Here is a 55,226-nt window from a genome sequence, read left to right on the forward strand (position 1 = left end):
TCCCCCAGGGAGCACGGTCTCCGCCGTGATGGTGGGCGCCGACACGCGATATGCCGGCAATCGAACCTTCGTCATACGTCTTGCGACACGCCGCAGCCGGTCGGGCTGCAATGCGCCCGAGCGCTCGCTCGCGGCTGCCAAACCGATTGCGTCGCCTCGTCTTGCATAATTGCAACGCCTCGCCAGCGAACCCACACCTTCGCGCCTCGCGCAACCTTCAGACAAGGTTGGCAGCTGAGTGTCGTCACCATTCGCATTGGTACGAGGTCATATGCTCAGTCGTGCGCAGGTACAGCAACTGCTCAACAATCTGCTGGAGCTTGGGCCGCGACGCCTGATGGCCTTGGGACTGATCGGTTTTGCGGTTCTCGTCACCGTCGTCGGCGGCGCCTATTATCTCAGCCGCCCCGAGTTCGAAACGCTCTACACCGGCCTCACCCGCGAAGACGTGACGCGCATCGGCGCGGCGCTGCGCGAGCAGAACATCACCTTCGACGTCAATTCCGCCGGCGATGCGATCTCGGTGCGTCCGAGCCAGACCATGCAGGCGCGGATGCTGCTGGCCGAGAAGGGGCTGCCGACCAGCGCCAATTCGGGCTACGAGCTGTTCGACAAGATCGGTTCGCTCGGGCTGACCTCGTTCATGCAGGAGGTCACCAAGCTGCGCGCGCTCGAAGGCGAGATCGCCCGCACCGTCCAGCTGATGAAGGGCGTGAAGGCGGCGCGCGTGCATATCGTGCTGCCGGTGCGCGGCTCGTTCCGCGCCACGCAGCAGCCGCCTTCGGCATCGGTCGTGCTGCGCACCGACGGCGCGATCGAGGCGCGCACGGCGCAGTCAATCCGGCATCTCGTCGCCGCCGCCATTCCCGGCATGAGCCGCGACAAGGTGACGGTGCTCGATGCCGACGGCTCGATGCTGCTCGCCGAAGAGGACGAGGCCAGCGCCGCGCCGACCAAGATGGCGAGCCTGCAGAAGACGGTCAGCGGCATGGTGCAGGAGAGCATTCGCAAGGCGCTGACGCCGTATCTGGGCCTCGACAACTTCGAGGTGAGCGTCGCTCCGCAGCTGTCCACCGACAAGCGGCAGATCAACGAGACGGTCTACGATCCCGAGAACCGCGCCGAGCGCTCGGTGCGGGCCGTACGCGAGAAGGAATCCTCGCAGAACGCCGACCGCTCGTCGCCGACCACGGTGCAGCAGAATCTCCCCGACCAGCAGGTGAATGCGGGCGGCGGCAAGAACTCCAGCGAGGACAAGACCCGCCGCGAGGACGTCACCAATTTCGAGGTCTCCTCCAAGACCACAACGACGGTCAGCGACGGCTATTCCGTCAAGAAGCTGTTCATCGCCGTCCTGGTGAATCGCGCTCGGCTGGTCGCCGATCTCGGCGACAAGAGCAACCAGGCCATCATCGACAGCAAGCTCGCCGAGATCAGCCAGCTCGCGGCGACCGCGGGCGGATTGGACAAGGCGCGCGGCGATCAGATCCAGGTGACGGCCGTCGATTTCATCGAGGGCTCGCGTGAGCTGGCGCCGGTGCCGCCGATCAGCTTCGTCGAGATGATCAACAAGCAGCTCGGCAGCGTCATCAACGCGATCACGATCCTGGCCGTGGCTTCGATGCTGGTCTGGTTCGGGCTGCGGCCGGCGGTCAACGGCATCCTGACCCATCGCGCGGAGCAGGAGCAGGCCGAGGCGGCCGAGGCCGCCCAGCTCGAGGCCTCGGCGGCCCTTGCGCTGCCCGACGGCGAGGAGGCCGAGCTCAACCTCGTCGAAGACCTCGAAGGCAAGATGCAGCGAACGCCGCAGAAGCGGCTCGAGCAGATCGTCCGGCTCGATCAGACGCAGGCGGCGGCGATCCTTAAAGACTGGATGCGACGCGAGGAGGCGGCATGAACGCGGCAATCGGAAAACTCCTGACGCAGTTCGATGCGAACGGCCGGGTCAAGTCGTCGCCGCCGCCCCCGCCTCCAAAAATCCAGGACGTGCTGACCAGGCCAAAGGAGGCGAGGCGCGATCCGCAGCCTCAATCGCAGCCGCAGGCCCACACGCAGCTTCAGGCTCAGTCCCCTGCGCCCGCGACGGAAGCGCCGCCGGTCAATCTCCTGGACGATGCCTATCGGCGCGGCCATGCCGCGGGCGTCGCGGAAGGCGACGCCAAATTGGCCGAGGAGCGCGTCCGCAGTGCGATCCGGCTCGGCGAAGAGCGGGCCAAATGGTCCGACCAGCAGGCGGTCGCGATCGTCAGCGGCTTCGAGGCGGCCTGCCGCGAGATCGAGACCAACATCGCAAGCTCCGTGGCGCGGATCCTGCTGCCGTTCCTCGCCGATGCGGTGCGCGACAAGGCGATCGGATCGCTGGTCGAGCAGATCGCGGCGCTGACCGGCAGCTCGTCGGCGCCCGCCTTCAAGGTCACCGGCCCGAGCGAGCTGCTGGACCTCGTGAAGACGCAGCTCGAGGCGTCCAGGCGAACGGGCATCGCATACGTGGCCGCCGAGACGCTCGAGGTGCGCGTCGTGGCCGACCAGACCGTGATCGAGACGCAGATCTCCGCCTGGAGTGAACGCCTCAAGGAAGCGCGCCGGTAGTCCGCCATGGAGGAGGTCAAGCATGAGATCGTGATCGTCCGCCGCCGCAGCGCCTTCGCCGAGGAGGCGCATCACGGCGGCGTCTGGAAGATCGCCTATGCGGACTTCATGACCGCGATGATGGCGTTCTTCCTGGTCATGTGGCTGCTCAACGCGCTCAACCAGGACCAGAAGCAGGTCGTCGCGAGCTATTTCAATCCGATCAAGCTCGCTGAGAACTCACCTGCCCCAAAGGGCCTCAAGGATCTCTCCAACAAGGAGCCGTCGTCGTTCGAAGGCCAGGACGGCAAGCGTCAGCCGGCCGGTACGAACGAGGAAAGGCGCGGCGATTCTCCGACGGCTGAGAAGCCGGCCTCTTTCGAGGAGAAGGTCCTGTTCCGTGACCCCTATGCGACGCTCGCCGAGATCGCCAACAGCGCGAACCAGTCGACGGGCCAGCGGCGCGCCGGCGCTCTGACCTCCGCTGAAGAGGACGGCCTCAAGGGGGGCGATGCCTATCGCGATCCATTCGATCCGGGCTATTGGAAGCTGGCGCCACAGGCGTCCAAGGACGCCGATCGCTTCATCGAGAGCGAGCCGAAGCCGAATGCCTCCGCGCGAGACGGCGCAGCCGGAGCAAATCCGGGCGAGGTGCAGGCGCGCCGGAGCAGGACGGATGATGCCGGCGGCAACGTGGCTCCGGGCCCGGAGAGCTCGTCCGCAAGCCTATCGCCGCTGATGCCGCCGGGCGCCGCACCGACGCAGTCGCCGCGCGAGGGCAGCGCCCAAGCTGGCGTCCAGGTGAGCACCGCCCCGCAGGCTCGTCCCAACGATGCGGCGAAGGAGCCGGAGGCGCGCGACGCGGCGCAAACACAGCAGCCCACCCTCAAGCAGCTTCAGTCCGCGGTCGCGGAGGCGCTGTCGGACATCAAAGCAGGGGCGGGGCCGGCGGCCGAGGTGCGTCAGGTCGAGGAAGGGCTCCTGGTCAGCCTCACCGACGATGCGAGCTTCGGCATGTTCGCGGTCGGCTCGGCGGAGCCGCGGCCCGAGCTGATCCGCGTGATCGACAAGATCGGGCCGCTGCTGATGAAGCGCCAGGGCATGATCATCGTCCGCGGGCATACCGACAATCGGCCGTACCGGTCGGAAACTTACGACAATTGGCGGCTGTCGACTGCTCGTGCGCAGATGGCCTATTACATGCTGGTCCGCTCCGGCGTCGATGCGCGGCGGATCGAGCACATCGAAGGCTACGCCGATCGGCGGCCGAAGTTCCCCAACGACCCGGCGGCCGCCCAGAACCGCCGGATCGAAATCCTGATCCGGGAGAAGCGCCCTTGATCAGGCTGCTGCGCCGCGCCGTCTTGCTGCTGCTGCCGTTCATCGCGGCAAATGCGCTTGCCCAGCCTGCGCCTCAGGGCAGCGAACCCTATGAGCTCGTCCGCGCGCTGCAAGCGGTGCAGGACGGCATCGCCAATGGCGACACCGCCGCACATGGCAGTCATATCGCGCTGATCCGGCAAATCGGCGAGAAGTTTCTCGCGGCCGATCCCGCAGTGTGGAGCAATCCGCGGAACGGCCAGGCGGTCGTTATCTACCTGCTCAGCGGCGGTGCGCCGCAAATCGTCCGCAAACTGCCGCGCGACAAGTTGACCGTCGACGAGCGGCTGTTCAACGGTGCGCTCGCCTATGTCGAGGGTCGCCAAGAGGAAGCACGGGAGCTGCTCAAGGAGATCAAGCCGCGGACGATTCCTTCGGGACTGGGCGGACAGGTCGCGCTGGTTCAGGGCGCGCTGTTCGCGCGCGCCGAGGCCTCGCTCGCGATCGAGCGCCTGGACGATGCGCGCCTGCTGTTGCCCGGCACGCTGGTCGAGGAGGCGGCCCTGCGGCGCGAGATCCTGCTGGTGGGGCAGGCGGAGGATTTCGAGAAGTTCGAGTTCCTGACGCTGGCCTATATCCGCCATTACCGCAACTCGATCTATGCTGGCGATTTCTGGCAGCGCTTCTCCGCGGGGCTGACGCAATCGAGCCTGGCACTCGACGAGCGCCGCTTTGCGCGGATCTCAGCCTTGCTCGAGCAGATCGATCGCGCCAGCCGCCTCAAGCTCTATCTCATGATGGCGCGCGCCGCGATGGTGCGCGGACGGCTGACCGTGACCCGGCTGGCCGGCGAGCGGGCATTGACCCTCAGCGCGGATACATCGGCGGAACGCGAGCGCGCCCATTTCCTCCGCGGCGCCTCGCGCGTGCTCACCGACGAATATGACGGCGGTCTCGCCGAACTGAAGGCGCTCGACCGGTCGAAGCTGCCCGAACGCGACGTCCCCCTTCTCAATGCCACGGTGCAGCTCGCGCTCGACGTCCGCAAGCCGTTCGCGGGCGGATCCGCCGCGGCGGCGGATAAGCCCCCGGCAACGCCGGCGCGACTCGATCTGGCGTCATCGACCGCGACGCTCGCACGCGCGCAGAAGCAGCTCGGGGAGCTCGAACTCCTGACCAAGGATCGCCGGCCATGACCAAGCTCAGCGGAACCTCCGGACAGCTCTTCAACGGTCTCGCCGAGAGTCTCAACATGCGCGGGTCGCGCGCGGCAAAGGGTGCCGCGACCAAACCACAGGCGAACTCGTCCTTCAACGATCTGCTCCACACCGTCTCGAATCTCGCCAAGCAGGCGCTGAGCGAAGACGGCAGCGAGGCGGCCGCGAAGACCGGAACGCTGCGCACGCGTTCGATCCATCCGGCCGAGCAGGAGCAGCCGAAGGAGGCGGCGCCGCGCGAACGCGTCGCGACCATTGCTGATCCAAAGTCCATGGACGAGACCTCCGACACCAAGTCCGACAAGCTGGCGGAGCAACCACGTCCGGTCGATCATCTCACCGGGACAGATCGCCAGGATCAATCCGGCATCGCTGTGATGGTCGGGCAGGAGATCGCTGCTGTGTCTGCCGTGAAACCGCAGATGCAAGTGCCCTCCGCAGACAAGGACGCGCCCGCGCGTGACGAGCGGTCGCCCTCGGCGAAGCACGAGGCACCGGGCGCGGTGAAGGCGGCGACCGGCGATGCCGGTCCATCCAGTCCTGCCCCGGCCGGCGCGCGCTCGCAGGCGGCGGCTTCGCAAGCGATGGCGGCGTCGCAATCTGCGCTGACGCAAGGTGCGGAAGCCTCGAGCGCAAGGCCGGCATCACCCGGCTTCGAGGCGGTTACGGCCGATGTCGAGCGCGCTGCCAAGGCTTCGGCGCGCGCCGCGCTACCCGAGACAACCAAGGTCACCGTGGTCCAGCAGGAAACCCATCTGCCACCGGCGCAGTTCAACGCCCCGCAGCAGGTTGCCAATGCAGTCGTCGCCGAGCTGAAGGAGTCCTCGGCACCGGCTGCGTCCGCGGCACCCGATCTCGCCGCATCCCAGACCAACGCACCGGATCAGCCGCTCAGGATCCTGACGGTCAATCTCGAACCGCCCGCCCTCGGCAACGTCACGGTGCGCCTGCGTCTCGTCGGCACCGAAGTGTCCGTCCAGCTCGCGGCCGAGCGCAAGGACACGAGCCAGATGCTCGACCAGCAGCGCGACCAGATCCGCGAGCTCATGCAGTCGGCCGGCTACGTCGCCGACGTCGCGCCGGTCCAGCACGGCTCGCTGGACGGATTCCAGAGCGGCTCCGGCCAGTCCCAGCCCCAGCTCTCGGGCCAGCAACAATCCTCGCCGCAGTCGCAAGGCGCGTTCGGCGGTGCCGGCACGTCGTCGGGGCAATCCGACGGCGGCGCGAAACAGGCTCGCCAGGAGCGCCAGTTCAACCAGGAGACGCGTCATGAGCAGGACGTGGCGCCGCATCACCGTCGCGGCCCTGTTTATCTGTAACGCGAGCGCTTCGGAAGCCGCCGCCGAGACTGCGCGCCCCTGCGAGCGCGAGATGACGCGCGCGGCCCGGCAGCATGGGATTCCGCTCGGCATTCTCTATGCGGTGGGCCTCACCGAGACCGGCCGGCGCGGCGCGCTCCATCCTTACGCGCTCGGGGCCGACGGCCAGACCGTGTTCGCCAAGGACATCAACGATGCAATCGCGAATTTCGAGGCGATGCGCAGCAAAGGCATCAAGCTGATCGATCTCGGCTGCATGCAGATCAACCATTATTATCACGGCGACAAGTTCGCTTCGGTCCGGGCGATGTTCGATCCCGCGGGGAACGTCGAATACGCCGCGCGGTTCCTGAAGGAGTTGAAGCAGCGCGAGGGCAGCTGGACCATGGCTGTCGCGCGCTACAACGCGGGTCCCAACAATCAGCCGGCGCAGAAGCGCTATGTCTGTCACATCGTTGCGCATCTCGTCTCGAGCGGTTTCGGCGCGTGGACGGACAAGGCGCGCTCGTTCTGCCAGCCCAAGACGAGCTGAAGCAGAGCTGACCGGACCACGACAAGTTGTGCATCGCGCCCAATCATCAGCCCCGCGCAAGCAAGAACCCCCATTGTAGCTGCAACCTACCAAAGGAGCCCAATTCATGAGCCTGTATGGTGTTATGCGCACCGGCGTTTCCGGGATGAACGCGCAGTCCAACAAGCTGTCGACGGTCTCGGACAACATCGCCAACGTCAACACGACGGGCTACAAGCGGGCTTCCACGGAATTCTCCTCGCTGATCCTGAAGAGCGGCTCCGGCAATTACGATTCCGGCGCGGTCGAAACCAAGGTCCGCTATGCCATCAGCGACGGCGGCAATACGCAGTATACCACGTCGACCACGGACCTCCGCGTCCAGGGCAATGGCTTCTTCGTGGTGTCGAACGCCAACAACACGCAGCAATATCTGACGCGGGCCGGCTCGTTCGTGCCCGACAGCCAGGGCAATCTGGTCAACGCGGCCGGCTTTTATCTTCTCGGCCAGCCCGGCAACGTGACCAACTTCTCGCAGAACAGCCTGTCCGGGATGCAGATCGTCAACATCGCCCAGGTCTCGCAGATGCCGGTGCCGTCAACGGCGGGAACGCTCACGACCGGCAACCTGGATCCGAAAGCGGCTGTCATTGCTGGCCCGCCCGGCCCGGCGTCATATTCATCGAAGAGCTCGATCGTGGCCTACAACAATATCGGCCAGGCCGTTACGCTCGACGTCTATATGTCCCACACGGCGACGGCTGTCGGCTCGGATACCTGGCAGATCGGGGTCTACGACTCCGCGACGGGCACCTCGCTCGGCGCCGCCACCACTTTCACCTTCGACACCACGGCGGCCGGCAGGGGCGCGCTCGCCGCGGCGAGCCCGACCGGTCTCGCCTTCACCGTTCCCGGAGGTGCGGCGATGACCTTTGACCTGTCGAACTTGACCCAGGTCGGCACCGACTTCAGCTTCAAGGCCACTGTCAATGGCAGCGTTCCCTCGGCGATCGACAAGGTCGATATCGACGATGCCGGCCATGTGACGGCGATCCTCAAGAACGGGCAGCAGCTGACGCTCTACACCATCATGCTCGCCGACGTCGCGAGCCCCGACAATCTGACGCCCGAGCCCGGCAACGTCTATTCGACCAACATGAATTCCGGCAACGCGCAGGTCGGAAATGCCGGCACGGGTGGGCTCGGCACGATCCAGTCCAGTGCCCTGGAGGACTCCAACGTCGACCTTGCGGACGAACTCACCGGCATGATCGAGGCCCAGCGCGGCTTCACGGCGAACTCGAAATCGTTCCAGACCGGCTCGGATCTGCTGGATGTCGTCGTCAACTTGAAGCGCTGAATTCCTCGGCGCTCGTTTCGGGCAAGAGCACGCCATGTCGCTTACCGCCGCTCTCAACTCGGCTCGCTCCTCGCTCATGGCGTCGAGCGTTCAGTCGTCGGTCATCTCGCGCAACATCGCCGGTGCCAGCGCCACCGGCTATTCGCGCAAGCTCACCGTGCTGGACAATCTGCCCGGCGCCGGCGTCTATGTCGCGGCGATCCAGCGCGCCGCCAGCTCGGGCCTCTACAACAACGTCCTGATCGCGACCTCGTCGTCCGCCAAGCAGACCGCGATCTATGACGGCCTGCAGAAGATCGCCACCGCGACGGTGGACGATCCGGAGCTCGACCAGTCGCCGACGGCGCAGCTCAACGCGCTGAAGCAGGCGTTGCAGAAATATGCCAACGCCCCTGACAACGCCACCCTGGCGCAGGCGGCCGTCGCGTCCGCCAAGGACATGGCGACCGCGCTCAACCAGGCGACCCGGACCGTGCAGTCGGTCCGCGAAAGCGCCGATGCCGACATGAAGACGTCGGTTCAGAATATCAACCAGTTGCTCTCCCGGTTCGAGACCGTGAACACCGCGATCGTGAAAGGCACGATCTCCGGCGACGACATCACCGACTATCTCGATCAGCGCGACAGCATCGTCTCGCAGCTGTCGCAGGAGGTCGGCGTCAACATGTCGATCCGCCCCAACGGCGACGCGGCGCTCTACGCCGATAGCGGCGTGGTGCTGTTCGACAAGACGGCGCGGACGGTGAGCTTTGCGCCGACGAATGCCTACACCGCCGGCACCACGGGCAACGCCGTCTACATCGACGGGGTCCCGGTGACCGGCGCCAATTCGGTGATGCCGCTGAAGTCGGGCAAGCTCGCAGGCCTCGCCCAGCTGCGCGACCAGGACACCGTCACCTATCAGGGCCAGCTCGACGAAATCGCGCGCGGCCTGATCAATACGTTCAGGGAAAGCGATCAGACCGCCGCGGCGCTGCCCGACGTTCCCGGTCTCTTCACCTATCCGGGCGCGCCGGCGATGCCGGCGAGCGCGACCGTCTCGGTGGGCCTCGCCGGCACGATCTCGGTCGCGGCCTCGGTCGATCCGAGCCTGGGCGGCAACCCGAATTTGCTACGCGACGGCGCGATCAGCGGCAACCCCGCCTACCAATACAACACCGCCGGCAACGGCGGCTATTCGGCCCGACTGCAGCAGCTCATCGGCGGCATGGATGCCGCGCAGCCGTTCGATGCAACGACGCAAGGCAAGCCGAGCGGCAGCCTGATCGACTTCGCATCATCATCGGCGAGCTGGATCGAAAACCAGCGCAAGACCGCCGACGCCAACTCCGAGTACCAGAGCACATTGCTCAACCGCAGCATCACGGCGTTGTCAAACGTCAACGGCGTCAACATGGACGACGAAATGGCCTTGATGCTCCAGGTCGAGCGAACCTATTCGGCCTCGTCGAAGATCATCTCGACCGTCGATGAAATGCTGCAGAGCCTGCTGGCCGCCGTGGGGAACTGAGCCATGATGAGCGCGAATTACGTTTCCACCCTGATGCTGTCCTCGTCGTTGAGGTATTCGATCACGAACAACCAGGCGGCGCTGAGCAAGGCCTCGACCGAAGCGACCACCGGCCGCTTCTACGACGTTGGTCTGGAACTCGGTGCGACGACGGGAAGCGACCTCACGCTGCGGGCGGACTGGAGCTTTGCCGACCAGCTCGTCGACACCAACGGTCTCGTCTCGGGACGCCTGGACGTGACGCAGAACAGGATCACCCAGCTCAACAAGACCGCGACCGACTTCCTCAAGGATCTGATCGCGGCCCGCAGCACCGACGGCGGCGGGCGGGTCATCCTGCCGCCTGCATCCTCCAATCTCCAGGACCTGATCGGCGCGTTGAATGTCTCCTATAACGGCTCGTCGCTGTTCTCGGGCATCAACACGCAGAACGCGCCCATCACGCCGTACGCCGCGGGCTCGGCCAGCAAGAACCAGGTCGATGCCGATTTTCTCGCGGCCTTCGGCTTCCCGCAATCCTCGCCCGCCGTGGCCACCATTACGCCGGCCCAGATGCAGACCTTCCTGGACACCACCTTCGATGCCGAGTTCGCGAGCCCGGCCTGGAACACCAACTGGTCGTCGGCGACTGACCAGACCATGCAAAGCCGAATCTCCACCACCGAGATCGCGGACACGTCAGTGAGCGCCAACGAGATCGGCTTCCGCAGGCTCGCCGAGGCCTACACCATGATGGCCGATCTCGGGAATGTGAACCTGAGCCAGGAGACGTTCCAGGTCGTCGTGGACAAGGCCATCGGCCTCGTCGGCAACGCCATCAACGATCTCGCTGCGCTCGGCGGCAGCGTCGGCACGGTCCAGCAGCGGGTCACCACCGCAACCGCCAAGCTCAAGACGCAGCAGGACATTCTGAACAATCAGATCGTCGGAATGGAAGCGGTCGATCCGACCGAAGCCTCGGTCCGGGTCAATACGCTGCAGGCGCAGATCCAGACTGCACTGGCGCTCACCTCGCAGCTCCAGAAGATCAGCCTCATCAATTATCTCTGAGCCAAGGCTGCGCTGTCAGGCTCGTAACCTTTGTCCAGTTGTTCGGTTTTCTGCGAAGAGTGGTCCTGATGACGTTTGAAGCCTATGAAGCGGTCGTTGACGATAGTGGCTATGAGGCGCGCAGCCGTGAGCGGCAGGCACTCAGCCTTGGCATCGACCGGCTCGAGCGGATCCAGAAGGGACGTTTCAGCCCCGAGGATCAGGTCGAGAGCCTGCTCTATGTGCGGCGGCTGTGGACGATCTTCATCGAGGATCTCGCGCACCCGGACAACGGCCTGCCGGACAAGCTGCGTGCCGACATCATCTCGATCGGCCTGTGGGTGGTCAAGGAAGCCGATCGTCTCCGCGAGCAGCGGTCCAGCGACGTGGTGCAGCTCATCGAAATCAACCGCCTGATCCGAGACGCGCTTTAATGAAGATCTCCTTGCGCGCGGGCGAACGGGTCTACATCAACGGCGCGGTGCTCCGCGTCGACCGCAAGGTCTCCGTCGAGCTCGTCAACGACGTGATGTTCCTGCTCGAAGGGCAGGTCATGCAGGCGTCCGACGCCACCACGGCCCTGCGGCAGCTCTATTTCATCGTCCAGCTCATGCTGATGAACCCGACCGACGTTCGCGACGCTGCGGCGCTCTACGCCCAGCATCACGCGGCCCTGTGTGCCGTTTGCGAGAACCGCGAGATGCTCGATGGGCTCGGCGCGATCCACGAACTGGTTGGGGCGACCCGCTATTTCGAGGCGCTCAAGCGGATTCGCGCGTTGTTTCCGGTGGAGCAGGCCATCCTGGCCGGCGCCGCCGCCGTTTCCCCAGTCGAAGCTGCCTGACAGCGGAGAGACAAGATGAACGTCACCAGCGCGACCGACAGCACCAGCAGATCCAGTTCGACCGACACCAACTCGACGACGTCGAGCAACAGCGTGGACTACAACACGTTTCTCCAGCTCCTCATCGCCCAGATGAAGAACCAGGATCCGACCAATCCCATGGACACCGCGCAGTATATGAGCCAGTTCGCCCAGCTCTCGACGGTCGAGCAGGCGATGCAGACGAATGCGAAGCTGGACGCGCTGCTGTCCTCGCAGTCCTTGTCGCAGGCCAACGGGCTGATCGGGAAGACGGTCAGCTTCACCGACTCGACCGGCGCGACCTTTAGCGGCAAGGTCGTCTCGGTCTCCATCAACAGCGACGGCTCCATCGCGACGCTTCAGGACGGCACCAAGGTCGCGGTCGGACCGGGCCTCACGATCAGCCAGTCATGAACGAGCGGGACGCCCTCGATATCGTCCAGGCGGCGATCTGGACCATCATCGTCGCCTCCGGGCCCGCGGTCGGCGCTGCCATGCTGGTCGGCACCGTCATCGCGCTGATCCAGGCGCTGACCCAGATCCAGGAGGTGACGCTGACCTTCGTTCCGAAGATCATTGTCATTCTCCTGGTCGTTGCCGTCTCCGGCTCCTTCATCGGCGCGCATCTGTCGACCTTCACTGAGATGGTCTATTCCAGGATCGAGCGCGGCTTCTGATCCGGACGGCCCCGGCACCATCCCCGCGTAAGCTTTGCGCGGCAGATTGCGACCGGACCCCTCTGCCGGTGACCCATGGCCGATACGTTAGCTGCTAGCCCCCCCAATCCGCGTCGCCTCGGAACGGATGCCTTCTTTGCCGCCGGCATCGTGACCATGCTCACGATCCTGTTCCTGCCGATTCCTCCGATCCTGATCGACCTCGGCCTCGCGTTCTCGATCGCGTTGTCGGCCCTGATCCTGATGGTGGCGCTGTGGATTCAGCGCCCGCTCGACTTTTCGGCCTTCCCGACCGTGCTGCTGATCGCGACGATCCTGCGCCTCGCGCTGAACATCGCGACGACGCGCCTGATCCTGTCACGGGGCGGGGAGGGTGAACATGCGGCCGGTCACGTCGTTGCCGGCTTCTCGAAATTTGTCATGGGCGGCGACTTCGTCATCGGCCTCATCATCTTCGCGATCCTGGTGACGGTGAATTTCGTCGTGATCACCAAGGGCGCGACGCGTATCGCCGAAGTCGGCGCCCGTTTCACCCTGGACGCCATCCCGGGCAAGCAGATGGCGATCGATGCGGACCTGTCCGCCGGCTTGATCGACGACAAGGAAGCGCAGCGACGGCGCCGCGAGCTCGAAGAGGAGAGCGCGTTCTTCGGCGCCATGGACGGCGCCTCGAAATTCGTCCGTGGCGACGCCATTGCCGGTCTCATCATCACCGCGATCAACATCTTCGGCGGCATCGTCATCGGCGTCACCCATCACGGATTGACTCTGTCCCGCGCGGCCGACGTCTACACCAAGCTCTCCGTCGGCGATGGTCTGGTGTCGCAGATGCCGGCGCTGATCGTGTCGCTGTCGGCGGGCCTCCTGGTCTCCAAGGGCGGCACCACGGGCTCGGCGGAGCAGGCGGTGCTGCGGCAGCTCGGCGGCTATCCGCGCGCGGTGTCGGCCGCCGCGCTGATGATGTTCGTGCTCGCTTTGATGCCGGGACTGCCGATGGCGCCGTTTGTGCTGCTTGGGGGTGTCATGGCCTTCGTCGGCTATTCGTTGCCGAAGCGGCAAGCTGCGCTGAAGCAGAAGGAGGAGGCCCGCAAGGCCGACGAGCGCGCGCAGGCTGAGGCCAAGGAGTCCGTCAAGGAGCAGCTCAAGACCGCCGAGATCGAGCTGGCGCTCGGCGGCCACCTTTCAATCCATCTGTTGGGCTCGCGCACCGAGCTTGCCCACCGCGTGGCCAAGATCCGCAAGAAATTCGCCAAGCAGTACGGCTTCGTCATTCCCGAGATCAAGCTCACGGACAATCTGTCGATCGATCCTAAGAGCTACCAGATAAGGATTCACGACACGCGCGTTGCCCATGGCGAGCTCAGGCTCGGCGAGGTGCTGGTGCTGGTCGACAAGGACGGCAAGCCCGACGTGCCGGGCGACGAGGTGATCGAGCCTGCGTTCGGCATGAAGGCGCTGTGGGTGACGGAAGCCTTCACCGACGAAGTCAAGCGGCAGGGCTGCAAGCCGGTCGACAATCTGTCGGTGCTGCTCACGCATTTGAGCGAAGTGATCAGGGCGAACCTTGCCCAGCTGCTGTCCTACAAGGACATGCGTGCCCTGCTCGACCGGCTCGATCCCGAATACAAGCGCCTGGTCGAGGATCTCTGCCCGTCGCAGATCTCCTATTCGGGCCTGCTGGCGATCCTGAAGATCCTGCTTGCCGAGCGAGTCTCCATTCGCAATCTTCACCTGATCCTCGAGGCGATCGCCGAGATCGCGCCCCATGTGCGGCGCTCCGAGCAGGTGGCGGAGCACGTTCGGACCCGGCTCGCCCAGCAGATCTGCGGCGATCTCTCCGACAATGGCGTGCTCAACGTGGTTCGTCTCGGTAACCGCTGGGACCTCGCTTTCCACCAGAGCCTGAAGCGCGATGCCAAGGGGGACGTCGTCGAGTTCGACGCAGACCCGCGCCTGATCGAGCAGTTCGCGACCGAAGCCAGCGCCGCGATCCGGAAATTCACCGACAGCGGCACCAGCGTGGTGCTGGCAGTGACGCCGGAAGCGCGCCCCTATGTCCGGATGATCCTGGAGCGGGTGTTCCCGACTTTGCCGATCCTGTCGCATGTCGAAGTCGCGCGCAGCGCCGAGATCAGGGCGCTCGGAGCCATATCGTGATCTCAGGGCTCGCCGACAGCGTGCTGGTGACGTTCATCGTGTTTTGCCGCATCGGCGCCTGCCTGATGCTGGTGCCCGGCTATTCCAGCGTCAACGTTCCGCCCCAGGTGCGCCTGTTCGTCGCACTGGTCACGACGTTTGCACTGACGCCGATCCTGATTGCCGTCCTGAAGCCGCTCACGGACAACGCGGCTCCCCTGACGCTCGCGCTCCTGATCTGCTCCGAGCTCGTGGTCGGCAGCGTCATCGGGCTCGGCGGGCGCGTGTTCTTCCTCGCCCTCCAGACCATGGCGACCATGATGGCGAGCGCGATCGGGCTGAGCAACATCCCGGGCACACCGATCGCCGACACCGATCCGGCGCCGGCCCTGGTGCCGCTGATCATGGCGGCCGTCACCACGCTGTTCTTCATGACCGACCAGCACTGGCAGGTGCTGCGGGGGCTGATGAACTCCTACGACGTCTGGAAGCCCGGCAGCAGGCTGGGCGGCAGCGTCGCGCTCGAGCTGCTCGTCGGCCGCCTTTCGGAAGCGTTCGTGCTGACGCTGCGGATCTCGAGCCCTTTCATCGTCTATTCGGTCATCGTCAACCTGGCGGTCGGCCTGATCAACAAGCTGACGCCGGCCATTCCGGTCTATTTCATCTCGGTGCCCTTCGTGCTGTTCGGCGGCTTCCTGCTGCTCTACCTCACCAGCGACGAGCTGCTGACGCAGTTCATGCTGGGCGTGTCGTCGTGGCTGGCGGAGTGACCGGGTCATGACATCGCGCGCGGACAAGCTCGGCCGGATGGTCTCGCTGGTGAAGCTGCAGCTCCGGCTGTCCGAATGGCAGCTCGCGCAATTGCGGCAGCAGGAGCGCAGCCTGCAGGACGAGCAGGAATGGCTGGTCGGAGCCTTGAACGATGGAAAGCCGCCGGCGGGATCGTCGAACGAATCGATCGCGCGGCGTCTCAACAGGGCGAGCGTCGGCGCCCGTGCGGTGCAGGCGCAGGCCGCGCAGCAGCTCGACCAGGTTCGCCGGGAGACCCGCCGCGTGAAACAGCTGGAGGAGGTCGCCAAGGCCGCACTCGCAGACAAGCTCCGCGATGCCGAGAAGCGCTCGCTCGAGGACATGACGGGAACGAGCCTTACCGTGCACGCCTGGACGCCACAGCCAGCCAACCGGAACAAGACATGATCGTGACAGCGACGCCCGACCTCGTCCTCGACGTCCTCGAAGCCGCGGACCCCGCGACGCAGCGCGCCGCGACCGCGAAGCTCGACGCGCTGAAATCGTCGGACGCCGATTTCGCCGCCACGATGGAGGCGGAAGTCGGCAAGGCCAAAGCGGCGACCGCCGATCAAGCCGCGGCGAAAGTCGCGGAAGCGCAGTCGGGTGCCGTGAATGGCGCGCCGGTGCAGGTGATCAAGGCGCCGGCATCCGGCGAGGTTTACCGGAAGTTCGAAGCCTTCATCCTCCAGACCTTCGTCGAGACGATGTTGCCGAAGGAGTCGGAGGAGGTCTTCGGCAAGGGCACGGCTGGCGGCGTCTGGAAGTCGATGCTTGCAGAGCAGCTCGGCAGCCAGCTGGCAAAGGGCAACGGTGTCGGCATCGCCCGGCAGCTCGCCGCCGCGCATCAGGCTGGACCGGACGCTGCGAAGGCCAAATCATGATCCGCGAATGGGTGACAGAAGTTGAGAGGTGAATTTCCAATGCAGGCACAAGAAGGCGCGGTGGCCGTGGCGATGGACCAGGCGGTCGCGGACACCGAGATGGTGACGACGGAAGCCGCAGCGAGCGATGCGCTGCTGCCCGTGCTGCTGCCGATCGGGGGTGACGAGGCAAGGGTCGACGCCGCGGACACGGTGAGATCGGACGAAATGCGTGGCCTGCTGGCCGCAATCCGCCGGCTTGCGACTATCGTCGAGGAGGAGACGACCGCACTCGCGACCGGCCAGAAGATCGATTTCGACGATTTCAGCGCGCGGAAGAGCCGGAGCATGCTCGAGTTCGTCCGCCTGATGCGGGCGCGGATGCACCTCGGCGGCGAAGTCGAGATCACCGAGGAGATTCAGCGGCTGCGCGAGAAGCTCGAGCGGAATCGCTCCATTCTGGAAATGCACTACGACGCGGTCCGCGAAGTCGCGGGCATCATCGTCAAGGCGGTCAAGGACGCCGAGTCCGACGGCACCTATACCGGTCGCACGGCGCAGGACGGAAAATGATCAGGCTGGTGCTGGCCGGGCTTTGGGTATGCATCCTCACGGCAGGCACGAGCTATGCCGTTGCCTATTGGAAGGAGAAGGGCAGCCTGCTGCCGGCGAAGGACGAATATCTCGAAGGGCTGCAATATCAGAAGACGCGGGCGCTGAGCGTGCCGATGGTCGAGAACGGCAATGTCCAGGGCTACATCGTCGCGCGCTTCGTCTACACCATGGAGGCGCGGACCATGCACCAGCTGAACGTCCCGCCGGAGCCGTTCGTCGTCGACGAGGCCTTCCGCAGGATCTACGCCGACGATCGTCTCGACTTCAGGAAGCTTGCCCGTTACGACCTCGCCATCCTGACGACGGCCATCAAGCAGCGCGTCAACGAACGGATGCAGGGTGACATCGTCCAGGACGTCCTGGTCGAGGACTTCAACTACGTCTCCAAGGAGGAATTTCAGCAGAAGCCGTAGCTCTTTTCTGCGGCCATCCTTCGAGAGGCCGCTACGCGGCTCCTCAGGATGAGGACGGAATGCGCGGCGCCAGTCTCAGCGCGCACCGCGGCCGATTAGCCTCATCCTGAGGAGGCGCGTCAGCGCCGTCTCGAAGGACGAGGCGTGCGCTCAGTTCGCTGCCAAAAGTGTAACGGCCTCCGCGAAGCTGCTTCGCAGAGGCCGTTGCCGGTTCGTGGCGCTGTCCTGCCCTGTCAGTTGCCGGCCGGGTATGCCGCGGGGGCGGCCTGCGCCCGGTTCAAGAGGATGCCGACGTCCTCGAGCTCCTGCACCGGCTCGTCGAGAGTTTCGCCCGCCGGGATGTTGAGGCGGTAGCCGACGTAACGCCTTGCCACGATCGCGTCGAAGCCGAGGCGGTCGCGGAGCTTCTTGCGCAGCTTGCTGACGTGGCTCTCGATCACGCTCTCGTCGAAAGTGGACTCGAAGATGCCGTAGACCGCATTGAAGATCTGCGTCTTGGTGATCCACTTGCCGTGATTGGCCACCATATATTCGAGAATGCGCAGTTCGCGGCGGGGCAGGGTGAGGGCGTGGCCCGCGATTTCGGGATCACGGCCGTTGAAGAAGACCTGGATCCTGCTCTCGCAGGGCCTCGGCAGCTCGCCCACCCGGCGGCGCGCGATCGCGGCCGTTCGTGCCAGGATCTCGCGCAGGTGGATCGGCACGTGCACGACGTCGTCCACGCCCGATTCGAACAGCTCCAGCGTGTTCTTGAGCATCTTCTGGCCGCTCATGGCAATGATGGGAGCCGAGGAGCGCTTGCGCATCGCCCGCGGCAGGCTTCCGCGGGCATCGCAATCGCCGAGGAGAAAAGCGTCCACCGCCGCCAGATCGGACTCGCTCGCAGATTGCAGCCAGTCCCAGAATTCTCCGGAGGAGAACCCGATCGACGATACGCCTTCGCGAACGAGCCCTCCGACATAGCTGTTCGCGACGCTCTCACGATCATCAACGATAATATACATCAGTCTTTCGCCCCTGTTTCGCACTTGTTGCGGCCGGTTGGTTGTTGTGATGCTCCGGCTCGGCAACGATGCTGTTTGACGACATTCCATCCCGCGAACCGTTGTTGTGGTTTCGATATTCGCGGGCAGCCCTACGCGTTCAGTGCCTGCGTCTCGCAGGCCTGTTACTTCAACTCGATACTGAAACGCTTACTGCGTGAGGCTCGGCGGGTGTCTTACTGATCACCTCGCGGAGCAGATTGAGAAACGACCTAGAACAGTTGCGCCAAGTTGCTCATCGCGTCCGAACACTGCTGAACCGTGTCGATCTCCTCGCCAACTGGCGAGAATCACTTGAGTAGAACCGTAGCGATTGCCGTTTTCCGATCAAGCGTGCGGAAGAAAGCGATTGCTAAATGCGCTTGATGCTGTTGATTCGTTTCGGGTTGTTTCTTGATGTATCCAAACGCATCAGTTGATTTTGTTACCAAACTAGTTCTGCACCGTGCTGGTTGTATAGTTCCGCATCCCCGTACAATTACAGCTATTTCGGGCGGTGCTCCCGAGTGCGCACATTGATGGGTTTTCAACCCCGGATTGACTCTGGAACTCGCTTTCCGAGATGCGGCAGTTCGACTCACGTCTGCGCCGCGACTCCAGCTTGATGAAATCTTGGCGAGTGTGTGTCTTTCGAGTCGCACTATCGCCACGTGTATGGCGCGATCGACTCATGCGACGTCGCATCGCGCGCGATGAAGGGGTTTCGACGCACACGTTTCAGGCAAGCTTCGGCAAGTAACGTCGTCGCTCGACAGACCGAAACCGAACGGAGCATTTTCATATGTTGTCCGATGGACAAGCTCGCCCCAACGCGACCGCGGATGCTTCCGCGGCGGCGAAGCCGGCGCTGGAGGCGAGCGATACAATGGACAACGCGGCGCGGACGACCAAGCCTGCCGCGAGCGCAAAGCGCGTATCGGCCGCGGCGAACGACGAGGCTCTCGCAAAGGAGGCACTCGACGGCTTGAAGCGGATTCGTGCCAAGGCCCGCCTCGACAAGATGGCGATCCCGAAGCCGGCGCCGGTCGTGATCAAGCCGGCCGTGATCGTGGCGAAGCCGCCGCCACCCCGTCCGACCTGGGTCGCGCCGCTCGCAACTCTGGCGGTCGCTGCCATGCTGGTGGTCTGCGCCTGCACCGGCGTGATCGCCTATCTCACCACCCAGCCCGCGCCAAACAACGTTGCGGCCAATGCAGAGATCAGGATTCTGCGCGAGACCGTCGCGCAACTGCGCAAGCAAGTGTCGGGCGTGTCTGAAAACCTCGATGGCTTGCGGACCGCGGTCGATCAATCCAGCAAGGTCACGAACGATCGCTTCGGCCGGTTTGCCGAGAATCTCGACCGGATCGAGCGGGTGAGCTCGTCGTCTACGGTGAAGCTCGACAAGCTCGCTCAGGTGCAAGCCCAAGCCCAAGCTCCCGCGCCGGCGACGGTGCAGACGCAGCCGGTGTCAGCGCAAGGGCCGATGATGGCCGCGGTCGCCGCGCCCGAATTCACGGGATCGGTGCCTGCACCCGAGCGTGCATTGGCGCCGCGCAAGGCGATCAAGGGCTGGTCGGTCCGCCAGGCCTATGAGGGAATTGCGATCCTGCAGGGCCCGAACGGTGTCATCGAAGCCGTGCTGGGACAACAGGTGCCCGGTCTTGGCCGCATCGAAGAGATCAGGAACGAGAACGGGCGCCTGGTGGTGGAATCAAGCGGCGGCGTCATCTATTCGTCGCGCAAGGCAACGCCCTGAACGAGCCGCCTTTTATTGGCGGTGATGCTCGAAGCTGGTGCACAGCAGATCGACCTCCGCTTCGGCGATCGGTGCGCGAAACAGGCGGCAGCTGAACTCGGCCGTCGTCTTGCTGTCGGTATTGGCGCGATCCTCCCGCAGGAAGATGCACCGCTTGCAGACGTCGGTGTGGTGCCGCTGCTCGGCGGCATCGGAGTGGTCCAGCACGTGCCGGAACGTGTCGCGGAAGCGGATCTTGACCTCGTCGTCCAGAACGCCAATCGCTTCGATGAGGACGTTGACGGGATCGCGCACCAGGAACTTCTTGCCCTGCTGGGTCACGCTCAACGTCACCGAACGCTTGTCCGTGGCCGAGCGCTTCCGCTCGAGATAACCGAGCCGCTCGAGCTCGCCGATGATGAACGAGGCGGTGCCGCGCGTGGTGCCGACGTAGCTCGCCAGCGCCGAGGGGGTTCGGGAAAATCGGTTGGCGCGGGAGAGGAAGCGCAGCGCCATCCATTCGCGGTCGCGCAAACCGTGCTTGGTGCCTTCGAACCACAGGATGCGTGCGGCCTGCTCCAACAGTTCAATCGATTCACGAGCCAAATTCATTTCAGTTCCAGGTCGCATAAACGTTTATTCAATTGGGCCTCGGGTAGCGCAATCGGGGCGGACGAGAATGAGACCCGCTCGCGCTCCGCCGTCCGTTGCGGGCGAGCATCGCGCGTCGCGGGAAGAAGCCTCTGCGTTTCCGAAGATGGAACTTCCGGCCGTGGAACTAGGGTGTCACAAAGAAAGACCGGGTAAATCGCGCGGCCAAGATCCTCCGAAAATTTCAATCAAATGACGGCGGTTCGCACGTGATTTGGTGATGATGAGCGATGCGCAAGCAGCATGATGTGTCACCATCGTCGCTGCGATTGCTATTTGTTGCGGCAGAGCCTGTCGGGTCTGCGCTCAGGCGCATTCTGCGCAAGGCCAAGCGGCCTGGCCGGCAGGCAAAGAACCATTCCTTTCGGTTAATGGATGTTGCGGTGCAGTGCAGCCAGACGGTTAAGTCCGGCACACGGCCCACTCTCCGGCGGGCGGCGGACACCGGCGCTCGCTAACGAAGGGATGAAGTGGTGAGCCGCGTGCTCGCAGGCTGGTGACTTGCGTTTATCTGGCAATTACTGGCGAATGCGGCGCCCGAGGGGCATCAGCATGGGAATCAGGAATGGGAAGATCGATGAGCTTTGAAACCACCATGACATCCGACGTCGTTGGACTGACGAAAGTCGCCCCGCTCTCGCGCCGCGGATTCATGAGCGCCACCGCGGCCGTCGCCGCTGGCTACACGCTCGCGGCCGGTCCGGTCCGGGCCGACATCGTCACGACGGACACAAGCGGCCTCCAGGCCGGCGATGCCAAGATCAAGGTCGGCGCCGAGGACATGCCCGCCTATTTCGCCCGCCCGGCCGGCAACACCAAGGCGCCGGTGATCATCGTGGCGATGGAGATCTTCGGACTGCACGAATACATCCGGGACGTGACGCGACGCCTCGCCAAGCTCGGCGCGTTCGCAGTGGCGCCCGACTATTATTTCCGCAAGGGCATCGACCTGACCAAGGTCACGGATATCAGGGAGCTGCTGCCGGTGGTGAATGCGAAGCCGGACGCGGAGCTGTTGTCTGATCTGGACGCGACGGTGGCCTGGGCAGGATCGCAAGGCGGCGACACGACGAGGCTCGGCATCATCGGCTTCTGCCGGGGTGGCCGCACGGTCTGGGAATATGCCGCCCACAGCGGTGCGCTCAAGGCGGGCGTTGCCTTCTACGGGACCTTGGTCGATCCAGCCAACCCGTTGTGGCCGAAGAGCCCGCTGCAGCTCGCGCCCGAGATGAAGGCGCCGGTGCTCGGCCTCTATGGTGGCGCCGATACCGGCATTCCCGTCGCGCAGGTCGAGCAGATGAAGGCCGCGCTCGAGCAGAGCAAGAAGACGGCCGACTTCAAGATCTACCCCGAAGCGCCGCACGGCTTCCATGCCGACTATCGCGGCAGCTACCGCAAGGACGCCGCGGAAGATGCCTGGAAGCAGGCAGAGGCCTGGTTTAGGAAACACGGCGTGTTGAGCTGACGGTCAATCAAGAGGGCGGCCCAAGTGGCCGCCCTTTCTCTTTCATGTGACGGTCTCACTTCGTCATCGCGCCGTAGACGATGTCCTGGACCTGCTCGCGATAATACTTCCTGAGCTCACCCGGTGCCGCCGTTCCCACCACGACGACGAGACGCTCCTTGGGATCGCAGAAGAACTGCGTCCCGTAGGCTCCGTTCCAGGTGAACTCGCCCGGATTGCCGGGGACCGACGACAATCCTTCGCTGGTCCGGACCGCCACCGAAAGGCCGAAGCCGAAGCCGCCGCGATGCGGCTCGACATTGGCGACGTTGTTCTTGATCTCGGGGCCGAGATGGTTCGCCGTCATGTGACGGACGGTCTTCGGACCGAGAATGCGCTGCCCATCGAGCTCGCCGCCGTTGAGCAACATCTGTCCGAAGCGGATGTAGTCGCCGACCGTCGCGAAGGAGCAGGCGCCGCCGCAGTCGAACTTGGTTGGAGTGTCCAGGAGCTTGATGGCCTGCGGCTTGCCCGTCAGCGGATCGTTCGGGAAGGGGCGGGCGAGGCGCGGGCGCTGCGCCTCGGTCGGATGGAAAGTCGCATCCTTCATGCCGAGCGGCTGCCAGACATTGGCAGCGAGATAGTCGCCAAGCTTCTGCTCGCTCACCTTCTCGACGACAGCGCCGAGCACATCGATCGAAAAGCCGTATTCGAACGCGGTCGAGGGCTGCTGCGCCAGCGGCAGCTTGGTGATGCGATCGATGAAAGCCTGGGTGTCGCCTTCGATCGCCGGCGCAATGCCATCGGGATATTGCCGCGCCACCGGGCTCGATGAGTCGGGGCGGCCGCCATATATCAGCCCCGACGTATGCCGGTAGAGATCGTGGATGAAGATCGGCGAGGCCTGCGGTTCGAGCTTGAGTGATCCATCCGCCTGAGGCACGCCGACCTTCATGTCGGCGAAGCCCGGGTAGTATTCGGACAGCTTGGCCTGGAGCGGCAGCCGTCCCTGCTCCATCAGCGTCAGGCCGGCGACCGCTGCCATCGGCTTGGTCATCGAGGCCAGCGCGAAGATCGCATCGAGCGGCATCGGCGTACCCTTGGCCGGATCGAGCAGGCCATAGGCCTTGTAGTGGACGAGCTTGCCGTCGCGCGCGATGGCGACCACTGCGCCGGGAACGCGCTTGGCCGCGATCTCGCGCGCGAAGAAATTATCGAGGCGTGCAAGGCCTTGCTTCGAAAATCCGACATCGTCGGGATTGGCTTCGGGCAGCGGCGCAGCGCGCGCGGCGCCGAGCGTGACGACAGCAATCGTTGCCGCGATCATGGCGATCGTCTTATTCATTGCATTCTCCCAAGACGCGAACTCGTTGTGCGGTGGCTCGCTCGATGCCTAGATCATGACCGCACAGGGACGAAGTCAAGCGTGGGGGCGGCATGTCTGGGACGCATCGGAGCGCAGGAACCCTAACGTCCTTCGCCTGCGCGCCAGAGAGCGTCGAGGCCGTGCCGATAGGTGGGGCAGGCCAGCGTGACGCCGAGCTCGCGCTTCAGTTTCTCGTTGGAGACGCGGGCGCTGCTGGCATAGAAGCTGCGCGCCATCGCCGACATCTCGGCGGTGACGAACGCTTCTTCCGGCGGCGGCGCCACGCCCATCAGCTGCGCGGCATAGCCGATCACGTCCTGCGGCGGCGCCGGCTCATCGTCGCAGACGTTCCAAACGCCGCCGCCCTGGTGACGAAGAGCGGCGATGATCGCGCTCGCGATGTCATCGACGTGGATGCGGTTGAACACCTGTCCCGGCTTGATGATGCGCCTCGCCGTTCCCGCGCGCAGTGTCGCCAGCGCGTTGCGGCCGGGACCGTAGATGCCCGCAAGCCGCAGGATCGCGGCATCGCCGTCCGTCGCATCCGTCCAGGCCTGCTCCGCCGCGATCCGCATGCGCGTGCGGTCGAGGATGGCCTGCGGCGGCGTGCTCTCGTCGACCCAGCTGCCTGCGTGATCGCCGTACACCCCGATGGTGGAGAGATAGATGGCCTTGCGTTTCCGCCCTGTCAGCACGTCCGCGAAGGCTGCGAGCGCGGGATCGCCGCCGCTGCCGGGCGGAATCGACACCAGGAGGACGTCGGCGTCGCGAACCCGTTCAACCGTCTCGGGCGACGGAAGGCTGCCGGAAAACGGATGCACCTCGATCCCGGCGAGGTCATTCCGCTGCGCGGGATCGCGCACGGTGCCGGCGACATGCGAGAAGCTGCGGCCGTGCTTGCGGACGAAATGCCGGGCGCTGTAGCCGAGGCCGAGGATGAAGAGCCGCATGCGTCTCCCGTGCAGGTCGAAAGTTCCCGTTCGCGCCGTCGCGCACCGTTCGCTCATAAGAGATTTTTGGGTCCGGCAAAAGATATTGCGATTTTACTCGTCTGTCGCTTCGGGCGATGTTCGCTTGGGACAGGAGGCATCGATCATGCAGGCCGAAGCGTTGGTTCAGTCGCCAGCGGACGCCGCCGATCTGATCCGGCGCGCGGCCGCGCTGATCTTCGACGTCGACGGCACCCTGGCCGAAACCGAGGAGCTGCATCGGCAGGCCTTCAATCTGGCCTTCGCCCGCCTCGGTCTCGACTGGCAGTGGGACCGCGCCGTCTACAAGGACCTGTTGCGGGTGACGGGCGGCAAGGAGCGCATGCGCGCCTACCACGAGAGGCTAGTGACCGCTCCGCCCTTGTCGGACGGGGACATCGCAGAACTTCACCGCATCAAGACCGCGCATTATGCCGAATTGGTCGAGGCCGGCCGCTGTCCCTTGCGGCCAGGCGTGACGGACTTGCTCAGGGCCACGAAGGCGCGCGGCCAGCGGCTTGCGATTGCGACCACCACATCGCACGGCAATATCGATGCGCTGCTGTCGCAGGCGCTGGGCAAACGCTGGGCCGCGGATTTCGATGCGATCGTCGCCGGCGACGACGTCAGGCACAAGAAGCCGGCGCCCGACGTCTATCTCGAGATTCTGGCGCGGCTGAAGCTCGAGGCATCCGATTGCGTTGCGATTGAGGATTCCGCCAACGGTCTGATCGCGGCCTCGCGCGCCGGCGTCCCGGTTCTGATCACCCGCAGCACGTTCTTCGGGGACGACGACTTCACCGGCGCGCATGTCGTGCTCGACGATCTGTCGGAACTTTCGGCCCGCCAAACAAAAGCTGAAAAACAACCCCATGCACAGTAGATCACGGCGCCGTGATCGCCGTGCTCAGTGGACGCGGTGACTTGCTCTATCGTCCTCGGCCTGCTCGACAATCTGTGCGATCGGACTGGACTGATGATGCACCAGGCGCCAGTCGTCGCCGACGCGGCGAAAATGGTTCGCCGCAGCCAGCGCGGTGCCGTCGACGATCTCGATGCAGAGCACGCGGGCGCTGTCGCCGTCGACGATGGCCTGCGGCTCGGCGCAGACGATCTGCGGCCGCTGCGGGTTTTGCAGGATGTCGCGCCAGCTTCCGATCACGGTGGCGCGGCCGATGATGGCCGGCCAGCCGGGATGGATGCAGGAGATGCCGTCGTCATCCGCCCACATCCGTTCCATGCCGGCGAAGTCGCCGGTCGAGAATGCCGCGTAAAAGGCCGCGTTGGCGGCGATGACCTTGGTGTCGTTTCCCATCGCTCTCGGGTGGGGCAAGGACAGGCAAAAATCAAGCGCGACTTTCCGTCGACTTTGGCCGCAGTGCAGCATTCAGGATGCTGCCCGCGTCGTGGTCACGCTGAAACGTGCGTTGCCACGGCCCGCGGCGCGCCGTCGGCATAGAGGCGGCCGAGCGCCGCGGTGACAGCCTCGCGCAGGCGCGGCTCGGCGCCGAGCGGCCCGAACACCTTCGCCACCCCGAGCAGTGCCGGCGCGAGGCGCTCGGCAACGGGTCCTGCCTCGCGCGCCAGCGCGGCGAACTCGGCGGCGAATGGATCGCGCACGTCGATCGGCCGTCCCTGCTCGTCGACGCCGCTGACGTAGCGGATCCAGCCGGCCACCGCCAGCGCATGCGTTGCGATGGGCAGGCCTCTGGCAAGGCGATCCTGCATCGCGCCGAGCAGCCGCTGCGGCAGCTTTTGCGAGCCGTCCATGGCAATCTGCCAAGTGCGATGGTGCAGCGCCGGATTGGCGAAGCGCTTGAGCAGCGAGGCGCGATAGGCGGCGAGATCCGTGCCTGATGGCATGGTCAGCGTCACCGCGGCCTCTTCCATCACCTGCGCGGCGAGGCGCGCAAAATGCGGATCCTGCATCGTGTCGGCGATGGTCTCGTAGCCGGAGAGATAGCCGAGATAGGCCAGCGCGGAATGGCTGGCGTTGAGCAGCCGCAGCTTCATCAGCTCGAACGGCTTGACGTCGCCGACGAGCTCGACACCCGCTGCGGCAAGGTCCGGCCGGCCCGCGGTGAAGCGGTCCTCGACCACCCATTGCGTGAACGGCTCGGTCATGACAGGCCAGGCGTCGCGCATGCCCAGCGCCGATGCGACCGCATCGCGGTCGGCATCCGTCGTCTCCGGCACGATGCGGTCGACCATGGTCGAGGGGAAAGCAACCGTGTCGGCGATCCACTTGCCAAGTTCCCTGGACCGCAGCGCGGCGAACTGCGTGACGATCCGCTGCACGGTGTGGCCGTTGGCGGCGAGGTTGTCGCAGCACAGCACGGTGAAGGGCGAAAGACCCTGCGCCCGCCGGCGTGCCAGCGCGGCGACGATGAAGCCCGGCGCCGAGCGCGGCGCGTCGAAATTGTTGAGGTCGTGCACGACATCAGGATGCCGCTCGTCGAGATCGCCGGTCTGCGGCGTGTGGCAATAGCCCTTCTCGGTCACCGTGAGCGAGACGATGCGGATGGCGGGATCGGCCATCCGCTCCACCAGGGCTGCCGGCTTCTCGCGCGCGACGACGCTGTCGAGCAGGGCGCCGATCACGCGGTGCTCGGTACCTTCGGCGGCGCGCACAGCGACGGTGTAGAGATGGTCCTGCGGGGCGAGGGCGTCGCGCGTCTCCGGGCTGCGCAGGCTCGCGCCGATGATGCCCCAGGACATGCTGCCCCTAGCAAGGCTATCGTCGATGACGACGGCCTGATGGGCACGATGAAACGCCCCGAGCCCGAGATGCACGATGCCGGGCGTGACGCGCGATCGGTCATAGGCCGGACGGCGGATGGCAGGTGCCAGCCGGTCGAGATTGGCGCGACCAAGGCGCATCGAGCTCTGGCGCATGGACGTCTCCCCTTGCTTTGCCGCTGCTTGACATGGCGTCCGTATCAGGTCAATGCTCCGGTCAATTGGTAAGACCAATTTTCCAAAATTGGCGGGTCGCGGGCGCCGGAGGCGCCGCGCGAGACCTTTTCGGGAGGACCAGCGTGCCGCTGGAAGCTGTGGAGGCGAGACGGCTCTATCGCCAGGTCGCCGATCAATTGCGAAGCCTGATCGACAGCGGCGAGTACGCGGTCGGCAGCCGCTTGCCGACCGAGCGCGACCTCGCGGAACAGCTCAAGGTGTCGAGGCCCACGGTGCGCGAAGCCTTGATTGCGCTCGAGGTCGAAGGGCGCCTGCGCATCCGCGTCGGATCCGGCATCTATGTGATCGAGCCCGCCGCCGTGGCCGCGCCGACAGCTACTGCCGTCATCGAAGGCCCGTTCGAACTCTTGCGCGCCCGCGAATTCCTGGAGAGCGCCATCGCCGAACAGGCCGCGCGCGTGGCGACCAAAGATGACATCGACCGCATCGACGCCGCGCTCGTCGCGATGGAGAATGTCGACCATCCTGGCGAAGCCTCGATGGTTCATGACCGCGCCTTCCATATCGCCGTGGCAGGATGTCTCGGCAATGCCGTGCTGGTGCGGGTTGTCGGCGAGTTGTTCGACCAGCGCCTCAATCCCTATTTCGCGCAGCTAGCGCATTATTTCGAGAATCCCACCACGTGGCGAACCGCGCTCGATGAGCACCGGGCCGTGCGCGACGCCATCGCTGCGCGCCGGCCGCTGACGGCCCATGACGCCATGCGCGATCACCTCGCGCATTCGCAGGAGCGCTTTGCACAGAATTTTGGTGCCGAGACATCAGCAGGGGCGCCGGCTGCACGGAGGCGAGCGGCGCCGTCCGGGGTTCAGCCGGCGAAATCAAAACGACCATCGAAGAAACAGGCCAAGAGCGGCAGCTCGCGGCGGCGATGAGATTAGGCGGCCCGCATCCATGCCGGGGCGGGCGAACAAGCAGACTTGAACGATGGAGGAAAAGTCGATGTTAAAGAAGATGACGATTGCAGCAGCGATTTCCGCCGCCACGCTGTTGGCGGCGACCAGCGCCAGCATGGCGCAGACCAAGCTCAAATGGGCTCATGTCTACGAGCCCTCGGAGCCGTTCCACACGGCGTCGGTCTGGGCCGCGCAGGAGATCAATAAGCGCACCAACGGGCGCTACCAGATCGAGGTCTATCCGGCCTCGCAGCTCGGCAAGGAGACCGACATCAACCAGGGCCTGTCGCTCGGTTCGGTCGACATCATCATCTCCGGATCGAGCTTCGCGGCCAAGAGCTTCGCGCCGATCGGCGTGACCTATTATCCCTACACCTTCCGCGATGCCGATCATCTGCTCGCCTACACCAAGAGCGACATCTTCAAGGAGCTCGCCAAGGGCTATGAGGACAAGAGCGGCCACCACATCGTCGCGGTGACCTATTACGGCGTGCGCCAGACCTCGTCCAACAAGCCGATCAAGACCTGCGCGGACATGAAGGGCCTGAAGATCCGCGTGCCCGACGTTCCGGCCTATCTGGCGATGCCGCGCGCCTGCGGCGCCAACACCGCGCCGATCGCGTTCGCCGAGGTCTATCTCGCGCTCCAGAACGGCACCGTGGAGGCGCAGGAAAATCCGCTGACCACGATCGAGGCCAAGAAGTTCTACGAGGTGCAGAAGCACATCGTGCTGACCGGCCACATCGTCGACCATCTCAACACGGTGATCGCCGGCGCGCTGTGGAAGAAGCTCAGCGACGAGGACAAGAAGATCTTCACCGACGTGGCGCAGGAGGCGGCTGCCAAGGCCACCGGAGAGATCAAGCAGAACGAGGCCAAGCTGGTCGCCTTCTTCAAGGACAAGGGCCTGACCGTGACCGAGGTCGACAAGAACGAGTTCCGCGACACCGTGTTGAAGAACGTCGCGTTCGAGACTTTCGGGTACCGCAAGGCGGATTGGGAGAAGATCCAGGCGGTGAAGTGACCGCCGCTTGCCCCGCCATAAGACCCTCATGGTGAGGAGCGCGAAGGGCAGCTCGAACCATGAGGGCCCCGGTGTGCCCCGGGGGCATCCTTCGAGACGCTTGCTTCGCAAGCTCCTCAGGATGAGGAGCGGAGCAAGCGTGAGACAGTAGAACAAAGACGTCATTCCGGGTTCTCGCTTCGCGAGCCCCGGAACGACGATTTGGAGAGAGGTAACATGTCCACCGCCGAAATCCACCGGCAGATCACCGCCGACGAGATCGCGCACACCTTCGAGGAGGAGGCGACGCCGAAGGTCGATCTCGGCGTCTACGCCTTCGAGGACTGGGTGGCGCTGGCGATTTTCTGGGTGATGGCGCTCGCCGTCTTCCTGCAGTTCTTCACCCGTTACGTGCTCAACGACAGCTACGCCTGGACCGAGGAGATCGCGACCTATTGCCTGATCGGGGTGGTCTTCATCGGCTCGTCGATGTGCGTACGGCTGTCGCGGCATATCCAGGTCGACCTCGTCTATCGCTACCTGCCGCATGCCGTAGGGCGCGTGCTGTCGACCGCGATCGACCTGATCCGGATCGCCTTCTTCGGCTACGCCATCAAGCTGGTCTGGGTCTACATCAGGATCATCGGCGACGAGCAGATGACCACCATCAATCTTCCCAAGGACTATGTCTATTACGCCGTGCTGCTCGGGTTCGTGCTGATGTTCGCACGCTCCGTGCAGGTGGCGATCCAGAACTGGCGGCAGGGTTACTCGGTCCTCGAACGTCCCGGTGCCTACGACGGATCGGAAGGATAAAACCATGCTGCTGTTGCTCGGAGGCTTTCTCGTTCTCATGCTGCTCGGCGTTCCCGTGGCAATCGCCATGGCCGTATCGTCGCTGCTCTACATCCTGGTCAGCGGCGTGACGCCCGACGTCACGCTGGCGCAGCGCATGATCGCCGGCGTCGAGAGCTTTCCGCTGCTCGCCGTGCCGTTCTTCATCCTGGCCGGCAATCTCATGAACATCGCCGGCGTCACCGGGCGCATCTACAAATTCGCGGTTGCGCTGGTGGGGTGGATGCGCGGCGGCCTCGGCCACGTCAACATCATCGGCTCGGTGATCTTCTCCGGTATGTCGGGCACCGCGATTGCGGATGCCGCCGGCCTCGGCACCATCGAGATCAAGGCGATGAAGGACCACGGTTACTCCACCGAGTTCTCGGTCGGCGTCACCGCGGCCTCGGCAACGCTCGGGCCGATCATTCCGCCGTCGCTGCCGTTCGTGATCTACGGCATGATGGCGAACGTCTCGATCGGCGCGCTGTTCCTGGGCGGCGTCATTCCCGGCGTCGTCCTGACGCTGTTCATGATGGTGACCGTCACCTATTTCGCGCACAAGAACAAATGGGGCAGCGACACGCCGTTCTCCTGGCCGCAGCTCGGCTCGGCCGGGCTCGAGATATTGATCGTGCTGTCATTCCCGATGGCGATCTGGCTGATGGTGCTGGCCGGCCTTTCGGTCAACACGGCCGTCGTCATCGGCCTCGGCACGCTGCTCCTGATCGACTGGTATTTCGACTTCTCGGCGGTGATGGCGCTGATGGCGCCGGTGATCCTGATCGGCGGCATGACGCTGGGCTGGTTCACGCCGACGGAAGCCGCCGTCGCCGCGGTGATCTGGTCGCTGTTCCTCGGCCTCGTCCGCTACCGCACCATGACGTTCCAGACCGTCGCCAAGGCGACCTTCGACACCATCGAGACCACGGCCTCGGTGCTGTTCATCGTCACGGCGGCCTCGATCTTCGCCTGGCTGCTGACGGTGTCGCAGGCGGCGCAGATGCTGTCGGACTGGATGCTCAGCATCACCCAGAACAAATGGGTGTTCCTGGCGCTCGCCAACGTGCTGATCCTGTTCGTGGGCTGCTTCATCGACACCACGGCGGCGATCACCATTCTGGTGCCGATCCTGCTGCCGATCGTGCTCAAGCTCGGCATCGACCCCATTCATTTCGGCCTGATCATGACGCTGAACCTGATGATCGGCCTGCTGCATCCGCCGCTCGGCATGGTGCTGTTCGTGCTCGCCCGCGTGGCAAAGCTCTCCGTCGAGCGCACGACGGTGGCGATCCTGCCCTGGCTGGTGCCGCTGATGCTGGCGCTGATCGCGATCACCTTCATTCCCGAACTGACCCTCTGGCTGCCAAAATACATGGGGCTCTCCAAATGACCTCGACTGCTCTCGCCGCGACCCTGTTCGGCCCCGAAGACCTGCGCATGATCGAGCATCCGCTCGACAAGCTCGCTGACGGCATGGTGCGCATCCGCTTCGGCGCCGGCGGCATCTGCGGCTCGGACATGCACTATTTCCGTCATGCCCGCACCGGAGACTTCGTGGTGAAGTCGCCGCTGGTGCTGGGACACGAGATCTCGGGCGAGGTCGTGGAGATCTCCGGTGCCGCTGCGAACCTGAAGGTCGGCGACCGCGTCGCCGTCAACCCGTCGCGCTGGTGCGGCCATTGCGTCGCCTGCCGCGAGGGCCGGCCGAACCTGTGCGAGAACATCTATTTCATGGGCTCGGCTTCGAAGACGCCGCACATGCAGGGCGGCTTCGCCAACTACTTCGATGCGATCCCTGCGCAGTGCGTGAAGATTCCCGATCACGTGTCCTACCAGGCGGCCGCGCTGGCCGAACCGCTCGCGGTGTGCCTGCACGCGGTGGCGCGCGCCGGCAAGATCGAGGGCAAGCGCGGCATCATCTTCGGCGCCGGCCCGATCGGGCTTCTGACCATGCTCGCAGCGCACCGCGCCGGCATGGCCGACATCACCGTGGCCGACATCGCCCCGGCGCCGCTGGCCTTTGCGACCAAGCTCGGCGCCTCCCACGTCGAGAACGTCTCGGCCGGCGAGGAAGGGTTGAAGGCGCAGGCTGCGTCGCGACCCTATGACGTCGCGTTCGAGGTCTCGGGCACGGCCGCGGGCCTTGCCAGCGCGATCGGCATCGTCAGGCGCGGCGGCGTCGTGGTGCAGATCGGCAACCTGCCGGGCGGCCAGATCCCGACGCCGTCGAATGCGGTGATGGCCAAGGAGATCGACCTGCGCGGCTCGTTCCGCTTCGGCTTCGAGTTCATGAATGCGGTGGAACTGATCGGCAACGGCAGCGTCGATGTGCTGTCGCTGGTCACCGCCGAGCGGCCGCTCTCGACCGCGCCCGACGCGCTGCGGCTGGCGCTCGACCGTTCGCAGAGCGTCAAGGTCGTGCTGACCGCGAACTGACTTTTGTTTTGACGCGTTTTCTTCACGCGAACCGGTACCCACTTCGCTCGAAAACGCTTTGGGAGGCAGCACATGATGCTGGAGGGATGGCGCTGGTACGGGCCGGATGATCCGGTCTCGCTCGATGATGTCAGGCAGGCCGGGGCGAGCCAGATCGTCTCGGCGCTGCATCAGGTGCCGATCGGAGAGGCCTGGACGCGCAAGGCGGTCGAGGAGCGCAAGAACTTCATCGAGAACGGCCAGCCCGGCCGCTCGCAGCTGACCTGGTCGGTGGTGGAATCGATTCCGATCCCTGACGACGTCAAGCGCCTCGGCGGAAAAGCGACCAAGTCGATCGAGGCGTGGATCGCGAGCCTGGAGGCGGTCGCCGCCTCTGGCATCAAGATCATCTGCTATAACTTCATGCCCGTGGTGGACTGGTGCCGCACCGATCTGGAATGGGAGCTGCCGAACGGCGCCCGTGCCATGCGCTTCGACCAGGACCGCTTTGCGGCATTCGAGCTGCACATCCTGAAGCGCCCGGCGGCCGCGCAGGAGTATACCCCCGAGCAGCAGGCGCGCGCTAAAAAGCTGTTCGAGCAGATGAGCCAGGCGGATATCGACTATCTCGTCATGGTCATTGCCAGCGCGCTGCCGGGCTCGACCACCGAGCCGATGACGATCCCGCAATTCCGCGATCGGCTGGACACCTATCGCGACATGACGCCAAAGATATTGCGGCAGCATCTCGCGGAATTCCTCGCGCGCGTAACGCCGGTGGCCGAGCAGCTCGATGTCTCCTTGACGCTGCATCCGGACGATCCGCCGCGGCCGCTGTTCGGCCTGCCGCGCATTGCTTCCAGCGCCGACGATTATCAGGCGCTGTTCGATGCCGTGCCGTCCAAGGCCAACGGCATCTGCTTCTGCACCGGCTCGCTCGGCGTGCGCGCGGAGAACAATCTCCCTGATATGGCCGAGCGCTTCGGCCCGCGCATCGCGTTCGCCCATCTGCGCGCGACCAAGCGCGAGGCGGACGTCCTGTCGTTCTACGAGTCCGACCATCTCGACGGTGACGTCGACATGATCGCGGTGCTCAAGGCGCTGTTGAAGGAGAACGCGCGGCGCGCACCGGACAAGAGAATCGTGTTCCGTCCCGATCACGGCCACCGCATGCTCGACGATCTCGCCGCCACCAAGCGCACCAATCCCGGCTACACCGCCATCGGCCGCCTGCGCGGCCTCGCAGAGTTGCGCGGTGCGATCAGGGCGATCGAGCATCGGTAGCGGGCAAACCTCTCTCCACACTGTCATTGCGAGGAGCTCTTGCGACGAAGCAATCCAGAATCCCTCCGTGGAAAGACTCTGGATTGCTTCGCTGCGCTCGCAATGACGTGGAGGGAGGGGGGCGACGCCTCCACAGCGTCATGGCCGGGCTTGTCCCGGCCATCCACGCCTTACCACGTGGCACGGCGAACGTGGATGCCCGGGACAAGCCCGGGCATGACGGCTTCTTGTGAAGCTCGCTCCAGGCTCAATAGCACGCCGCCATGGCGCCGAGCTTCGGATAGAGCCGGTCGATCGCGGCGATCTCGCTTTTCATCTGCGCGATGATCCAGTCGCGGATCTCGGCGGCGATCGGGCGCATCGCGCGGTTGCGCGGCGGCAGGAATTCGCAGATGCGGCGCGTGGTGGTGAGCCGGTCGGAGGCCGGCACCAGCGCGCCGGTGAGCAGCCAGTGCGAGGCGACCGTCAGCCAGCCGAGCGCAATGCCCTGGCCGAGCAGCGCGGCCTGCACCACGACGGCATAGTCGGTGAAGCTCAGCGCCTTGGCCGCGCCGCGGCGGCCGGTGAGGAGCGAAGCGTAATCCGCGGCCCAGTCGCCCGGCGTCTCGGCGAGGCGAATGATGGTGTTGCCCTCGGTGGGATCGGTCTCGCCGAGATAGGTAGGGCTGCACATCGGCAGCATCACTTCCTTCATCACCAGCGTGCCGCCGGAGGGCGGCTCGTCGCGATCGCGGAAGCGCATGCCGAGATCGACATTCTCCACCGGCCCGCGCAGCGCGCCGGAAATCAACTGGAAGCGCAGATCGACTTGCGGAAACTGCTTCTGCAGCTTGTCGATGCGCGGCATCAGCCAGTGCGTGGTGAAGGCGGAGGAGACCGACAGCGTCACCGTCTCGGTGCCCTTGCGCCGCCGCTCGATCTCGACGAGCCCGCTCTCGATGCTGCGAAAGCCTTCGAGCACTCGGCGATAGAGCAGCTCGCCTTCTTCGGTGAGCACCGCGCGGCCCGCCTTGCGATCGAACAGGCGAACGCCGAGATGCTCCTCGAACTGGCCGAGCATCCGGCTCACCGCCGGCTGCGTGACGTTCAGCTCGGCGGCCGCAGCCGTGAAGCTGCCATTGCGCGCCGCCGCGTCGAAGACGAACAGGGCGTTGCTGGACGGCAGCATGCGACGGAGCTCTGGCATAACGTCATGTTATGGGCGCGGTGAGAATTTGGCAATTGCCGGATTTTGCCAAGTCTGGTGTCATCAGCATGACAGCTTAAAGACAGGCCCTTCGAGAGAGGATTTGGTGCAGCGCACGCTTTGCCGTGAGTGCTCCAAATCCCTGTCTATAAAGCAGGCTTATGGCGCGCAGTGAGGCACGCCGGCTGAGGGACATCGCGAGGTCGATCGTTGGACAAGCGCGCGGAGAGCGTCGAGATCAGGTCCGCCAGCAAGGCCTATGGCGCCGTTCGCGCCCTCGACGACGTTTCGCTCAATGTCAGCGCCGGTGAATTCGTCTCACTGCTTGGCCCGTCCGGCTCCGGCAAGACCACGCTGCTCGGCATTTTGGGCGGCTTCATCCTGCCGACCTCAGGCACGATTCTATTCGGAGGCCGTGACGTCACCTACATGCCGCCGCACAAGCGCGACATCGGCGTGGTGTTCCAGAATTACGCGCTGTTTCCGCACATGAGCGTCGGCGAGAACGTCGCCTTTCCCTTGCGCGCGCGACGCCTGCCGAAATCCATCTGGCCGGACAAGGTGCGCGCAGCGCTCAGCATGGTCGGGCTTGCCGGCTATGAAGAGCGCGGCATCGCGCAGCTCTCCGGCGGTCAGCGCCAGCGCGTGGCGTTGGCGCGCGCCATGATCTTCGAGCCGCGCCTGATCCTGATGGACGAGCCGCTTTCCGCGCTCGACAAGCAGCTGCGCGAATCCATGCAGATCGAGCTGCGCGCGTTGCACAAGCGCATCGGCGCGACCATCATCTACGTCACCCATGACCAGCGCGAGGCGCTGACCATGAGCGACCGCGTCGCCGTCATGAAGGACGGCCGGCTGGTTCAGATCGACGAGCCGGCGCGGCTGCACGATCACCCCGCCGATTCCTTCGTCGCCAGCTTCATCGGCGAAGCCACGATGCTGCCGGTTCGCCGCGTCGATGCCGCCAGCGTCGCGCTCGGCAACGTCTTGCTGCGCAGCGCGCGCGCCATTCCCGATGGCGATGCCCTGATGCTGGCCGTGCACAGCGAGAAGCTGCTGATCGATGATGGCGCGCAGGATGCCGCTTGCAACCGGCTGACCGGGACCGTCACCGACATCGTCTATCAGGGCGAGAGCCTGCGCATTTTCCTCGCGCTCGCCGATGGCATCGCGCTCAGCCTGCGCCAACCGAGCTATCACCAGGCCTATCACCGCATCCCGCCGCTCGGCGGCAGCCTCACCGTTACGCTCCACCCCGAGGACACCATTGTCGTGCCCAGGGTGGACTGAATCCAGCCTTGTTCAACCGAGAGAAGAAGCGATATGTCGACCCAAGCCGCGTTCAGCAATTTCAAGGTCCTCACCTTCGACGTCGTCGGCACCCTGATCGATTTCGAGACCGGCGTACTTGAAGCGGTGCGCAAGATCGGAGGCAAGAAGGCGGCCGAGCTCAGCGACGAGCAGATCTTCGAATCCTACAAGCGAGGCCGCGACAAGCATTATGAGCGCTCCAGCGAGGTGATGTTCTACGTCTACCGCTATCTCGCCAAGGAGCTCGGGCTGCCGGCGGACGATGCCTCCTGTGACGTCTTCCAGCTTGCCGTGCTGCGCTGGGGGCCGTTCTCGGACTCGGTCGAGGCGCTGAAGCGCCTGCGCACAAAATTCCGCCTGGTCGCGATGACCAATGCCGACCGCGTGGCACTCTCATGCTACGCGCATGCGCTCGGTAATCCCTTCGATGACACCGTCTGCGCCGACGACACCGGCGTTGCAAAACCGAACCCGGAATTCTTCGCCTACAACAAGGGCCGCCAGTCCGCCTTCGGGTACAAGCAGTCCGACATTCTGCACGTCGCGCAGAGCCAATATCACGACATCGGGATCGCGCGGAAGCTCGGCTACAAGGTGTGCTGGATCGAGCGCCGCCAGGGCATCGCCGGATTCGGCGGCACGCCGGCGGTGGAGACGCTGACCAAGCCGGACTTCCATTATCCGACGTTGAAGGCGCTTGCCGACGCGGCCATCGGGCCGGCGACGTAACGGAGAGCTGTGGCATGACACGGGACTGGCGCGCGCTGCCATCGGTCAATTCACTGTGGGAAGCCACGGCGGAGCCGGCGCGCGCGTTTCCCGTGTTGTCGGGCGAGAGCCAAGCCGATGTGGTGATCATCGGCGCCGGCTACACTGGCCTCTCCGCCGCGCACCACATCGCCAGGAGCGGGCTCAGCCCCGTCGTGCTCGAGGCCAACCGTCCCGGCTGGGGCGCGAGCGGGCGCAATGGCGGCGTGATCACCGCAAAATTCCGCCTCTCGTTCCGCGAGATCGATGCCGCACACGGCCGCGACATGGCGCGGCGCATGTACGAGATCGCGCATGAATCGACCGACATGGTCGAGGAGCTCGTCTCCGAATTCGGCATCACCAGCGCGAACCTTGTGCGCACCGGCCAGGTCAAGGCCGCGCACAATGAGACGACGCTCAAGGCCGCGATCGACGAAGCCAACTGGATGACGCGCGAGATGGGCTCCGCCGCGGTCCGCATTCTCGACAAGGGACAGGTGCGTGAGGAGACCGGCTCCGACATCTTTGTCGGCGGTGTGCTCAATCCCGGTTCGGGCGGGATCCATCCGCTGAACTATCTGCGCGGCCTCGCAAACGGCGTTGCAAGCCGCGGCGTTCCGATTTTCCAGGAGTCGCCGGTCGTCAAGCTCCGGCGCGAGAAGGACGGCATCGTTGCCGAGACACCGCAAGGCGCGGTGCGCGCCAGGCAGGCGATCATTGCCACCAACAGCTATTCGGATCTGACCGGTGCCACCGCGCATCTGCAGCGCACGCTGATCCCGTTCCGCAGCGCCATGGTCGCAACCGAGCGGCTTCCCGGCAATCTCGCGGGAAAACTGATGCCGACGGGGCGCACTTACACCGAGACCAAGCGCATGATGCGCTGGTTCCGCATGGTCGACAACCGCGTCATCTTCGGCGGCCGCGGCGCCTTCGGCAAGCAGAATTCGCAGGCCGCATTCGATGCCTTGCGCAAGGCGATGGTCGGCATCTTCCCCGATCTCGCCGATGTCCCGCTCGCATACAAATGGTCGGGCCTGGTCGCGATGACGCTGGACTCGGTCCCGCATATCGGCCGGCTCGATGACCGCACGCTCTTCTCGGTCGGCTACAACGGCGCAGGCGTTGCGATGTCGAGCCTGATGGGCAGCTATCTCGCCGCCTTCGTGCGCGGCGAGACGCCCGACGTCGGCCTGCTCGACGCGCGGCGCATGAAGGCGATTCCGTTCTATCCGCTGCGGGAGCCCGCCGTGCGCATGGTCGCCGGCTGGTACCAGTTTCTCGATGCGATCGGTCGGTGAGATCATTTGGAGGAGGTGAGGATGACGATGAAGCAGAAATTTGGATTGGGCTGCGCGCTGCTGGGCGCAATCGGACTGACCAGCGCGGCTGATGCCGCCGAGCAGATCACCTTTGTCTCGCAGGGCGGCGCCTATCAGCAGGCGCAGACGGTGGCGATCCTCGATCCCTCCGCCAAGAAGCTCGGCATCACCATCAACCAGGACTCCATTCCCGATGCCTGGCCCGCGATCAAGACGCAGGTCGGCAGCGGCAAGCCGATCTGGGACGTCGTCGACACCCCGACCGGTAACTGCCTGCGCGGCGGCGAACAGGGGCTGATGGAGAAGCTCGACTTCTCGAAGATTCCAAACGGCGCGGCGATGCCGGAGGCCTATCGCAGCCCCTATTCAGTGTCCTACGAGTTCTATTCGAGCGTACTTGCCTACAGCCAGAAGAAATTCCCGAAGGACGCGCCGAACAGCTGGGCCGATTTCTGGGACGTGAAGAAATTCCCCGGCCGCCGCGCGCTGCGCAACCATCCGTTTGCAACGTTAGAGGCGGCGCTGATGGCCGACGGCGTCGCACCGGACAAGCTTTATCCGCTCGACGTCGACCGCGCCTTCAAGAAGCTGGAAGAGATCAAGCCGCACATCACGGTGTGGTGGACCTCGGGCGCGCAGTCGGCGCAGTTGCTCAATGACGGCGAGGTCGACATGGAGATGGCCTGGAACGGTCGCGTCAGCGCGGTCGCCAAGGAAGGCGCGAAGGTCACCTTCACCTACAACCAGGGCATCCTGCAGAGTACCTCGCTCTGCATCCTCAAGGGCGCGCCGAATCTCGCCACCGCGATAAAATTCCTCAACGAGGCCGTCGATCCCGTGCACCAGGCCAATCTGCCACTGCACATCGACTATGGTCCGGGCAACCCGAAGGCGTTCGAGACCAGCGTGATCAAGCCCGAGCGCGCCGCGCAATTGCCGAGCGAGCCGGCCAATGCCGCCAAGCAGGCGCTGATGTCCTACGCCTGGTGGTCCTCGCCGGCGGGCGAAGCCGCCGAGAAGCGCTGGGCGTCCTTCATGCAGAAGTGAGCGAGGCAACGTTGACGACTTCAGTGCCAGATCCCTCCCAAAAACATCAGCGCCGTGAGCACGGCCTGATGCTGGCACTGGTCTCGCCGGCGCTGCTGGTGATCCTGGCTCTGATCGTGCTGCCGGTGGGCTGGCTGGCCTGGCAGTCGATCTACCATGACGGCTTCACGCTGGAGAATTATCGCCGCGTCTTCACCGAAGACGTCTACTGGCGCAGCTTTGCGCTGACCTTCGAGATCAGCCTCGCGGTCACGGCAATCGCGCTGCTGCTCGGCTATCCCGTGGCCTACCTTGCCAATTCGGTGCCGAAAGGGTGGAGCATCCTCATCCTCTCGCTGGTCGTGCTGCCGTTCTGGACCAGCGTGCTGGTCCGCGCCTATGCCTGGCTGGCGCTGCTGCAGCGCACTGGCGTGATCAACCAGTTCATGCGCTATCTCGATGTGATCTCCGAGCCGCTCGCGCTGGTCCACAACACCTTTGGCACGGTGGTTGCGACCGTGCACATCCTGCTGCCCTTCATGGTGTTGCCGCTCTACGCCACCATGCAGAAGATTCCGAACGATCTCATGCAGGCCGGCGCCAGCCTGGGCGCGAGCCCGTCGCTCACCTTCATGCGCGTGTTCCTGCCGCTGTCGCTGCCGGGTGTGCTCGCCGGCTGCACCATGGTGTTCGTGCTCTGCCTCGGCTTCTACATCACGCCGGAGCTGCTCGGCGGCGGCCGCACCGTGATGGTGTCGATGCTGGTGAGCCGCAATGTCGAGCTCTACAACCAGTTCGGCGCGGCCAGCGCGGTCGCCGTCGTGCTGCTCATCAGTGTGCTCGTGATCTTCTTCATTGTAAGCCGCTTCATCTCGCTCGACCGCGTGTTGGGGCAGAAATGATGCGCGCCTCGCCCGCACGGATTGCCCTCTACGTGATCAGCGCGCTGGTGCTGGTCTATCTGATCATTCCCGTTCTGATCATCGCGCCGATCTCGTTCTCCAGCGCGCGCTTTCTGACCTTTCCGCCACCGTCCTTTTCGCTGCGCTGGTACCAGCAATATTTCTCAAATCCCGCCTGGATGCAGGCGACGCGGGTGACGCTGACGGTCGCCCTCCTCACCGTCGTGATCGCGACCCCGTTCGGGGTGGCCGCCGCCTATGCCATCAGCCAGTCGAAGCTGCGCATCATGAGGCTGATCCACTTGGCGCTTCTGTTGCCGCTGGTGGTGCCGATCATCATCACCGCCGTCGGCATCTTCTTCGTCTATGCCAAAGTCGGTCTGGTCGCGACCATGCCCGGCCTCGTGCTGGCGAACGTGATGCTGGGCCTGCCCTATGTCGTCATCTCGGTGCTCGCGGGCCTGCAGAGTTTCGATCCGGCGCAGGAGATGGTGGCGCGCAGCCTCGGCATGAACCGCCTACGCAGCTTCTTCGCGGTGACGCTGCCGCAGATCAAGTCCAGCGTGGTTGCGGGCGGAATCTTCGCCTTCATCTCGGCGATGGACGAGACCATCGTCGCGCTGTTCATTTCCGGCGGCCAGTATCAGCCGTTGACCAAGCGCATGTTCACCGCGCTGCGCGACGAGATCGATCCGACCATCGCCGCGATCTCGACCTTGATGACGGCGGCCTCATTCATGCTGGTGCTGCTGGCGAGCGCGCGACAGAAGCGGAGCGGGTGAGGATAGCGGGGCTGAAATTGACGAGATCAATTCACCCGATCGCGAAATCGGCGGCCGTCTCGGCGTGAATGGCCGTGGTGTCGAATGTCTCGACCGAAATGTCGTCGGGGCCGACCAGCATGGTGATCTCGGTGCAGCCGAGGATGATGCACTCGGCGCCGCCGGCGACGAGCGCCGCCATCACCTCCTGGTAGCGCTGGCGCGAGGGCACGGCGACGTGCCCGAGGCACAGCTCGTCGTAGATGATGCGGTTCACCTCGGCGCGCTCGTCCGCGGGAGGGACCATGACGTCGAGGTCGTGCGCGCGCAATCGGTCGATGTAGAAGTCTTCCTCCATCGTGAACTTGGTGCCGAGCAACCCGACCCGCCGATATCCCTTGCCCCGAATCCGCTCGGCCGTCGCATCGCCGATGTGGATGAACGGAACGCTCACGCTGGATATGATCTCGGGCGCCAGTTTGTGCATCGTGTTCGTGCACAGCACGATCGCCCGCGCGCCGGCACTTTCGAGCAGCCGCGCGACCTCCGCCAGGCTCGCCGCCGCCTCCTGCCAGCGGCCGGCATATTGCATCTGCTTGATCTCCTCGAAATCGTAGGAATACATCAGAAGCGGGGCCGAATGCAGCTTGCCAATGCGGTCGCGGACCCGCTCGTTGATGAGCTTGTAGTAAAGCGCGGTGCTCTCCCAGCTCATGCCTCCGATCAGGCCAATGGTTTGCATTCCGGTGCTCCCGAACAGTGATTCAGAGGGATCGTAGACGAAGATGCCGAAGCTCGCCATCATGGCCGCGGCAGGGCCTGTAGTGCAAACGGCAGGGACGGGCATGACGCCTGCGCAGGCTGCGAGAAGCCTTTCGACCTTGCGCACGCTCTCGGCCTGTCTTAGGCCAGTTCCCGAACACGTGCGCATCGCCGAAGTCTTGAGGGAGCCGACATGACCATTCGCAACACCCGTACCGGGGGCCAGATCCTGATCGATCAGCTCGTCGCCCAGGGCGTCGAGCGCGTCACCTGCGTGCCGGGCGAGAGCTATCTGGCGGCGCTCGATGCGTTGCATGACAGCCCGATCGACGTCGTGATCTGCCGCGCCGAAGGCGGTGCGGCGATGATGGCGGAGGCCTATGGCAAGCTCACGGGGCGGCCGGGCGTCTGCTTCGTCACCCGCGGCCCCGGTGCCACCAATGCCAGCCACGGCGTCCACATCGCGATGCAGGATTCGACCCCGATGATCCTGTTCGTCGGCCAGGTCGACACCGGCATGCGCGAGCGCGAGGCGTTCCAGGAGCTCGACTACAAGGCGGTGTTCGGCTCGATGGCGAAATGGGCGGTCGAGATCGATCGCCCCGACCGCATTCCGGAGCTGGTCGCGCGCGCCTTCCGAATCGCCATGCAGGGCCGCCCCGGTCCGGTCGTGATCGCGCTGCCGGAGAACATGCTGACCGAGACGGCGGCGGTAGCGGACGCCATGCGCATCGAGCCCGCCGTGAGCTGGCCGGCGCCGGCCGATATCGAAAAGCTCGGCGCCATGCTGGCCGGCGCCAGGGCACCACTCGTCATTCTCGGCGGCTCGCGCTGGACCGACGAGGCGGCCAAGAGCATCGCGCGGTTCGCCGAGCGGTTCGACCTGCCGGTCGCGACCTCGTTCCGCCGGGCCGCGCTGATCGACGCCGACCATTCGCATTATGCCGGCGACCTCGGCATCGGGCCGAGCCCCGGCCTGAAGGCGCGCATCGACAATGCCGACGTCGTCCTGCTGATCGGCGGCCGCATGTCGGAGATGCCATCGTCGTCCTATACGCTGCTCGACATTCCCAATCCGAAGCAGAAGCTGATCCATGTGCATCCGGGCTCCGAAGAGCTCGGCCGCATCTATCAGCCTGAACTGGCGATCCAGGCGACGCCGGCCGCCTTCGCCGCCGCCGTCGAGACGTTGAAGCCGTCAGGTGCGGTGGCATGGAAGGGCGAGGCCGCGAAGGCGCATGCCGATTATCTGGCCTGGACCGAGAAGGCGCGCGAGCTGCCGGGCAGGTTCCAGTACGGCGAGGTGATGACCTGGCTGCGCGACCGCCTGCCGAACGACGCGATCGTCTGCAACGGCGCCGGCAATTACGCCGGCTGGATCCATCGCCATCACCGCTTCCACAGCTTCGCCGCCCAGCTCGCGCCGACCTCGGGCTCGATGGGCTATGGCGTGCCGGCGGGCGTGCTGGCCAAGCGGCAATACCCGGATCGCGTCGTGGTCGCGTTTGCGGGCGACGGCTGCTTCCTGATGAACGGCCAGGAGTTCGCCACCGCCGTGCAGTACGACGCGCCACTGATCGTCATCATCATCGACAATGCGCAATACGGCACCATCCGCATGCACCAGGAGCGCGACTATCCCGGCCGCGTCGTCGGCACACAGCTCAAGAACCCGGATTTCGCGATGTATGCCAAGGCGTTCGGCGGTCATGGCGAGCGTGTCGAGCGGACCGAGGAGTTCGCACCCGCCTTCGAGCGCGCGCTCGCTTCGGGCAAGCCGTCGATCCTCCATTGCATCATCGATCCCAGGGCGATCTCGGTCGGCAAGGATTTTACGCCCGCAGTGAAGGCTTAGGGCGATGCCGGACGGCCGCCACGTCGCCATCATCGGAGCCGGCGCGGTCGGCGTGATCAGCGCCATCGAGGCGCTGCGCGAGGGCCATCGCGTGACGCTGATCGATCCGGGCGAGCCCGGCGGCGAACAGGCGGCGAGCTACGGCAATGCCGGCTGGCTGTCGTCGCATTCGGTGATCCCGCCGGCGGAGCCGGGCGTCTGGAAGAAGGTGCCTGGCTATCTCCTGGACCCGCTCGGCCCGCTTGCGATCCGCTGGTCTTACCTGCCGAAGGCGCTGCCCTGGCTGATCAAATATCTGCTCTCGGGCTGGACCGCGGCGCGGGTCGAGACCACGGCGTTCGCGCTGCGCGATCTCCTGAAGGACGCGCCGCTGCTGCACAAAAAGCTCGCGGAAGAAGCCGGCGTCCCCGAGCTGATCGAGCGCAAGGGCGTGATGCACGTGTTCACTTCGCGCGGCAATTTCGACGATGATCTCGGCTGGCGCCTGCGCAGGAAGGTCGGCGTCGAATGGATGGAGCTCAATGCCGACGAGGTGCGCCAGCGTGAGCCGGATCTGGATCCGCGCTACACCTTTGGCGTCGTGGTGGAGGAAGCCGGGCGCTGCCGCGATCCCGGCGCTTATGTTGCAGCCCTTGCCGATCATGCGATCGCGAGCGGCGCGAACCACGTACGCGCCAAGGCGACCGGGCTGAAGCTCAAGGGCGGCAAGCTCGTCGCTGTCGTCACCGAGACCGGCGAGATCGCCTGTGATGCCGCGGTGGTCGCGGCCGGTGCCCGCTCGAAGCAGCTCACGGCGTCGGTCGGCGATCCCCTCCCGCTCGAGACCGAGCGCGGCTATCATGTCGTGATCGAGAATCCGGAAGTCGGCCCGCGCAGCTCGATCATGGCCTCCGACGCCAAGCTGGTGGTGAACTGGACCAACAAGGGCCTGCGCGCCGCCGGGACCGTGGAGATCGCGGGCCTCGAGGCCGCGCCGAACTGGAAGCGCGCCGAGATTCTGCGCAACCACCTCGTCAGCATGTTCCCGAAACTGCCGAAGGACATTCCGGCCTCGCGCGTCAAGACCTGGTTCGGCCATCGTCCGAGCATGCCGGACGGACGTCCCTGCATCGGCTATGCGCGCGCCTCGCGCGACATCGTCTATGCTTTCGGCCACGGCCATGTCGGCCTGGTCGGCTCGGCCCGCACCGGCCGTCTGGTCGCCCAGCTCGTGAGCGGCAAGGCGCCGGAGATTCCACTCGCGCCGTTCGCGCCCGATCGTTTCCTCTGAGAGCGCACCATGACCGATCCCGGCAACTCCTCCCGTATCGCCCGTGGCGGCAAGGCCATCTACGGCGCGCCGCTCGGCATCCTGATGCTGGAAGCGCGCTTTCCCCGCATTCCCGGCGACATGGGCAACGGCACGACATGGCCATTCCCGGTGCTCTATCGCGTGGTGAGCGGCGCCTCGCCGGAAAAGGTGGTGCTGAAGGGCGCGGCCGGCCTGTTGCCCGACTTCATCGATGCGGCCAAGGATCTGGTGCGGCTAGGGGCGGAGGCCATCACCACCAATTGCGGCTTCCTCTCGCTGTTCCAGAAGGAGATCGCGGCGGCCGTCGGCGTTCCCGTCGCGACCTCCTCGCTGATGCAGGTGCCGTGGGTGCAGGCGACCTTGCCGCCGGGCAAGCGCGTCGGCCTGGTCACGGTGTCGGGCTCGACCTTGACGCCGGCCCATCTCGAGGGTGCCGGCGTTCCGCTCGACACGCCGCTGGTCGGCACCGAGAATGGCAAGGAGTTCTTCCGTGTCCTGATCAAGGCCGAGAAGGACGACATGGACATCGCACAAGCCGAGCGCGACGTGGTCGAGGCCGGCAAGGAGCTCGTTGCCAAGCATCCGGATGTCGGCGCCATCGTCCTCGAATGCACCAACATGCCGCCTTATGCCGCCGCGCTTCAGGCTGAGGTCGGATTGCCCGTCTACGACATCTATTCCATGATCACCTGGTTTCATGCCGGGCTGCGCCCGCGCGTCTTTGCGTGAATGCGTCCGTGAGATCGTCACTAAGCATGATCCGGAAAAGTGCGCAGCGGTTTTCCGATAAGATCATGCTCAAACAATAACCCAAAGCGCGATGACGATTCGTCCTCATCTCATCGCGCTTTAGTCCAGGAGTGAACCCATGAAACTATCCGGCAAGGTCGCGGCCATCACCGGCGCGGCGCGCGGCATCGGCAAGGCCTGCGCAAAGAGGTTTTTGGACGACGGCGTCAAGGTCGTCATCTCCGATGTCGATGCCGAGGGTTTGGCGGCGACTGCCGCCGAGCTCGGGCGGCCGGATGCGCTACGCACTGTCGTCGGCAATGTCGCCAAGCGCGCGGACGTGGATCAGCTGGTCGCGACCGCGGTGAAGGAGTTCGGCCGGCTCGACATCATGGTCAACAATGCCGGCGTCGCCCGCAATCGCGACATTCTCGACATCACCGAGGAGGAGTTCGACGAGATCCTCGGCATCAATCTGAAGGGCGCGTTCTTCGGCGTGCAGGCGGCGGCAAGGCAAATGATCGCGCAAGGCGGCGGCGGGGTCGTCATCAACATGTCATCAGTGAACGCGCTGCTCGCGATCCCGGCGCTCGCGACCTACGCGATGTCCAAGGGCGGCATGAAGCAGCTGACCTCGGTCGCCGCCGTCGCACTCGCTCCGCACAACATCCGCGTCGTCGCGGTCGGGCCGGGCACGATCCTGACGGACATGGTGGCCTCAGCGATCTACACGTCCGAGGACGCGCGCAAGACCGTGCTGTCGCGCACGCCGGCGGGCCGCGGCGGCGAGCCGAGCGAAGTGGCCGCCGTCGTGGCGTTCCTTGCCAGCGACGATGCGTCCTATATCACGGGGCAGACAATCTACCCGGATGGTGGCCGGCTGGTCCTGAACTACACGGTGCCGGTGAAGGAGAAGTAGGGCCGTTGTCGCCCCACTCTCGCTGTCATCGCCCGGCTTGACCGGGCGATCCAGTATTCCGAGGCGGTCGTGATTGAATCGATGGGCCGCGGCGTACTGGATTCCCCGCCTTCGCGGGGAATGACAGTCGTCGTGAGGCGGGCAGTCTGCCCTCACTCCGCCGCAACCGTCAGCCTGTGACCGAGCCGCTTGGAGATGGCCCCCGCGCAGTCGCGCAGCGCGTGCGCGATCGGGCTGTCCCAGCGGGCATCAAAAGTGCCTTCCGGGCCCATCGCGGTGATGACCAGCGCGACGTGGCCGGAATGATCGAACACCGGGGCGGAGAACGCGTTGACGCCGGGCAGGGGATCGCCGAGCGCGCGGGCGAGGCCGTGCTTGCGCACCTCGGTCAGCATCTCGGCGACCTTCGCCCCCTTCACGGCGCGCTTCGGGTTGTAGCCGACGCCATGGCGGTCGAGGCCGCTGTCGAGTGCCGCGCTGATCGTCTGCTCCGGCAGGAACGCCGCGAAGGCGCGGCCGGTCGCGGTCTCCAGCAGCGCCATCACCGAGCCGACGCGCATCACGATGTGCACCGGCTGGGCCGGCTCTTCGAGCTGCACCACGGTCGGGCCGTGCGTGCCCCAGACCGCGAGCGAGACGGCGTGGCCGATCTGGCTCGCAAGGCCCGCGATCTTGGGCCGCGCGATGCGCACGCCCGAGAGGCGGCGCAGGCTGATCAGGCCGAGCTCCAGCGCCAGCGCGCCGATCTCGTAGCGGCCGGTGGTCTCGTCCTGCTCGATCAGGCCGATGCGGGAGAAGCTGGCGAGATAAGGATGCGCCTTGGCCGGCGTCATGCCGGCCTCGCGGGCGAGATCGCGCAGCATCATCGGCTCGCTGCTCCGCGCGAGCGCGCGAAGCAATTCGCCGCCGACCTCGATCGACTGGATGCCGCGGCTCTCTCTCTTCATGCGCCTCCGATGCGCTTGAGTCGTTGTTTGAGCATGATCTCTTCGGAAAACCGCTGCACACTTTTCCGGATCATGCTCTACGCCGCGTCGCGCTTGGCGGCGCTGTCGGCAAGATGTCTGCCGGCAATGTAGCCGAAGGTCAGCGCCGGCCCAAGCGTGATGCCGGCGCCCGGATAATTGCCGCCCATGATGCTCGCCATGTCGTTGCCGGCGGCATAGAGGCCGGGAATCACGCGGCCCTCGGCATCGAGCGCCCGTGCGTTCGCGTCGGTGACGATGCCGGCATAGGTGCCGAGATCGCCGATCACCATCTTGATGGCGTAGAACGGGCCGTTCTCGATCGGTGCGACGCAGGGGTTGGGGCCGTGCAACGCATCGCCCTGGTAGCGGTTATAGGCCTTCGAGCCCTTGCCGAAGGCGGCGTCCTGCCCCAGCGGCGCCGTCACATTGAACTGCCTGACCGTTTCGGCGAACGCCTTGGCGTCGATCCCGGCTTTCGCCGCCAGCGCTTCCAGCGTATCGCCGCGCATGAGATAGCCGGTCTTCAAATGATGACCCAGCGGCATCGGAAACGGCGGCACGCAGCCGAGGCCGTATTTCCGCAAGGTCCTGTGGTCGCAGACCAGGAAGGCGGCGATCTCCTCGCCGGGTTTTGCCGCCTTGACCATGGCCTGGACGAAGTCGTGATAGGAATTGCCCTCATTGGCAAAGCGCCTGCCGTCGCGCATCACAGCGATCACGCCGGGCTTGGCACGGTCGATGAAGTGCGGCATCACGCCCTTGGAGCCGTCCTTGCGCGTGGTCAACGACACCGGCACCCAGGCCGCCGCGTTCGGCAGGCGATCCTCGATGCGGCCGCCGGCGCCTTCTGCAAGGCGCAAGCCGTCGCCGGTATTGCCCGTAGGCCCGGGCGAATAATGCTCAATGCCGGTCGGCGCATGCGGGAACATCTTCCTGCGCCGCTCGACGTCATGCGGAAAACCGCCGCAGGCGAGCACGACGCCTTGTCGGGCGCGAACGCGCACCTCGCGTCCCTCGCGCGAGACGATGGCGCCGGTCACGGTGCCGTTCTCGACCGTCAGCTCGCGCACCGGCGAGGACAGCCACATCGGAATCTTCAGGTCGAGCGCTGACTTTGCGAGGCGGCCTGCGAGCGCATTGCCGTTGGTGAGCGTCATGCCGCGGCCATAGCGCAGCACGTCCATGAAATGCCGCGTCAGGCGCTTCGCGACATAGACCGCCGAGGTCAGCGACTTCGTCACCCGCATGAAGTGGATGATCTCCTTGCCGCTTCCGAGCATCATGCCGAACACGGTGAGCTCGGGCAGCGGCATGCCGAGCGATTTGATGAGATTGCCGAGCTCGCGGCCGTCGAACGGGCGCGTCACCATGGAGCGGCCGCCCTGGGCACCGCCGGGCGCTTCCGCGTGATAATCGGGAAACACCAGCGGCATGTCGAAGCGCAGCGCCGTCTTGGTGGTGAAGAAATCGACCGCCTCGGGGCCGGCGCTCAGAAAGGCATCGACGCGTGCTGCGTCGTAATTGTTGCCCGCCTCATGCCGCAAATACGTGCGGGCCTGCTCCGGCGTTTCCTCGATGCCATATGCCTTTGCCAGCGACGTGCCGGGAATCCAGAGCCAGCCGCCGGAGCGGGCCGTGGTGCCGCCGAAGCGCGGCTCCTTCTCGACGATCAGCACGTCGAGCCCGCGATGACGCGCGGTGATCGCGGCCGACATGCCGGAGCAACCCGATCCGGCCACGAGCACGTCGCACTCGTACGTCTCCATGGTGCCATGCTCGTTGCCAGCCATATCGGGCCTCACTTCTTCAGGAGCGGACATTTGGACTCGGAGACCGGACGGAAGGCGTCATCGCCCTTCACGGTCTTGACGATGTCCAGATAATCCCACGGCTCCTTGGACTGCGCGGGGGTCTTCACCTTGGCGAGATACATGTCGCGGATGACGCGGCCGTCCTCGCGCAACTTGCCGCCATGGACGAAGATATCCTCGATTGGCAGCTCGCGCATCTTCGCCATCACCTGGGCGGAATCGTCGGTGCCGGCGGCCTTGATCGCCTTGAGATAGTGCAGCACCGCGCCGTAGACGCCGGTCTGGATCATAGTCGGCATCACCTTGGTGCGCTCGTAGAACTTTTTCGACCAGGCGCGGGTGGCCTCGTCCATGGCCCAGTAGGACGCCGTGGTCATATAGGTGCCCTGCGCGGCCTTCAGGCCGATGGCGTGCACGTCGGTGTCGAACATCAAGAGGCCGACCAGCTTCTGACCGCCCTGGACCAGGCCGAACTCGCCGGACTGCTTGATGGCGTTGTCGGTGTCCTGGCCGGCATTGGCGAAGGCGACCACGTCGGATTTCGAGCTCTGCGCCTGCAGCGCGAAGGAGGAGAAATCGGCGGTGTTGGTCGGATGCTTGACGCCGCCGAGCACCTTGCCGCCCATCTCGTTGATGAAGCGGGTGGCGTCCTTCTCGAGTTGATGGCCGAAGGCATAATCGGCCGTGATGAAGTACCAGGATTTGCCGCCTTCCCGGATCACGGCGGAGGCCGTCACCTTCGACAGCGCATAGGTGTCGTAGGTGAAATGCACGGTGTTCGGGCTGCACAGCTCGTCGGTCAGCGAGCTCGCGCCGGGACCGGAGAGCAGTGCGACCTTGCCGCGCTCGCGCACCATGTTGTGCACGGCGATGGCGATGCCGGAATTGGGGATGTCGACGACGGCGTCGACCTTGCCGTTGTCGAACCAGCCGCGGACGATCTGAACGCCGACATCGGTCTTCATCTGGTGGTCGGCGCTGATGATCTCGATCGGCTTGCCGAGCACGGTCGGCCCGAATTCCTCCACGGCCATCTTGGCAGCCTCGACCGAGCCCGGCCCAGAGTTGTCGCGGCCCCAGCTCGACAAATCCGTCAGCACGCCGATCCGCACCGCGTCGTCGGACACTTGCGCGCTGGCACCTGTGGTCATGGCAGCCGAAGTCATGGCCGCGAGCACGGCGCAGGCCAGAAGCCCTCTCATTATCGTTTCCTCTCTTTTTGGCCGCTTGGTGCGGCAGGGTCGTTGTGGAGGCAAATTAGATAATGGCGAATTAGTTTGTCAATGGCGAATAACGGCTGTCGGGCCGGTTCCACGATGGCCGGATGATGCCCCTTAAGGAGCGCTCCTGCCTCAACACCCGTCATTGCGAGCGAAGCGAAGCAATCCAGAGTCTTTCCGCGGAGGCGGTCTGGATTGCTTCGTCGCAAGGGCTCCTCGCAATGACGGGTGGTGCGCGACCTGCGCACAAATCCCGCGCCGTAATCCTGTGGGAGGCAACACCTCCACAGATTGCAGCCGTCACAAGGCTTGGCCATGATGCCGTCCGGAATCCTTTGGGGCAGGGCATGACGACAGCAACGGGGGTCTCCGCTTCCGCGGAGCGATCGACGACGGCGCATGTGGTGTGGGCGAGCGCGCTCGGCACCGCGATCGAGTGGTACGATTTCCTGATCTACGGCACGGCGGCGGCGCTCGTCTTCAACAAGCTGTTCTTCCCGAGCTTCGATCCCTTCGTCGGCACGCTGGCGGCGTTCTCGACCTATGCGGTCGGCTTCGTTGCGCGGCCGATCGGCGGCGCCATTATCGGGCATTACGGCGACCGGCTCGGCCGTAAGACCATGCTGGTTGCGACCATGATCGCGATGGGGCTCGGCACCTTTCTGATCGGGTGCCTGCCGACCTACGATCAGATCGGCGTCTGGGCGCCGATCCTCCTCGTGATCCTCCGTTTCGTTCAGGGCATCGGGCTCGGGGGCGAGTGGAGCGGCGCGGTCGTGATGGTGATCGAGCATGCCGGCAATCGCCGCGGCTTCTACGGCAGCCTGGTGCAGGTCGGCTTCCCCGTCGGCGTCGCCGCCTCCACCGGCATCTTCGCCCTGATGACGAAGCTGCCCGAGGCGGACTTCCTCAGCTGGGGCTGGCGCGTGCCGTTCCTGATCAGCATTCTGCTGGTCGGCGTCGGCTTCATCGTGCGGCTCAAGCTCGCGGAGACGCCTCACTTTAAGGAGATCGTCGAGCGCAAGGAGGTGCTGGCGCAGCCGGCCCTCGAAGTGCTGCGCCGCGACTGGCGCAGCTTTCTGCTCGCGATCGGCATCACGGTGTCGGAGGTCGGGCTCGCTTATCTCCTCACCGTGTTCACGGTGGTTTACGCGACGACCAGGCTCGGCCTGCCCCGGCAGGTGATCCTGGATGCGGTGGTCTATGCCGCGATCGTCGAGTTCGCGACGCTGCCGCTGGCCGGCTGGCTGTCCGACATCTTCGGACGCAAGGCGCTGTATCTGGCCGGCGGCGTCTTCTCGGTGGCCCTGGCGTTCCCGCTGTTCTGGTTCCTCGACACCAGGGAGCCGGCGCTGATCACGCTTGCGCTCGTCGTCACGATGACGCTCACCCATGCGCTGCTGTTCGGGCCGAAGGCCGCGTTCATGCCGGAGCTGTTCCGCACCCAGGTGCGCTACAGCGGCGCCTCGCTCGGCGCCAACGTCGCGGCGGCGCTCAGCGGCGGCTTCTCGCCGCTGATCGCGGCGGCGCTGCTGGCCTGGGCCGGATCGTACTGGGCGGTGTCGGTCTACATCGTCGCGCTGTCGGTCATCACGATCGTCGCGACGCTGCTGGCGCCGGAGACGGCGCGGGACTCGCTAAGATCCTGAGCGTCGGGACAAGCAAGCCGGATTTGCAGCGTTCTGAAACACCAGGAAGGTGATCGTCGTCGGCGCAAGCCTGACCGTTCCCGGCGGTGCTGCGCGTGCCTCGAGCCGGGGCAGCTGGCCCTCAGGGGTCAGCGTGAGCCTCTTGCCGTTCAACTGCACAATCTTACCCTGCAACTGCGCTGCGTGCAGCGTGTACCGCTCGGCGGAATCCGGCAGCGATAACGTGCGCGATGTGCCGCGCGACGTGTTGATTGCGAGCAGCGACACCGCACCTGTCGTGGCTGGGTGGCAATGCGCGTAAAGATGGAGATCGCGCGCAGCAGGTTTGCTTGCGTCGAGCACGATCGTTCCCATCAGCCGGCGCCAGAGCAGCGCGGCCCAATAGCTCGGCCGCGGCCGGAACGTTGTTTCGTCGAGCAGGCCGTAATCGCTGGCAGCCAGCGTGTTGTGCATCACCACTTGGACGCCGGCCCTCGCCAGGCGTCCGAGCTGGTCGAGGTAGCGGAACGTGTCCAGAAAAGTCCGGTCCCATAAGCCGCCGCCGCAGGCGGCATCAGCCGTCTCGGTCAGCCAGATCGGCTTGCCCGGCTCGAATGCGTTGCGCAGCGCCTGGTAGGTCCGGAGTGTCGTATCCGTGCGCGCCAGCCATTGCTCCGAGAGGGCCTGCGCCGGATCGTCGTGCCCGCCGCAGCGCGGTGAGATCGTGTTGTAATGGTGATAGGAGAACCGATCGACGCCGGGACCGGATGCTGCAAGCAGGTCCCGCGTGGTGAGCCCCGCTCCAGACGGCGATGGTGCATCGCCGACCGAGCCGGGACCGAGGATCAGCGTCTCCGGTGCGGCGCGCCGCATCCACTCGCGAAAGACCTTGAAGTCGCGGCCATAGGCGGCCGCGTCATAGCCCGCCGGTGCACCGCCCGTCGCTGCGAGCGTCGGCTCGTTCATGAATTCGGCGGCGGCGATGCGCCCACCCAGAGCGCGCGTGGTGTCGACCAGATGCTGCGCCTGATCCGGCTTCCATATGCCGTGGTCATCGCGGCTGCCGGGACTGATCGCAAAGGAGGTGACGATCTCCGCATCGACGGCATGCGCGAACTCCACGACGCCGCGCCACTGCGCTCGGCTGAGCACCGTGTTGAATCCCGGCGGTGGCTCTCCCGGCGCCTCGGCGAAGAACGTCGCATTGGCCCAGGTGCCGCTCACGCGCAGATAGGCCGGCGACAACGCGGCGGCGAGCAGGCGCAGTCGCGAATTGGCAAGATCGATCGGCGGCCGCGCGCTGTAACGATCCCGTTCGTCGAAGGCACGTGCGGTTCGCGGATAAGGCTTCCAGAACCGTCCGCCGGTCACCTCCACCATCTCGATGTTGTAGGATTGAAAGCGCGCATCGATCGTTCCGAGCGTCTTTAGCCCGGCAGGCGAGATGGCAATGTCGTCGGCCTGCGCCGCAAAGGCGGTTGCGGCGGCCAGCAGGGCAATCGCGCCGGCCGTGCGACCGGCCGGACGCGGTCGGGTCCCTGGTCTGCGGTGTGCTGCCGCCTGGTTCGTCATGCGCGTTGCCCGGGGCCCGATGCGCGGAGGCAACCTGGCCTTACCCTCGACCGCCCATTTTACCCCTATTTTACCTTGCCGTTGCCGCCGAGAGCGTCCGGGCTCGGCGGACCATCCTTTGGGTCGAAAAAAAACCGTTGGCCCCTCTTGAAACCGGTTTGCGGTTTTCTAAGTCGTTTTTCGCCGCGAGAGCGGTGTGCCGGGTGCCAGATCGGGTCCGGCACGGGCGCCGGGCAGGTCGTTTCGGACCCGTCTGAATTCCCGCCTTGCGCTCCTTCGTATCCATCTTGCTCTCAGGAGGACTTGGTTATGAGGACCAGTTTTGACTTCGCGCCGCTGTGGCGCTCCACCATCGGCTTCGACCACCTGGCCGACCTCGTCGACAGCACGCTGCGCCAGGCGACCGAGGACAATTATCCCCCCTATAACATCGAGCGTTCCGGCGAAGACCATTACCGGATCAGCCTTGCGGTGGCAGGCTTCGGCGCCAGCGACATCACCGTGACCGCCGAACAGAACGCGCTCACCATCGAGGGCCGGAAGCCCGAGACCGCCGCGCGGGAATATTTGTACCAGGGCATTGCCGCGCGTCCGTTCCGGCGCGTGTTCAACCTCGCCGACTATGTCCAGGTGAAGCAGGCCTCGTTCCAGGACGGGCTCCTGATCATCGACCTCGTCCGCGAGGTTCCGGAAGCCATGAAGCCGCGCCGCATTCCGATCGCGGGCGGCGCTCCTGCGGCAACGCAGATCGAGCAGAAGAAAGCAGCCTGATCGCTCGATCGAACAGGTAGCGGAACGCGGCGCGCGCGTGCGCGGGCCGCGCTTTCCGATGCATGAAGGAGGGTACCATGGCTTTTCGTGATCTCATTCCCTGGTCGAAGAACCAGGAGCTTGCGCCGGCGCGCGACAATTTCGATCCGTTCCTGACGCTTCACCGCGAGATGAACCGTCTGTTCGACGATGTCTTCCGCGGCTTCGGGGCGACCAGCCTGTCGCCGCTGATGGAGGGCCGTTTCGGCTGGCCGAAGGTCGAGCTCAGCGAGACCGACAAGACGCTGACCGTCTCGGCCGAGCTTCCCGGCCTGACGGAGAAGGACGTTCAGGTCGAGATCGCCAATGGCGTGCTGACCGTCCGCGGCGAGAAGAAGGCGGAGCGCAACGGCGAAGGCAGGTTCTTCACCGAGTGCTATTACGGCGCCTTCGAACGGCAGATTCCGCTGGAGGGTGTCGAGGAGGACAAGGCAGAGGCGTCGTTTAGGAATGGCGTCCTGACCGTGTCGCTGCCGAAATCGGAGAAGGCACGCGAAGGCGTCAAGCGCATCGCGATCAATACGCACTAACGTCAGGTGAGACGGCGGCGATGTGGCGCCGCCGTCTCATCGTCAACAAGCCGTCCCCCTGGAAAGGAGCATGTGGGAGAC

At 65.2% G+C, this 55,226-nt stretch carries 53 protein-coding genes; 41 read left to right on the forward strand and 12 right to left on the reverse strand.

From position 1 onward, the window contains the following. Positions 1–271 precede the first annotated feature (271 nt). The 19 genes from fliF to ACTEK7_RS20560 all read left to right on the forward strand — a co-directional run bounded on the left by fliF (position 272) and on the right by ACTEK7_RS20560 (position 17,192). Positions 272–1,897, forward strand: coding sequence for a flagellar basal-body MS-ring/collar protein FliF (gene fliF, locus ACTEK7_RS20470; RefSeq protein WP_225134443.1), 1,626 nt, complete (start codon positions 272–274; stop codon positions 1,895–1,897). Continuing rightward, a complete protein-coding gene (locus tag ACTEK7_RS20475; protein WP_036027422.1) occupies positions 1,894–2,589 on the forward strand; it encodes a FliH/SctL family protein in 696 nt (231 codons plus the stop codon). Before fliF ends, ACTEK7_RS20475 begins: the two co-directional genes overlap by 4 nt. Positions 2,590–2,595: 6 nt before the next feature. Continuing rightward, positions 2,596–3,909, forward strand: coding sequence for a MotB family protein (locus ACTEK7_RS20480; protein ID WP_225146812.1), 1,314 nt, complete (start codon positions 2,596–2,598; stop codon positions 3,907–3,909). Next, positions 3,906–5,084 (forward strand): chemotaxis protein, encoded by a 1,179-nt coding sequence (locus ACTEK7_RS20485; protein WP_225146813.1) that lies wholly within the window; start codon positions 3,906–3,908, stop codon positions 5,082–5,084. Before ACTEK7_RS20480 ends, ACTEK7_RS20485 begins: the two co-directional genes overlap by 4 nt. Beyond that, a complete protein-coding gene (gene fliK, locus ACTEK7_RS20490; protein WP_225146814.1) occupies positions 5,081–6,424 on the forward strand; it encodes a flagellar hook-length control protein FliK in 1,344 nt (447 codons plus the stop codon). Before ACTEK7_RS20485 ends, fliK begins: the two co-directional genes overlap by 4 nt. Beyond that, positions 6,375–6,956, forward strand: coding sequence for a transglycosylase SLT domain-containing protein (locus ACTEK7_RS20495; protein ID WP_057030130.1), 582 nt, complete (start codon positions 6,375–6,377; stop codon positions 6,954–6,956). The genes fliK and ACTEK7_RS20495 overlap by 50 nt, the downstream gene beginning before the upstream one ends. 106 nt (positions 6,957–7,062) lie before the next feature. Further along, entirely contained in the window at positions 7,063–8,295 is a 1,233-nt protein-coding gene (locus ACTEK7_RS20500; protein ID WP_225146815.1) for a flagellar hook protein FlgE, read from the forward strand. Positions 8,296–8,329: 34 nt separating this feature from the next. Next, positions 8,330–9,805, forward strand: a complete 1,476-nt coding sequence (gene flgK / locus ACTEK7_RS20505; protein WP_057030131.1) for a flagellar hook-associated protein FlgK — start codon at positions 8,330–8,332, stop codon at positions 9,803–9,805. Positions 9,806–9,808: 3 nt separating this feature from the next. Then, positions 9,809–10,855: a flagellar hook-associated family protein gene (locus ACTEK7_RS20510; protein ID WP_225146816.1), complete on the forward strand. Its 1,047-nt coding sequence runs from the start codon at positions 9,809–9,811 to the stop codon at positions 10,853–10,855. A gap of 68 nt (positions 10,856–10,923) precedes the next feature. Further along, the gene (gene flaF, locus ACTEK7_RS20515; protein WP_036007043.1) at positions 10,924–11,268 is read left to right on the forward strand and encodes a flagellar biosynthesis regulator FlaF; all 345 of its coding nucleotides are present in this window, start codon (positions 10,924–10,926) and stop codon (positions 11,266–11,268) included. Next, a complete protein-coding gene (gene flbT, locus ACTEK7_RS20520) occupies positions 11,268–11,678 on the forward strand; it encodes a flagellar biosynthesis repressor FlbT (RefSeq protein WP_036007045.1) in 411 nt (136 codons plus the stop codon). The genes flaF and flbT overlap by 1 nt, the downstream gene beginning before the upstream one ends. 15 nt (positions 11,679–11,693) lie before the next feature. Continuing rightward, on the forward strand, positions 11,694–12,113 hold the full coding sequence (gene flgD / locus ACTEK7_RS20525; protein ID WP_036007048.1) for a flagellar hook assembly protein FlgD: 420 nt from the start codon (positions 11,694–11,696) through the stop codon (positions 12,111–12,113). Beyond that, the gene (fliQ, locus tag ACTEK7_RS20530; RefSeq protein WP_025034323.1) at positions 12,110–12,376 is read left to right on the forward strand and encodes a flagellar biosynthesis protein FliQ; all 267 of its coding nucleotides are present in this window, start codon (positions 12,110–12,112) and stop codon (positions 12,374–12,376) included. The genes flgD and fliQ overlap by 4 nt, the downstream gene beginning before the upstream one ends. Before the next feature lie 75 nt (positions 12,377–12,451). Next, positions 12,452–14,533, forward strand: a complete 2,082-nt coding sequence (gene flhA, locus ACTEK7_RS20535; protein ID WP_225146817.1) for a flagellar biosynthesis protein FlhA — start codon at positions 12,452–12,454, stop codon at positions 14,531–14,533. Then, a complete protein-coding gene (gene fliR, locus ACTEK7_RS20540) occupies positions 14,530–15,282 on the forward strand; it encodes a flagellar biosynthesis protein FliR (protein ID WP_036007054.1) in 753 nt (250 codons plus the stop codon). Before flhA ends, fliR begins: the two co-directional genes overlap by 4 nt. Before the next feature lie 7 nt (positions 15,283–15,289). Beyond that, on the forward strand, positions 15,290–15,709 hold the full coding sequence (locus ACTEK7_RS20545; protein ID WP_036007058.1) for a hypothetical protein: 420 nt from the start codon (positions 15,290–15,292) through the stop codon (positions 15,707–15,709). Further along, positions 15,706–16,185, forward strand: coding sequence for a rod-binding protein (locus ACTEK7_RS20550; RefSeq protein ID WP_225146818.1), 480 nt, complete (start codon positions 15,706–15,708; stop codon positions 16,183–16,185). The genes ACTEK7_RS20545 and ACTEK7_RS20550 overlap by 4 nt, the downstream gene beginning before the upstream one ends. 39 nt (positions 16,186–16,224) lie before the next feature. Next, positions 16,225–16,737 (forward strand): flagellar biosynthesis protein FlgN, encoded by a 513-nt coding sequence (locus ACTEK7_RS20555; protein WP_225146819.1) that lies wholly within the window; start codon positions 16,225–16,227, stop codon positions 16,735–16,737. Next, complete coding sequence (locus ACTEK7_RS20560) at positions 16,734–17,192, forward strand: hypothetical protein (RefSeq protein WP_225146820.1); 459 nt, start codon at positions 16,734–16,736, stop codon at positions 17,190–17,192. Before ACTEK7_RS20555 ends, ACTEK7_RS20560 begins: the two co-directional genes overlap by 4 nt. A gap of 233 nt (positions 17,193–17,425) precedes the next feature. Here the strand turns inward: ACTEK7_RS20560 and ACTEK7_RS20565 are convergent, their stop codons facing one another. Next, positions 17,426–18,196 (reverse strand): response regulator transcription factor, encoded by a 771-nt coding sequence (locus tag ACTEK7_RS20565; RefSeq protein WP_192893304.1) that lies wholly within the window; start codon positions 18,194–18,196, stop codon positions 17,426–17,428. 820 nt (positions 18,197–19,016) lie between these two features. Here ACTEK7_RS20565 and ACTEK7_RS20570 point away from each other — a divergent pair. Beyond that, complete coding sequence (locus ACTEK7_RS20570) at positions 19,017–19,973, forward strand: hypothetical protein (protein WP_225146821.1); 957 nt, start codon at positions 19,017–19,019, stop codon at positions 19,971–19,973. Between the two features lie 12 nt (positions 19,974–19,985). On the opposite strand, the gene ACTEK7_RS20575 is transcribed toward ACTEK7_RS20570, so the two are convergent. After that, positions 19,986–20,564, reverse strand: a complete 579-nt coding sequence (locus ACTEK7_RS20575) for a MarR family winged helix-turn-helix transcriptional regulator (protein WP_036007089.1) — start codon at positions 20,562–20,564, stop codon at positions 19,986–19,988. A 616-nt stretch (positions 20,565–21,180) separates the two neighbouring features. Here ACTEK7_RS20575 and ACTEK7_RS20580 point away from each other — a divergent pair. Continuing rightward, positions 21,181–22,068 (forward strand): dienelactone hydrolase family protein, encoded by an 888-nt coding sequence (locus tag ACTEK7_RS20580; protein ID WP_225146822.1) that lies wholly within the window; start codon positions 21,181–21,183, stop codon positions 22,066–22,068. A gap of 55 nt (positions 22,069–22,123) precedes the next feature. Here ACTEK7_RS20580 and ACTEK7_RS20585 read toward each other — a convergent pair whose 3' ends face one another. Then, on the reverse strand, positions 22,124–23,392 hold the full coding sequence (locus ACTEK7_RS20585; RefSeq protein WP_225146823.1) for a serine hydrolase domain-containing protein: 1,269 nt from the start codon (positions 23,390–23,392) through the stop codon (positions 22,124–22,126). A 122-nt stretch (positions 23,393–23,514) separates the two neighbouring features. Next, positions 23,515–24,363, reverse strand: a complete 849-nt coding sequence (locus ACTEK7_RS20590; RefSeq protein ID WP_225146824.1) for an SDR family oxidoreductase — start codon at positions 24,361–24,363, stop codon at positions 23,515–23,517. Between the two features lie 145 nt (positions 24,364–24,508). Between ACTEK7_RS20590 and ACTEK7_RS20595 the strand changes: the two genes are divergently transcribed. Then, positions 24,509–25,264, forward strand: a complete 756-nt coding sequence (locus tag ACTEK7_RS20595) for an HAD family hydrolase (RefSeq protein WP_225146825.1) — start codon at positions 24,509–24,511, stop codon at positions 25,262–25,264. A gap of 24 nt (positions 25,265–25,288) precedes the next feature. Here the strand turns inward: ACTEK7_RS20595 and ACTEK7_RS20600 are convergent, their stop codons facing one another. Then, on the reverse strand, positions 25,289–25,696 hold the full coding sequence (locus ACTEK7_RS20600) for a nuclear transport factor 2 family protein (protein WP_036007097.1): 408 nt from the start codon (positions 25,694–25,696) through the stop codon (positions 25,289–25,291). 95 nt (positions 25,697–25,791) lie between these two features. Then, a complete protein-coding gene (locus tag ACTEK7_RS20605) occupies positions 25,792–27,276 on the reverse strand; it encodes a mannitol dehydrogenase family protein (RefSeq protein WP_225146826.1) in 1,485 nt (494 codons plus the stop codon). 143 nt (positions 27,277–27,419) lie between these two features. Here ACTEK7_RS20605 and ACTEK7_RS20610 point away from each other — a divergent pair, with 143 nt between their 5' ends. The 6 genes from ACTEK7_RS20610 (at position 27,420) to uxuA (ending at position 33,792) form a co-directional block, all read left to right on the forward strand. Further along, positions 27,420–28,232 (forward strand): FadR/GntR family transcriptional regulator, encoded by an 813-nt coding sequence (locus ACTEK7_RS20610; RefSeq protein WP_036007117.1) that lies wholly within the window; start codon positions 27,420–27,422, stop codon positions 28,230–28,232. Positions 28,233–28,311: 79 nt separating this feature from the next. Beyond that, the gene (locus ACTEK7_RS20615; protein WP_370111903.1) at positions 28,312–29,277 is read left to right on the forward strand and encodes a sialic acid TRAP transporter substrate-binding protein SiaP; all 966 of its coding nucleotides are present in this window, start codon (positions 28,312–28,314) and stop codon (positions 29,275–29,277) included. A gap of 216 nt (positions 29,278–29,493) precedes the next feature. Beyond that, complete coding sequence (locus ACTEK7_RS20620; RefSeq protein WP_036007120.1) at positions 29,494–30,072, forward strand: TRAP transporter small permease; 579 nt, start codon at positions 29,494–29,496, stop codon at positions 30,070–30,072. A 4-nt stretch (positions 30,073–30,076) separates the two neighbouring features. Further along, positions 30,077–31,483 carry a TRAP transporter large permease gene (locus tag ACTEK7_RS20625; protein WP_036042393.1) on the forward strand — a complete coding sequence of 469 codons (1,407 nt, stop codon included), beginning with the start codon at positions 30,077–30,079 and terminating at the stop codon, positions 31,481–31,483. Then, positions 31,480–32,529 carry an L-idonate 5-dehydrogenase gene (locus ACTEK7_RS20630; RefSeq protein WP_225134461.1) on the forward strand — a complete coding sequence of 350 codons (1,050 nt, stop codon included), beginning with the start codon at positions 31,480–31,482 and terminating at the stop codon, positions 32,527–32,529. The genes ACTEK7_RS20625 and ACTEK7_RS20630 overlap by 4 nt, the downstream gene beginning before the upstream one ends. A 72-nt stretch (positions 32,530–32,601) precedes the next feature. Then, entirely contained in the window at positions 32,602–33,792 is a 1,191-nt protein-coding gene (gene uxuA / locus ACTEK7_RS20635; RefSeq protein WP_225146827.1) for a mannonate dehydratase, read from the forward strand. Between the two features lie 247 nt (positions 33,793–34,039). Here the strand turns inward: uxuA and ACTEK7_RS20640 are convergent, their stop codons facing one another. Further along, positions 34,040–34,978, reverse strand: a complete 939-nt coding sequence (locus ACTEK7_RS20640) for a LysR family transcriptional regulator (protein WP_109144796.1) — start codon at positions 34,976–34,978, stop codon at positions 34,040–34,042. Between the two features lie 210 nt (positions 34,979–35,188). Here ACTEK7_RS20640 and ACTEK7_RS20645 point away from each other — a divergent pair, with 210 nt between their 5' ends. The 6 genes from ACTEK7_RS20645 (at position 35,189) to ACTEK7_RS20670 (ending at position 41,071) form a co-directional block, all read left to right on the forward strand. Further along, positions 35,189–36,268 (forward strand): ABC transporter ATP-binding protein, encoded by a 1,080-nt coding sequence (locus ACTEK7_RS20645; protein ID WP_225146828.1) that lies wholly within the window; start codon positions 35,189–35,191, stop codon positions 36,266–36,268. Between the two features lie 33 nt (positions 36,269–36,301). Then, positions 36,302–37,018, forward strand: coding sequence for an HAD family hydrolase (locus tag ACTEK7_RS20650; RefSeq protein WP_036027384.1), 717 nt, complete (start codon positions 36,302–36,304; stop codon positions 37,016–37,018). Positions 37,019–37,032: 14 nt separating this feature from the next. Then, the gene (locus ACTEK7_RS20655; RefSeq protein ID WP_225146829.1) at positions 37,033–38,340 is read left to right on the forward strand and encodes an NAD(P)/FAD-dependent oxidoreductase; all 1,308 of its coding nucleotides are present in this window, start codon (positions 37,033–37,035) and stop codon (positions 38,338–38,340) included. Between the two features lie 21 nt (positions 38,341–38,361). After that, positions 38,362–39,408 carry an ABC transporter substrate-binding protein gene (locus ACTEK7_RS20660; RefSeq protein ID WP_225146830.1) on the forward strand — a complete coding sequence of 349 codons (1,047 nt, stop codon included), beginning with the start codon at positions 38,362–38,364 and terminating at the stop codon, positions 39,406–39,408. Positions 39,409–39,476: 68 nt separating this feature from the next. Continuing rightward, positions 39,477–40,289 carry an ABC transporter permease gene (locus ACTEK7_RS20665; protein ID WP_225146831.1) on the forward strand — a complete coding sequence of 271 codons (813 nt, stop codon included), beginning with the start codon at positions 39,477–39,479 and terminating at the stop codon, positions 40,287–40,289. Next, the gene (locus ACTEK7_RS20670; protein WP_225146832.1) at positions 40,286–41,071 is read left to right on the forward strand and encodes an ABC transporter permease; all 786 of its coding nucleotides are present in this window, start codon (positions 40,286–40,288) and stop codon (positions 41,069–41,071) included. Before ACTEK7_RS20665 ends, ACTEK7_RS20670 begins: the two co-directional genes overlap by 4 nt. A gap of 31 nt (positions 41,072–41,102) precedes the next feature. Here ACTEK7_RS20670 and ACTEK7_RS20675 read toward each other — a convergent pair whose 3' ends face one another. Next, entirely contained in the window at positions 41,103–41,792 is a 690-nt protein-coding gene (locus ACTEK7_RS20675) for an aspartate/glutamate racemase family protein (RefSeq protein WP_225146833.1), read from the reverse strand. A gap of 213 nt (positions 41,793–42,005) precedes the next feature. Between ACTEK7_RS20675 and ACTEK7_RS20680 the strand changes: the two genes are divergently transcribed. The 4 genes from ACTEK7_RS20680 to ACTEK7_RS20695 all read left to right on the forward strand — a co-directional run bounded on the left by ACTEK7_RS20680 (position 42,006) and on the right by ACTEK7_RS20695 (position 46,606). Then, positions 42,006–43,667 (forward strand): thiamine pyrophosphate-binding protein, encoded by a 1,662-nt coding sequence (locus ACTEK7_RS20680; protein ID WP_225146834.1) that lies wholly within the window; start codon positions 42,006–42,008, stop codon positions 43,665–43,667. Positions 43,668–43,671: 4 nt separating this feature from the next. Next, positions 43,672–44,937, forward strand: a complete 1,266-nt coding sequence (locus ACTEK7_RS20685) for an NAD(P)/FAD-dependent oxidoreductase (protein ID WP_225146835.1) — start codon at positions 43,672–43,674, stop codon at positions 44,935–44,937. A 9-nt stretch (positions 44,938–44,946) separates the two neighbouring features. Then, the gene (locus ACTEK7_RS20690; protein WP_225134472.1) at positions 44,947–45,687 is read left to right on the forward strand and encodes an aspartate/glutamate racemase family protein; all 741 of its coding nucleotides are present in this window, start codon (positions 44,947–44,949) and stop codon (positions 45,685–45,687) included. A gap of 139 nt (positions 45,688–45,826) precedes the next feature. Further along, a complete protein-coding gene (locus ACTEK7_RS20695; protein WP_225146836.1) occupies positions 45,827–46,606 on the forward strand; it encodes an SDR family NAD(P)-dependent oxidoreductase in 780 nt (259 codons plus the stop codon). A 152-nt stretch (positions 46,607–46,758) separates the two neighbouring features. Here the strand turns inward: ACTEK7_RS20695 and ACTEK7_RS20700 are convergent, their stop codons facing one another. The 3 genes from ACTEK7_RS20700 to ACTEK7_RS20710 form a co-directional block, all read right to left on the reverse strand. After that, positions 46,759–47,553, reverse strand: coding sequence for an IclR family transcriptional regulator (locus ACTEK7_RS20700; protein WP_225146837.1), 795 nt, complete (start codon positions 47,551–47,553; stop codon positions 46,759–46,761). Between the two features lie 77 nt (positions 47,554–47,630). Continuing rightward, a complete protein-coding gene (locus tag ACTEK7_RS20705; RefSeq protein WP_225146838.1) occupies positions 47,631–49,364 on the reverse strand; it encodes an FAD-dependent oxidoreductase in 1,734 nt (577 codons plus the stop codon). Between the two features lie 8 nt (positions 49,365–49,372). Continuing rightward, positions 49,373–50,587: an ABC transporter substrate-binding protein gene (locus ACTEK7_RS20710; protein WP_225146839.1), complete on the reverse strand. Its 1,215-nt coding sequence runs from the start codon at positions 50,585–50,587 to the stop codon at positions 49,373–49,375. Positions 50,588–50,952: 365 nt separating this feature from the next. Between ACTEK7_RS20710 and ACTEK7_RS20715 the strand changes: the two genes are divergently transcribed. After that, a complete protein-coding gene (locus ACTEK7_RS20715; protein WP_225146840.1) occupies positions 50,953–52,254 on the forward strand; it encodes an MFS transporter in 1,302 nt (433 codons plus the stop codon). Here the strand turns inward: ACTEK7_RS20715 and ACTEK7_RS20720 are convergent. After that, a complete protein-coding gene (locus tag ACTEK7_RS20720; protein WP_225146841.1) occupies positions 52,243–53,805 on the reverse strand; it encodes a glycosyl hydrolase family 79 N-terminal domain-containing protein in 1,563 nt (520 codons plus the stop codon). The genes ACTEK7_RS20715 and ACTEK7_RS20720 overlap by 12 nt on opposite strands. Positions 53,806–54,114: 309 nt before the next feature. On the opposite strand from ACTEK7_RS20720, the gene ACTEK7_RS20725 reads away from it, so the two are divergent. Both ACTEK7_RS20725 and ACTEK7_RS20730 read left to right on the forward strand, forming a co-directional pair. Next, positions 54,115–54,576 carry an Hsp20 family protein gene (locus ACTEK7_RS20725; protein WP_025034360.1) on the forward strand — a complete coding sequence of 154 codons (462 nt, stop codon included), beginning with the start codon at positions 54,115–54,117 and terminating at the stop codon, positions 54,574–54,576. Positions 54,577–54,653: 77 nt separating this feature from the next. After that, positions 54,654–55,145 carry an Hsp20/alpha crystallin family protein gene (locus ACTEK7_RS20730; protein ID WP_036007189.1) on the forward strand — a complete coding sequence of 164 codons (492 nt, stop codon included), beginning with the start codon at positions 54,654–54,656 and terminating at the stop codon, positions 55,143–55,145. Positions 55,146–55,226 lie beyond the last annotated feature (81 nt).

The organism is Bradyrhizobium sp. JHI2711, from assembly GCF_056156565.1.

What these genes read in the sequence shown, in the direction of transcription:
- fliF (WP_225134443.1), top strand. Translation starts at nt 272, where the DNA reads ATGCTCAGTCGTGCGCAGGTACAGCAACTGCTCAACAATCTGCTGGAG.
- ACTEK7_RS20475 (WP_036027422.1), top strand. Translation starts at nt 1,894, where the DNA reads ATGAACGCGGCAATCGGAAAACTCCTGACGCAGTTCGATGCGAACGGC.
- ACTEK7_RS20480 (WP_225146812.1), top strand. Translation starts at nt 2,596, where the DNA reads ATGGAGGAGGTCAAGCATGAGATCGTGATCGTCCGCCGCCGCAGCGCC.
- fliK (WP_225146814.1), top strand. Translation starts at nt 5,081, where the DNA reads ATGACCAAGCTCAGCGGAACCTCCGGACAGCTCTTCAACGGTCTCGCC.
- ACTEK7_RS20495 (WP_057030130.1), top strand. Translation starts at nt 6,375, where the DNA reads ATGAGCAGGACGTGGCGCCGCATCACCGTCGCGGCCCTGTTTATCTGT.
- ACTEK7_RS20500 (WP_225146815.1), top strand. Translation starts at nt 7,063, where the DNA reads ATGAGCCTGTATGGTGTTATGCGCACCGGCGTTTCCGGGATGAACGCG.
- flgK (WP_057030131.1), top strand. Translation starts at nt 8,330, where the DNA reads ATGTCGCTTACCGCCGCTCTCAACTCGGCTCGCTCCTCGCTCATGGCG.
- ACTEK7_RS20510 (WP_225146816.1), top strand. Translation starts at nt 9,809, where the DNA reads ATGATGAGCGCGAATTACGTTTCCACCCTGATGCTGTCCTCGTCGTTG.
- flaF (WP_036007043.1), top strand. Translation starts at nt 10,924, where the DNA reads ATGACGTTTGAAGCCTATGAAGCGGTCGTTGACGATAGTGGCTATGAG.
- flbT (WP_036007045.1), top strand. Translation starts at nt 11,268, where the DNA reads ATGAAGATCTCCTTGCGCGCGGGCGAACGGGTCTACATCAACGGCGCG.
- flgD (WP_036007048.1), top strand. Translation starts at nt 11,694, where the DNA reads ATGAACGTCACCAGCGCGACCGACAGCACCAGCAGATCCAGTTCGACC.
- fliQ (WP_025034323.1), top strand. Translation starts at nt 12,110, where the DNA reads ATGAACGAGCGGGACGCCCTCGATATCGTCCAGGCGGCGATCTGGACC.
- flhA (WP_225146817.1), top strand. Translation starts at nt 12,452, where the DNA reads ATGGCCGATACGTTAGCTGCTAGCCCCCCCAATCCGCGTCGCCTCGGA.
- ACTEK7_RS20545 (WP_036007058.1), top strand. Translation starts at nt 15,290, where the DNA reads ATGACATCGCGCGCGGACAAGCTCGGCCGGATGGTCTCGCTGGTGAAG.
- ACTEK7_RS20550 (WP_225146818.1), top strand. Translation starts at nt 15,706, where the DNA reads ATGATCGTGACAGCGACGCCCGACCTCGTCCTCGACGTCCTCGAAGCC.
- ACTEK7_RS20555 (WP_225146819.1), top strand. Translation starts at nt 16,225, where the DNA reads ATGCAGGCACAAGAAGGCGCGGTGGCCGTGGCGATGGACCAGGCGGTC.
- ACTEK7_RS20560 (WP_225146820.1), top strand. Translation starts at nt 16,734, where the DNA reads ATGATCAGGCTGGTGCTGGCCGGGCTTTGGGTATGCATCCTCACGGCA.
- ACTEK7_RS20565 (WP_192893304.1), bottom strand. Translation starts at nt 18,196, where the DNA reads ATGTATATTATCGTTGATGATCGTGAGAGCGTCGCGAACAGCTATGTC.
- ACTEK7_RS20570 (WP_225146821.1), top strand. Translation starts at nt 19,017, where the DNA reads ATGTTGTCCGATGGACAAGCTCGCCCCAACGCGACCGCGGATGCTTCC.
- ACTEK7_RS20575 (WP_036007089.1), bottom strand. Translation starts at nt 20,564, where the DNA reads ATGAATTTGGCTCGTGAATCGATTGAACTGTTGGAGCAGGCCGCACGC.
- ACTEK7_RS20580 (WP_225146822.1), top strand. Translation starts at nt 21,181, where the DNA reads ATGAGCTTTGAAACCACCATGACATCCGACGTCGTTGGACTGACGAAA.
- ACTEK7_RS20585 (WP_225146823.1), bottom strand. Translation starts at nt 23,392, where the DNA reads ATGAATAAGACGATCGCCATGATCGCGGCAACGATTGCTGTCGTCACG.
- ACTEK7_RS20590 (WP_225146824.1), bottom strand. Translation starts at nt 24,363, where the DNA reads ATGCGGCTCTTCATCCTCGGCCTCGGCTACAGCGCCCGGCATTTCGTC.
- ACTEK7_RS20595 (WP_225146825.1), top strand. Translation starts at nt 24,509, where the DNA reads ATGCAGGCCGAAGCGTTGGTTCAGTCGCCAGCGGACGCCGCCGATCTG.
- ACTEK7_RS20600 (WP_036007097.1), bottom strand. Translation starts at nt 25,696, where the DNA reads ATGGGAAACGACACCAAGGTCATCGCCGCCAACGCGGCCTTTTACGCG.
- ACTEK7_RS20605 (WP_225146826.1), bottom strand. Translation starts at nt 27,276, where the DNA reads ATGCGCCAGAGCTCGATGCGCCTTGGTCGCGCCAATCTCGACCGGCTG.
- ACTEK7_RS20615 (WP_370111903.1), top strand. Translation starts at nt 28,312, where the DNA reads ATGACGATTGCAGCAGCGATTTCCGCCGCCACGCTGTTGGCGGCGACC.
- ACTEK7_RS20620 (WP_036007120.1), top strand. Translation starts at nt 29,494, where the DNA reads ATGTCCACCGCCGAAATCCACCGGCAGATCACCGCCGACGAGATCGCG.
- ACTEK7_RS20625 (WP_036042393.1), top strand. Translation starts at nt 30,077, where the DNA reads ATGCTGCTGTTGCTCGGAGGCTTTCTCGTTCTCATGCTGCTCGGCGTT.
- ACTEK7_RS20630 (WP_225134461.1), top strand. Translation starts at nt 31,480, where the DNA reads ATGACCTCGACTGCTCTCGCCGCGACCCTGTTCGGCCCCGAAGACCTG.
- uxuA (WP_225146827.1), top strand. Translation starts at nt 32,602, where the DNA reads ATGATGCTGGAGGGATGGCGCTGGTACGGGCCGGATGATCCGGTCTCG.
- ACTEK7_RS20640 (WP_109144796.1), bottom strand. Translation starts at nt 34,978, where the DNA reads ATGCCAGAGCTCCGTCGCATGCTGCCGTCCAGCAACGCCCTGTTCGTC.
- ACTEK7_RS20650 (WP_036027384.1), top strand. Translation starts at nt 36,302, where the DNA reads ATGTCGACCCAAGCCGCGTTCAGCAATTTCAAGGTCCTCACCTTCGAC.
- ACTEK7_RS20655 (WP_225146829.1), top strand. Translation starts at nt 37,033, where the DNA reads ATGACACGGGACTGGCGCGCGCTGCCATCGGTCAATTCACTGTGGGAA.
- ACTEK7_RS20660 (WP_225146830.1), top strand. Translation starts at nt 38,362, where the DNA reads ATGACGATGAAGCAGAAATTTGGATTGGGCTGCGCGCTGCTGGGCGCA.
- ACTEK7_RS20665 (WP_225146831.1), top strand. Translation starts at nt 39,477, where the DNA reads ATGCTGGCACTGGTCTCGCCGGCGCTGCTGGTGATCCTGGCTCTGATC.
- ACTEK7_RS20670 (WP_225146832.1), top strand. Translation starts at nt 40,286, where the DNA reads ATGATGCGCGCCTCGCCCGCACGGATTGCCCTCTACGTGATCAGCGCG.
- ACTEK7_RS20675 (WP_225146833.1), bottom strand. Translation starts at nt 41,792, where the DNA reads ATGCAAACCATTGGCCTGATCGGAGGCATGAGCTGGGAGAGCACCGCG.
- ACTEK7_RS20680 (WP_225146834.1), top strand. Translation starts at nt 42,006, where the DNA reads ATGACCATTCGCAACACCCGTACCGGGGGCCAGATCCTGATCGATCAG.
- ACTEK7_RS20685 (WP_225146835.1), top strand. Translation starts at nt 43,672, where the DNA reads ATGCCGGACGGCCGCCACGTCGCCATCATCGGAGCCGGCGCGGTCGGC.
- ACTEK7_RS20690 (WP_225134472.1), top strand. Translation starts at nt 44,947, where the DNA reads ATGACCGATCCCGGCAACTCCTCCCGTATCGCCCGTGGCGGCAAGGCC.
- ACTEK7_RS20695 (WP_225146836.1), top strand. Translation starts at nt 45,827, where the DNA reads ATGAAACTATCCGGCAAGGTCGCGGCCATCACCGGCGCGGCGCGCGGC.
- ACTEK7_RS20700 (WP_225146837.1), bottom strand. Translation starts at nt 47,553, where the DNA reads ATGAAGAGAGAGAGCCGCGGCATCCAGTCGATCGAGGTCGGCGGCGAA.
- ACTEK7_RS20705 (WP_225146838.1), bottom strand. Translation starts at nt 49,364, where the DNA reads ATGGCTGGCAACGAGCATGGCACCATGGAGACGTACGAGTGCGACGTG.
- ACTEK7_RS20710 (WP_225146839.1), bottom strand. Translation starts at nt 50,587, where the DNA reads ATGAGAGGGCTTCTGGCCTGCGCCGTGCTCGCGGCCATGACTTCGGCT.
- ACTEK7_RS20715 (WP_225146840.1), top strand. Translation starts at nt 50,953, where the DNA reads ATGACGACAGCAACGGGGGTCTCCGCTTCCGCGGAGCGATCGACGACG.
- ACTEK7_RS20720 (WP_225146841.1), bottom strand. Translation starts at nt 53,805, where the DNA reads ATGACGAACCAGGCGGCAGCACACCGCAGACCAGGGACCCGACCGCGT.
- ACTEK7_RS20725 (WP_025034360.1), top strand. Translation starts at nt 54,115, where the DNA reads ATGAGGACCAGTTTTGACTTCGCGCCGCTGTGGCGCTCCACCATCGGC.
- ACTEK7_RS20730 (WP_036007189.1), top strand. Translation starts at nt 54,654, where the DNA reads ATGGCTTTTCGTGATCTCATTCCCTGGTCGAAGAACCAGGAGCTTGCG.